Raw genomic sequence first — 56,515 nt, 5'->3', positions numbered from 1 at the left:
GGCATTCGCGTCCCGCCCGGCATGGACCTGCTCAAGGAACTCGGACCCCTGCTCTCGGCGGAGGCCGCCGCCGAAGCACCGCTCGCCGGGATGGATCCGGCCGATCTGGAACAGGCGGTATGGGTGCGGCTGCTGGAGCGGGACCGGCAGGGGCCCGCGCCCGCCGAACCCGCCCGCTGGCTGCGCCGGGCGGTGCGCGCCGAGGCCCGCCTCGCCCGGCGCCGGACCCAGCGCGAAGTCCCGTACGCCGGACCCGCGGGCTGCGCCGACGAGGCACCCGAACACGGGCCCGAGGGCGAGCTGCTCCACCGCGAACAGGACCGGGCCGTCCGGTCGGCGGTCGCCCGGCTGCCCGGACGCTGCCCGGAACTCATGACTGCTTTTCTATCGCCCAGGGACCTCACCTACCGTGAAATCGCAGGAGAGTTGGGTATCTCACAAGGAAGTTTGGGGCCGGTGCGTTCCCGTTGCCTGGGATGTCTGCGCAGAATGCTGGCTGCAGAGGTTGAGGCTCCTGGCCTGCGGGGAAAGGAGCGGTAGACCAACGGGCTACCAGGTGAGCGGGAGGCATGCGCACATGGGCATGAGCGTGACCATTTCGGCAGCGACGGCCGAGGACGCGGAGCAGATCTTCAAGCTGCAGTACCTGTGCTTCCAGAGCGAGGCCGAGCTGTACGGCAACTACCTGATCCAGCCCCTCACCCAGTCCCTGGACTCCCTCAAGGGCGAGCTGGCCAGCGACACCGTGCTGGTCGCCCGGCTCGGCGACGAGGTCGTCGGCGCGGTGCGCGGCAGCACCGACGACGACGGCACCGGCAAGATCGCCAAACTGTGCGTCCACCCGCGGCTCCAGGGCCACGGCCTCGGCGCCCGTCTGCTGCGCGGCGTGGAGGAGGCGCTGGCCGACGGCTCCAAGGCCGCCCGCTTCCGCCTCTTCACCGGCCGCAAGAGCGAGTCGAACCTGCGCATGTACCGCAAGGCGGGCTACGTCGCCGTCGGCGGCCGGACCGCATCGGACGGCGTGGAGCTGGTCATGCTGGAGAAGGAAACCACCGACTACGCCGTCAGCGCCTGAGCCACCGACCGAGCGGTCAGCGCTTGGCGCGCAGCCAGAGCATCCCGGTGACCGGCAGGATCACCGGGATGAACAGGTAGCCCATCCCGAACTGCGACCACACCGTCGCGTCGGGGAAGGAATCGGGCCGCACCAGGGTCCAGGTCCCGACGGTGAGCACGCCGGTCAGCTCGGCGGCGCAGCACAGCCGCGCCGCCTTGCGGGCCGTCTCCCCGCCGCGCACCAGTGAATAGGTGATGAAGGCGTAGACGAGCGCGGCCACCGCGCTCAGCGCGTACGGCAGCGGAGCCCGGTCGAATTCGGTGGAGATCTGGTAGGCCGAGCGCGAGACCGCGCCGACGGTGATCACCCCGTACAGCCAGACGAGCAGCACCCCCGGCCCCGAGACCAGCTTCGTGCGCCCCGCGGGCGCCGCGGCGTCTCCCGCGTCCTTGGCCGTGTCAGCGTCCGTGTCAGGCACCGGTGCCACCCCAGATGTCGTAGAGCCGTACTTCGAGCACCGCGAGGACGACCGCGCCCGCGGCCACCGTCACCGAACCCCACTTGCTGCGTTCGGTCAGCGAGAGGAACCCGGCGGCCGGAACCGCCGCGAAGGAACCGACGAGGTATGCCACGAAGAGCACCGTCCCGTCGTGCGCCTGCGCGCCCTGGCCGAGCTTGACCAGCCCGACCACCAGCTGGGCCAGGACCAGCAGGGTGACCACGGCCATGCCGGCGAAGTGCCAGTCCTTGGTCGGCTGGTCCCGCCAGGCGGCGTATCCGCACCAGGCGGCGAGGGCGAGTGCGGCCACGCCGATGGCGACCGTCAGGGCGTCGAGCATGCAGCGAGGGTATTACGGGTCCAAAGACCCGATGCGCCCACCCCGGTGCCGGGGCTTTCATGGAAGGGATGCCGCCGCCCTGCGGCGTCCGGATGGCGGTCGCAATCTGTCCGCTATCCGGACAGCGTTGATCGGTGAAGGGATGTGTCTGGTTTACTGGGTCCATGACCACGACGAGCAGCCGCACCCTTGCGACCGAGGCGACGATGACGCCCGGTGCTCGTTGTATGTGTCGAATGCGCGCCTTCTGAGGGCCCCCTTTCCTGAGCCTCGCGCCCCGAAGCGAGATCGGCCGAGTCCGTCCGGACCGTGCCGGCTGTAGAGCCTCCACGCTGTAGAGCCGCCCAGAGTCACCCCGGATCACTCCTGCCCCACGCCCGGCGTCGAACCGCCGATTCATCCCGGTTCGTCCCGTATCGCGTCCCCAGATGATTGCCCCGTGCCCGGTCTGCCATGCCGTGCACTCGACAGCGACGGAATTCCTGTGATCACCACATCGGGCCTCACGAAGGTCTACCAGTCCCGTGGCCGCGAGGTCACCGCCCTGGACGGCGTCGACCTCCATGTCCGCGAGGGCGAGGTCTACGGAGTCATCGGCCAGAGCGGCGCCGGAAAGTCCTCCCTGATCCGCTGCGTGAACCTGCTGGAACGCCCCACCACCGGCAGCGTCACCGTCGACGGCGTCGACCTCACGGCGCTGGCCGGCCGCGGCCGCCGCGCGGGCAGGGAACTCCGCGAGGCCCGCAGCCGCATCGGCATGGTCTTCCAGCACTTCAACCTGCTGTCCTCGCGCACCGTCCAGGGCAACATCGAGCTGCCCCTGGAGATCCTCGGGATCTCCGGCCGCGAGCGCTCCCGCAAGGCCCTGGAACTCCTCGACCTCGTCGGCCTCGCCGACAAGGCCAAGTCCTACCCCGGCCAGCTCTCCGGCGGCCAGAAGCAGCGCGTCGGCATCGCCCGCGCCCTGGCCGGCGACCCCAAGGTGCTGCTCTCCGACGAGGCCACCAGCGCCCTCGACCCCGAGACCACCCGCTCGATCCTCCAGCTGCTGCGCGACCTCAACCGGCAGCTCGGCCTGACCGTCCTGCTCATCACGCACGAGATGGACGTGGTCAAGGCCGTCTGCGACTCCGCCGCCCTGATGAAGCGCGGCCGGATCGTCGAGTCCGGGACCGTCTCCGAACTGCTGGCCACCCCCGGCTCCGAACTCGCCGACGAACTCTTCCCGGTCAGCGGCGCCGCCACCGGCATCGACCGCACCGTGGTCGACGTCACCTTCCACGGCGAGGCCGCCGCCCAGCCGGTCATCTCCCAGCTGGCGCGCACCTACAACGTCGACATCTCGATCCTCGGCGCCGCGATGGACACCGTCGCTGGCCGCCAGGTCGGCCGGATGCGCATCGAACTCCCCGGCCGCTACGAGGACAACGTCGTCCCGGTCGGCTTCCTGCGCGAGCGGGGCCTCCAGGTCGACAGGGTCGACGCTGAAGCCCCCGAAGGCGCTGAAGCCCCCGAAGCTTCCGCAGTCGCCGGCACCGTCCCGGCCCAGCTGGTCAAGGATGGTGCCAAGTGACCTGGTCCGAGATGCAGCCCCTGCTCACGCAGGGCACGTACGACACCCTCTACATGGTCCTGTGGTCCACCCTGGTGACCGTCCTCGGCGGCCTGCCCATCGGCATCCTGCTCGTCCTCACCGACACCGGCGGCCTGCTGCAGAACCGGGTGGTCAACAAGGTCCTCGGGGCGATCGTGAACGTCGGCCGCTCGATGCCGTTCATCATCCTGCTGATCTTCCTGATCCCGGTGACCACCGCCGTCGTCGGCACCTTCATCGGCCCCACCGCGATGATCGTCCCGCTCGCCATCGGCGCCATCCCCTTCTTCGCCCGGCTCGTCGAGACCTCCGTCCGCGGCGTGGACCACGGACTGGTCGAGGCCGTCGAGTCCATGGGCGGCGGCGTCCCCACCCTCGTCGGCAAGGTGCTCCTCCCGCAGGCGCTGCCCTCGCTGATCGCGGCCGTCACCACCACCGTGATCACCCTCGTCGGCTACTCCGCCATGGCGGGCGCGGTCGGCGGCGAAGGCCTCGGCTCCAAGGCGATCACCTACGGCTTCCAGCGCTTCGAGACCGGCTTCATGGTCGCCACGGTGGTCGTACTGATCCTGCTCGTCACGGTGATCCAGCTGCTCGGCGACGGCGTGGTCCGCCTCCTCGCCCGCCGCGGCCGGACAGCCTGACCGGGGCACGGCGCCCCCCCACAGACTTTCTCTCCTCCCACAGCCCGCACTCGTCGTGCTCGGGCGTTATCCGCACCACCAGGAAAGAGGCACTCTTCGTGCGCAGCTCCATCAAGTTCACCGCCCTCGCCGCCACCACCGCGGCCCTCGCCCTCGGCCTCACCGCCTGCGGCACCTCCTCGGACCCGTCCTCCACGAAGTCCGACGGCGGCAAGACCGACGAGAGCAAGCCCCTCGTCATCGCGGCCTCCCCGAGCCCGCACGCCGACATCCTGAACTTCGTCAAGGACAAGCTGGCGGCCAAGGACGGCCTCAAGATCGAGGTCAAGGAGTTCACCGACTACGTCCTGCCCAACACCGCCACCGAGCAGGGCCAGGTCGACGCGAACTTCTTCCAGCACAAGCCGTACCTGGACGACTTCAACAAGAAGAACGGCACCCACATCGTCCCGGTGGTCAACGTCCACCTGGAGCCGCTCGGCCTCTACTCCAAGAAGGTCAAGTCCCTCACGGAGATCAAGGCCGGCCAGACCGTCGCCGTCCCGAACGACCCCACCAACGAGGGCCGCGCGCTCCAGCTGCTCGCCGCGAACAAGCTCATCACCCTCAAGGAGGGTGTCGGCACCGCCGCCAAGCTGGCCGACATCACCGACAAGAAGGGCCTGGAGTTCAAGGAGCTGGAGGCCGCCACGGTCCCGCGCGCCCTGAACGACGTCGACGCCGCCGTCATCAACGGCAACTACGCCATCGAGGCGAAGCTCGTGCCCGCCAAGGACGCGCTGGTCCTGGAGAAGGCCGAGGGCAACCCCTACGCCAACCTCCTCGCGGTGAAGGACGGCAAGCAGAACGACCCCCGGATCCAGAAGCTCGCCAAGCTCCTGAACTCCGACGAGGTCAAGAAGTTCATCGAGGAGAAGTACCAGGGCTCGGTCATCCCGGCCTTCGGTGCCCCGGCCTCCTGACCCCGGTCACGTCCTGACCCTCGTCCAGGTCCGGCAACGCCGCCCCGGCCCCGCACGCCCTCCCCGGGCGGGCGGGGCCGCGCGCGCTGCGCCCGCACCGCCACGGCCTGCCCGCATCCGGGCAGCCCGGCCCTGCACACCACAGGACCGATACTGCATGCTGTGGCTCTACGGCCACGGTCTCAGGCATGGAGCTGCGCATGACAACCACCTTCCCGGACGTCTCCATCAGCACGGACCGGCTGGTGCTGCGCCCCTTCGAGGAAGAGGACGTCGCCGCGCTCATCGAGATGATGAACGACGAACTCATCACGGCCTGGACCGAGGTCCCGCACCCCTACACCCGCGCCGACGCCCACCGCTGGGCCACCGGCGGCGCCGACCGCGAGCGCACCGAGGGCCGCGGCATCATCTTCGCCGTCACCGAGTTCCTCACCCACCGGCTGGTCGGCACCGTCCACGTCCGCCACACCGACTGGCGCTGCCTCAGCGCCGAGGTGGGCTACGCCACCGCCCCCTGGGCCCGCGGCGAGGGCTACGCCTGCGAGTCCGTACTCGCCGTCGCCCAATGGCTCTTCCGCGACCACGGCTTCGAGCGCCTCGAACTGCGCACCGCCGCCGACAACGCCGCTTCCCAGCAGGTCGCCCAGAAGATCGGCTGCATCAGCGAGGGCGTCCTGCGCAACGCCTGGATAGTGCGCACCCAGACGGCCGACGGCAGATGGGCCGACACCCGCACCGATCTGCTCGTCTGGGGCCTGGTCCCCGAGGACCTCGACGACCTCGATGTGCTCGACGGCTACGGCGAGTTCCACGCCGTGCCCGAACAGCGAACCGCCCCCGCGCCGGCACAGCGCAGCGCCCCCGAGCCCGAGCCGCGAACCGCCCCCGCGCCCGAACGCCGCACCGCCGCCGGGGCGGACCGGAACTGATCCGGCACCGGGGCAGACCGGAACCCGCCCGCGCCGCCCGGCGACCCCCGGCCCCCCGCTCAGCAGGTAGTCTCACCGTGCCCGCCCACACCGCCGGGCCGCCCCCGCACCACCCACACCAGGGAGACCGACGACGATGGCCGACCGGGTCACGGTGATCGGCTGGGACGGCTCGCCCCTGACCGCGGCCGCCCGGTCAGCGCTCTCCGCCGCCACCCTCGTGGCCGGAGCCGCCCACCACCTCGCGCTCCCCGAGATCCCGCCCGCCGCCGAACGCATCCGCCTCGGCAGCCTCGGCCTCGCCGCCCGCCGCATCGCGGGCCACCGCGGCACCGCCGTGGTCCTCGCCGACGGCGACCCCGGCTTCTTCGGCGTCGTACGGGCCCTGCGCGCCCCCGAGCACGGCCTCGAAGTGGAAGTGGTCCCGGCCGTCTCCTCCGTGGCCGCCGCCTTCGCCCGCGCCGGCATGCCCTGGGACGACGCCCAGGTCGTCGTGGCCCAGCGCCGCACCCTGCGCCGCGCGGTCAACGTCTGCCGCGCCCACACCAAGGTCGCCGTCCTCACCTCGCCCGGCGCCGGCCCCGCCGAACTCGCCCTGCTGCTCGAAGGAGTCCACCGGACCTTCGTCATCTGCGAGGAACTGGGCACCGACAAGGAACGCGTCACCGTCCTCACCTCCGACCGGGCCGCCGACCACAGCTGGCGCGACCCCAACGTCGTGATCGTCGTCGGCGGCGGCGGACCCGTCTCCGCCGACCCCGGCTGGCTCATGGGCCAGCCCACCGCCGTCGCCGTGGCCGCCGCGGGCGCCCGCGGCTGGGCCCACCCCGGCCACCCGGGCGAGCACCACCGGGGAACCCCGGGCGGGGAAGGGGAATCGGCGCTGCTGCGCGCCGCCCAACTGGCCCGGCTCGGCCCCCGCACCGGCGACCTCGTCTGGGACATCGGCGCCGGAACCGGCGCGCTCGCCGTGGACGCGGCCGCCTTCGGCGCGGCCGTCATCGCCGTCGACGCCGACCCCCGCGCCTGCGACCGGATCGAAGTCGCCGCCCGCCGCCGCGGCGTGCTCCTCCAGGCCGTCGCGGGCCGCGCACCGCACGTACTGGAGAACCTCCCCGAACCCGACGTCATCCGCATCGGCGGCGGGGGAGTCCCGGTCGTCGAGGCCTGCGCCGACCGCCGTCCCGAACGGATCGTCACCCACGCCTCCACCCGCGACGAAGCGGAGGCGATCGGCCGCGCCCTGACCGAACGCGGGTACGCCGTCGACTGCGCGCTCCTGCAGTCCGTGGGCATGGACACCCGGACCTGGCGCGAACAGGAACGCTCCGTCGTCTTCCTCATCGCCGCCGAACGCCCCCCTAAGACCTAGGACAAGCCCCGGGGTAGGCTGGCCGATCGTCGTACTGCCCTGTCACTCCGGGCACAGCGGCACCACAGGACGCCCGACGTGGCGCAGTCCACAGCAGTCCGTGGCAGTTATGGCCGCCATGGTGGCGAACGGGCGCGACAATGCTTAGTGGTTGTCGGCGGCGGCGTGCCCGAGGGGCTCGTGCCGCACGGCGGCCACGCTCGTTGGTCATACGGGCGCCGGGCGATCGAAGCAGCAACACCGATGGGCGAGGGGTACGCATGACTGACACCGGCCAGGTTCCGGGCGAGGGCCTCCCGGACAGCGCGGGCATGGTGGATCAGCACGGCATCCCCGCGCCGGTCCCGCAGCCGCTCCAGACTCCGCAGGTCCCGCAGACTCCGCAGGTTCCGCCGCACGGCACCGGCGGGTACGCGTTCCAGGACCTGATGGACAACCCCGCCGAGGACGACGAGCTGCTGCTGATGCCCAGCGGCCAGGGCGCGTGGAGCGACCCGCAGGTGGTGCCCCCGGCCCCCGTCTTCCCCGTCGAGGGCGGCTACTCCGACGGGTTCTACGAGCCCGCGCCCGCGCCCGGCTTCGCGGAGCCCGGCCCCACCGACACCGGGTCCTACACGCACGGCGCGCACGAGGCGGGCGGCCGCGACTCCGGCGCCCTCGACCTCGGCGGCCTGCTGCCGCCCCCGGCCGCCCCGGTGACGGCGCCCGCCGCCGCCCCGGTGACCCCGGCCCGGCGCCCGCTGCACATGGGCCCGCCGGTCCCCGACGCCTCGGGTGGCGTCGTACGGTCCCTCGCCGACCGCGGCCCGGCGGCGCCCGTGGCCCCCGTCGCCCCGGCCCCGCTCGCCCCGGTCGTGACCGCCCCGGCGGCCCCGGCCCCGGCCGCGCCCGTGGCCCCCGCCGAAGCCGTGGTGGCAGAAGCGGTGGAAGCCGTGGAAGCGCCGGCAGAGGCCCCGCTTCCTGTTGCTGTTCCTGTTCCTGTTCCGGTTCCGGCCGAGGTCCCGGCCCCCGAGGCCGCCGCCGAGGTCCCGGCGCCGGTCGAGGCTCCTGTCGAGCCCCCGGCGGAGACCCCGGCGCAGGCTCCGGCCGAGGTCGTGGTCGAGGTCCCGGCACCGGCCGAAGCCCCCCTCGAAGTCCCCGCCGAAGCGCTCGTGGTGGCGCCCGTCGAGGTGCCGGTCGAGGTACCGGCGGACGCGCCCGTCGAGGTTCCCGTGGCCGTGGCCGTGGCCCCCGCAGCGGTGCCGGTGCCGGTCGTCCAGACCGCTCCGGCGACCCTCGGCGGCGTCGAATACCTGGACGTCCCGCGTCCGGAGACCGGTGCGCTGCCCGGCCCCCAGCTGGGCGAGATCCCGCTCCAGGCGGGCACCCCGTGGACGGCGGAGCCGGTCGTCCCGGCCGCCCCGCAGCCCGAACCGGTCGCCGTGGCCGAGCCCGTGGCCGTCGTGGAGCCCGCCCCGGTGGCCCCCGCGCCCGTCGCGGAACCCGTTGCCGAGCCGGTCGCGGAGCCCGTCCTGGCCGTGGTGCCCGAGCCGGTGGCCGTGCCGGAGCCCGAGCAGGCCCCCGCCCCGGCCCCCGTGGCCGCACCCGTCGAGGTCATCGAGGTCATCGAGGCCGCCGCTTCCGTCGAGGCGCTCCCCGAGCCGGTGGCCGTGCCCGCCGCCGAGGCCCCGGCCGAGCCGGAACCGGCGCCGCAGCCCGAGCAGGAGCCCGTGGCCGCGGAAGCGGCCGAACCGGCGCCGCAGCCCGAACACGAGCCCGTGGCCACGGAAGAGGCCGAACCCGCTGAGCGCGGCGCAGCCGCCCCGGCGTACGACGACGCCGAGCGCGAAGCCGTGCTGCGCGTCATGCGCGAGCGCCGCGACATCCGCAACGGCTTCCGCACCGACCCGATCCCGCACGAGGTGCTGCTCCGCGTCCTGGAGGCGGCCCACACCGCGCCCAGCGTCGGGCACTCCCAGCCCTGGGACTTCGTCGTCATCCGCTCCGCCGAGACCCGCCGGACGATGCACGAACTGGCCCAGCGGCAGCGCGAGGCGTACGCCAAGTCGCTGCCCAAGGGCCGGGCGAAGCAGTTCAAGGAACTGAAGATCGAGTCGATCCTCGACACCCCGGTGAACATCGTCGTCACCGCCGACCCCACCCGCGGCGGCCGCCACACCCTCGGCCGGCACACCCAGCCGCAGATGGCCCCGTACTCCTCCGCGCTCGCCGTCGAGAACCTCTGGCTCGCCGCCCGTGCCGAAGGCCTCGGCGTCGGCTGGGTCAGCTTCTTCGACGAGCGCGAGATGGTCCGTACGCTCGGCCTGCCCGAGCACCTGGAGGTCGTGGCCTACCTGTGCGTCGGGTACGTCGACGAGTTCCCCGAAGAGCCCGAACTGATGCAGGCCGGCTGGTCCAAGCGGCGCCCGCTGTCCTGGGTGGTCCACGAGGAGACGTACGGCCGCCGCGCGCTGCCCGGCGAGGAGCCGCACGACCTGCTCTCCGAGACGGTCGCGAGCATCCGCCCGCTCGACGCGAAGGCGCTCGGCGAGGCCTGGGAGCGGCAGAAGCGCATGACCAAGCCCGCCGGGGCCCTGGGCATGCTCGAAATCATCTCCGCCCAGCTCAGCGGTCTCTCCCGGGTCTGCCCGCCGCCGATCCCGGAGCCCGCCGCCGTCGCGATCTTCGCCGGTGACCACGGCGTGCACGCCCAGGGCGTCACGCCGTGGCCGCAGGAGGTGACCATGCAGATGGTCGCCAACTTCCTCGGCGGCGGCGCGGTCTGCAACGCCTTCGCCAACCAGGTCGGCGCCGAGGTCTGCGTCATCGACGTGGGCGTCGCGGGCGACCTGCCCGCGACCCCGGGACTGCTCCCGCGCAAGGTCCGTCCGGGCACCGCCGACCTGTCGGTCGAGCCCGCGATGACCCGCGAGGAGGCCGTGGCCGCCATCGAGGTGGGCATCGAGACCGCCCGCGACCTCATCGCGGCGGGCAACAAGGCGCTGCTCACCGGTGAGATGGGCATCGCGAACACCACCGTGTCCGCGGCCCTCATCTCGGTGTTCACCGGGGTCGACCCGGCCGAGGTCACCGGGCGCGGCACCGGCATCAACGACGAGACGCACGCCCGCAAGGTCGAGGTCGTCCGCCGGGCGCTGGAACTCCACCAGCCGGACCCGACGGACCCGGTCGGCGTCCTCGCGGCCATCGGCGGCCTGGAGCACGCGGCGATCGTCGGCCTGCTCCTCGGCGGGGCCTCCCTCCGCACCCCCGTGATCCTGGACGGCGTGAGCGCGGGCGCGGCGGCGCTGGTCGCCCGGGCGATCGCTCCGGAGTCCCTCTCGGCCTGCATCGCGGGCCACCGCAGTGCGGAGCCGGGGCATGTCGCGGCCCTGAACACCCTCGGCCTGCGCCCGCTCGTCGACCTCGACCTCCGCCTCGGCGAAGGCACCGGTGCGCTGCTGGCCCTCCCGCTGGTCCAGAGCGCGGCCCGCGCGATGCACGAGGTCGCCACCTTCGACTCGGCAGGCGTCACCGAAAAGTAGCCCCGGCCCACCGGTCCGCCCCTCCGGGGGCGGGGGCGCCTCAATCGCCGACGAGGCTGAAATGGCCCCCGCCCGCGGACACGCCCCGTCCGAACGCCGCCGCGGCTCGAGTCCCCTCCGGGGGCGCCTCAATCGCCGGCGGGGCTGAGGTTGCCCGCTGCGGGGCTGGAATCGCCCTGCGGTGGGGTGGTCCCTCCGGGGGCGCCTCAAACGCCGGCGGGGCTGAGATTGCCCGCTGCGGGGCTGAAATTGCCCCGCTGCGGCTGGGGTGCCCTCCGGGGGCGCCTCAATCGCCGGCGGGGCTGAGGTTGCCCGCTGCGGGGCTGGAATCGCCCTGCGGTGGGGTGGTCCCTCCGGGGGCGCCTCAAACGCCGGCGAGGCTGGAATTGCCCGCGGCGGGGCTGAGGTTGCCCGCTGGCGGGGCTGGAATTGCCCGCAGCGGGGCCGATATCGCCCCGCTGCGGGGGGTGGCGCATCAAGCTTCTCCGGCTACCGCCGGGGGCGGTCATTTCAGCCTCGCCGGCGATTGAGGCGCCCCCGGAGGGCGAACCGGGCCGCGCCCGGGCGACGGCGCTCGCCCGCCGCCGGGGCGACCGGCCCGCCCGGAGGGCGGAGGGCGGGGGAGGGGGCGGCAAATCCCGCCCCCGGACCGGCACCGGCCCGCCCCGGCCCGTAACGTTGACCCCGCGATTCGCGCCACCGCCGCCGCGAGATCCGCCCGCACCGGAACCCCCCGCACGAGGAGCCCCGCATGGCCGCACACCCCGCCTATCCCGTAGGCCTCCGTCTGGCGGGCCGCCGGGTCGTCGTCATCGGCGGCGGCCAGGTCGCACAGCGCCGGCTGCCCGCGCTGGTCGCGGCCGGTGCCGACGTGCTGCTGATCTCCCCGTCGGCCACCCCCTCCGTGGACGTCATGGCCGAGACCGGGGAGATCCGCTGGGAGCGCCGCCGCTACCAGGACGGCGACCTCGCGAACACCTGGTACGCCCTGATCGCCACCCGTGACAAGGCCGCCAACGACGCCGCCTCCGCCGAGGCCGAGCGCGAGCGGGTCTGGTGCGTGCGCGCCGACGACGCCGACGCGGCCACCGCCTGGACCCCGGCCACCGGCCGCAGCGAGGGCGTCACCGTCGCCGTGCTCACCGGCAACGACCCGCGCCGTTCCGCCGCCGTGCGCGACGCGATCGTCGAGGGGCTGCGCGACGGCACCCTCGCCGCTCCGGCCCACGGCCGCGCGAAGCGCAACCCGGGCGTGGCCCTGGTCGGCGGCGGCCCCGGCGACCCGGACCTGATCACGGTCCGCGGCCGCCGGCTGCTGGCCGAGGCCGATGTGGTGATCGCCGACCGGCTCGGCCCCCGGGGCCTGCTGGACGAGCTGGCCCCGCACGTCGAGGTCATCGACGCCGCGAAGATCCCGTACGGCCGGTTCATGGCCCAGGAGGCCATCAACAACGCGCTGATCGAGCACGCGAGGGCGGGCAAGTCGGTGGTCCGGCTCAAGGGCGGGGACCCGTACGTCTTCGGCCGCGGCATGGAGGAGCTCCAGGCGCTCGCCGAGGCGGGCATCCCCTGCACCGTGGTCCCCGGCATCTCCAGCTCCATCTCGGTGCCGGGCGCGGCGGGCATCCCGGTGACGCACCGCGGGGTGGCGCACGAGTTCACGGTCGTCAGCGGTCACGTCGGGCCGGACGACCCGCGGTCGCTGGTCGACTGGGCCTCGCTCGCCAAGCTGACCGGCACCCTGGTGATCCTCATGGGCGTCGACAAGATCGGGCTGATCGCCGAGGCCCTGGTCCGGCACGGCCGCTCCGCCGACACCCCGGTCGCGGTGGTCCAGGAGGGCACGACCGCCGCCCAGCGCCGGGTGGACGCCACCCTCGCCACGGTCGGCGAGACGGTCCGCGCCCAGGAGGTCCGGCCGCCCGCGGTGATCGTCATCGGTGACGTCGTGAACGTCGGCCCCCCGGCCGCCTGACCCGCTCGGGCCGCACGATCCCCGCACAGGCCCCGCACGCCCCCCGTACGGCCAAGCCGTTGGCACCACACCCAGGACAAGGCAGTATCACCCTGTGGCTGATCTCATCACCATCGAAGACCCCGACGACCCGCGCCTGCGCGACTACACGGGCCTGACCGACGTCGAGCTGCGCCGACGGCGCGAGCCCGCCGAGGGACTCTTCATCGCGGAAGGCGAGAAGGTCATCCGGCGGGCCAAGGACGCCGGGTACGAGATGCGCTCGATGCTGCTCTCCGCGAAGTGGGTCGACGTCATGCGCGACGTCATCGACGAGCTTCCGGCACCGGTGTACGCCGTCAGCCCCGAGCTGGCCGAACGGGTCACCGGCTACCACGTGCACCGGGGCGCGCTCGCCTCCATGCAGCGCAAGCCCCTGCCGACCGCCGAGGAGCTGCTGGGCGGCGAGCCCGGTGGCCGCCGGATCGCGATCTTCGAGGGCTTCGTCGACCACGCCAACCTCGGCGCCGCCTTCCGCAGCGCGGCGGCCCTCGGCATCAGCGCGATCCTGCTGTCCCCGGACTGCGCCGACCCGCTGTACCGGCGGGCCATCAAGGTCTCGATGGGGTCCGTCTTCTCCGTCCCCTACGGGCGGCTGACGGACTGGCCCGCCGACCTCGAACAGGTCCGCGAGGCCGGGTACCGGATCCTCGCCATGACGCCGAGCGAGAAGGCCACCCCGCTGGACCAGGTCCCGCCGGAGCGCTTCGAGCAGTCCGCGATCATGCTCGGTTCCGAGGGCCACGGCCTCTCCACCTACGCGCTGCGCGCCGCGGACGAGTGGGTGCGCATCCCGATGGCGGAGGGGATCGACTCGCTGAACGTGGCGGCGGCCTCGGCCGTGGCCTTCTACGCGACCCGTCCCCGGGGCTGATCCCGGGCCGACCCTGACCCCCCGGCTGAGGCCGGGGGGTCAGGGTCGTGGTTCAGAGCTTCTGGGCGACCGCGATCCCCAGCGCCACGATCAGCGTGACCAGCACGAACACGATCAGCCGCTGCCGCATCAGCCGCGGGTCCGGCCGGGAGGGCCTGCGGCCCGTGCCCGTCGTGCGCGGTCCCGTGCGCCCGCCGTCGGTACGCCGTCCGGCCGTGCGCTCGCCCGTGCGTCCCGCCGTGGGCCGGGAGGACGGGCCGCCGGGCTCGCGCGGGCCCGAGGGGCGTGCATGCGGACCACTGTGCGAGCCGTGCGCGCCGTGCGCTCCGTCCTGTGCGCCGTGCGAGCCGCTCGCGGACGGCGCACCGGGGGAGCCGTGGGGCCGCAGCGCCGGGGTGCCCGCCGTACGCCGCTCGGTGCGCTGGTCGACGTAATCGTCCGCGAGCCGTCCCGTCGGCCGCTCGGGCCGGGCGCGCTGGGCGGGGGGCCGCCCGTCCGTGATCCCCTGCGCCTCGCGCGCCGCGATCTCCTTGAGCCGCATCGACAGCTGGAGCGTGCTCGGCCGGTCCTCCGGGTCCTTGGCCAGGCAGGCCTGTACGAGCGGGGCGAGGGCGTCCGGTACGCCGAGCAGGTGCGCCTCCTCGTGCACCACGCGGTAGAGCATCACCTCGGAACTGCCGTGCCCGAAGGGCGAGTCGGCGGTCGCGGCGTAGGCGAGGGTGGCGCCCAGCGCGAAGACGTCGGTGGCGGGCGTGACGGCGGCGCCGCGCACCTGCTCAGGGGCGAGGAAGCCGGGGGAGCCGACGGCCGTGCCGACGTGCGTGAGCGTGCTGGCGCCGGTCGCCCAGGCGATCCCGAAGTCGATGATCCGGGGGCCCTTCGGCGACAGCAGGATGTTCGACGGCTTGAGGTCGCGGTGGACCACCCCCGCCTCGTGGACCGCGACGAGCCCTTCGGAGAGCGCGGCGCCGATCGCGGCGATCTGGGCGGCGGTGAGCGGACCCTCCTCGGCCACCTTGTCGTGCAGCGAGGGCCCGGGGACGTACTGCGTGGCGAACCACGGCCGCTCGGCCTCCAGGTCCGCGGCCACCAGCCGGGCCGTGCACCCGCCGCGGATCCGCCGGGCGGCGGACACCTCGCGGGCGAAGCGCGAGCGGAACTCCTGGTCTTCGGCGAGGTCGGGGCGGATCACCTTGAGCGCCACGCGCTGACCGCGCCGGTCCGAGCCGAGGTAGACCACGCCCATGCCGCCGGCACCGAGCCGCCGGTGCAGCCTGAACGAACCGACGACACGCGGGTCCTCCCGCCGGAGCCGCATCATCGCCATGTCCACCCCGCTGACCGGTCGTCCTGTTGACCTGCCACAGCTTACGGACCATCCGGCGTGTCCGCTCAGAGGCCGCGCCCTCGCCGGGAGATTCGATTGTCTGTGCGGGGAAGGCCACTTGAGGGAGAATCAGGGGTACGAGCGTCAGGGGTCCGGGGTAACGGCCGTTCCCCCAAACGGCCCTTGAGCCAAGGGGATTGGCAGCACCCCCGCCCGGACCGGGCCCGGAACGCCGAGCGGCACGGGCCCGGCGTACGCGCGGCGCGCGACCGGGCACCGGAAGCGGCGGACGTGAGAGAAGTCACCCCGGGTGACGACCCCGGCCGCCCTCCCCGCCCACCCCCTCAGGGATGACCCCCAGACCGGGGGAGCGGTCTCCACCCAGGGGTGTACACGGGGCTCCCCGCAGTCATCCTCCTGGAGGCCCGTCATGGGTACGAGGGCATGAGGCCAGGAGCCGCCCGCCCCCCTAGTGTTGAAGACAAGCGGCGGGTGGCGCACTCGTCCCCCGAGGTCACAAGCCTGCCGCTGCCAACCACAGGGAGAGGGCCATGGCGGGCTTCGCACGGCAGGGACGCAAGGCATTCGCGTTCAACGGCCACGAGTCCGGTACGCGGCACCCGCTGGTCGCCGCGGCGATGGTCCTCCCCCTGGCCGCCGTCCTGTTCTTCCTCTTCGGAGGATGGGACCAGGTGGCGGCACAAGCGTCGTCCGTGGGCGCGATGCTGGGGCGCTGAGCGGCGCCCCCAGGCCCGGGAGAGCGGCCCGGGCCGGGACATCGGCCTTCAGCCCCGTGGGGACGGGGGTGCGGCGGACGGCAGGAGAAGGGTGCTGCCCGTACGACGGAGACGTCGTACGGGCAGCACCCTTTTCGCGTTCCGTTCCGTTCGCGTTCCGTTCCGTTCCGTTGGGGAACGCGAAAGCCCCGGCCGTCGAAACGGCCGGGGCTTTCGGGCGGTGCGCGATACTGGGATTGAACCAGTGACCTCTTCCGTGTCAGGGAAGCGCTCTCCCGCTGAGCTAATCGCGCGGGGACTGCGGCAGAACCACAGCTTGTAACTGTACAGCGTGCGCGATACTGGGATTGAACCAGTGACCTCTTCCGTGTCAGGGAAGCGCTCTCCCGCTGAGCTAATCGCGCGGGTGATCCTTGCGGATCAAGTGGACGATACTGGGATTGAACCAGTGACCTCTTCCGTGTCAGGGAAGCGCTCTCCCGCTGAGCTAATCGTCCTTGGAGGTGGAGACGGGATTTGAACCCGTGTAGACGGCTTTGCAGGCCGTTGCCTCGCCTCTCGGCCACTCCACCATGGAGCTGAGCAAGGGTTCTCGGGAAGATCCCCCACTTCGAGCGGACGACGAGACTCGAACTCGCGACATCCACCTTGGCAAGGTGGTGCTCTACCAACTGAGCTACGTCCGCAGGTCACCGTGTTCGCGGCTGGGGTTTCCCCCGGCGCTCCCTGGCGACGTGTTGAACTCTAGCGGATTCCCGAGCCAGCTCAAAAACGCGTTTCCGCAGCGTGCTGCCGCCCGATCACCACAGGTCACCCCACCGGCGCCGACCCGTCACCGGTCATAGACTCGCAGCCGTGCACGACCTGGCTCCCATGGCCCGCTTCGGCGGCCTCCTCGCAACCGACCTCCGCGATGTCACCAGCGATCCCTCGGCCCTGGACTCCACCGGCTTCTGGGCGGTGTCCGCGGATTTCGAGGGGCGGCTGACCTGCGCGCGCTTCGGGGACATACGCCCCGACCCCGTTCCCGCGCCCGTTCCCGGCGCCTGGCGCGGGCCCGCCGCGGGGGACTGGTCCTCTTCGCTCGACCGGGCCGCGTACGTCGCGGGCGTACGGCGCATCCGCGAGCACATCGCCGCCGGTGAGGTCTACCAGGCCAATCTCTGCCGGGTGATGTCCGCGCCGCTGCCGGTCGCGGCCGGCAGCGGCGCGGCCGATGTGGACGCGCTCACCGCGCTGCTCGCCCGGGGCAACCCGGCCCCCTATGCCGGAACGATTCGCCTCCCCGCGCACGGCGTCGAGATCGCCACTGCCTCCCCCGAGCTGTACCTGCGCCGCACCGGCCGCCGGATCGAGTCCGGCCCCATCAAGGGCACCGGCCGCACCGCCGCCGACCTGCTGGAGAAGGACCACGCCGAGAACGTGATGATCGTGGACCTGGTGCGCAACGACCTCGGCCGGGTCTGCGCCACCGGCTCCGTCACCGTCCCCGAGCTGTGCGCCGTCGAGGAGCACCCGGGCCTGGTCCACCTCGTCTCCACCGTCAGCGGGGACCTCGCCGACGGCGCGGGCTGGCCCGAACTGCTCGCCGCGACCTTCCCGCCCGGCTCCGTCACCGGCGCCCCCAAGTCCTCCGCCCTGCGGATCATCGAGGCCCTGGAGACCGCCCGGCGCGGCCCCTACTGCGGCGGCATCGGCTGGGTCGACGCCGACCGCGGCACCGCCGAGCTGGCCGTCGGCATCCGCACCTTCTGGATCGACCGCGAGGCCGCGGGCGGCCCCCGCCTGTGCTTCGGCACCGGCGCGGGCATCACCTGGGGCTCCGACCCCCACCGCGAGTGGGCGGAGACCGAACTCAAGGCGGCCCGGCTGCTCGCGGTAGCGTCGGGCACGTACCAGCACAGTGACAGTGCAAGTGGAGGGACCGTTCAGTGACGATGCCGACTGCGACGCCGATCTGGCTCGATGGAGCGCTGCGCGACGCCGACAGCGCCAAGGTGTCCGTGTTCGACCACGGGCTGACCGTCGGCGACGGCGTCTTCGAGACGCTCAAGGCCGAGGGCGGCCGTACGTTCGCCCTCACCCGCCACCTCGACCGGCTGACCCGCTCCGCCCGGGGCCTCGGACTGCCCGACCCCGATCTCGACGAGGTCCGGCGCGCCTGCGCCGCCGTACTGGAGGCGGGCTCCGCGGCCACCCCGTTCGGGCGGCTGCGGATCACCTACACCGGAGGGCTCTCGCCCCTCGGCTCCGACCGCGGCGAGGCCGGACCCACCCTGATCGTCGCGCTGGCCCCGGCCACCCGGCGCCCCGACGCCACCGCCGTGATCACCGTCCCCTGGGTGCGCAACGAGCGCAGCGCCGTCGCGGGCCTGAAGACCACCTCCTACGCGGAGAACGTCGTCGCGCTGGCCGCCGCCCACCGGGCCGGAGCCTCCGAGGCCCTCTTCGCCAACACCGTCGGCCGGCTCTGCGAGGGCACCGGATCCAATGTCTTCGTCGTCCTCGACGGGGAACTGCACACCCCGCCGCTCGCCTCCGGCTGCCTGGCGGGCATCACCCGCGACCTCGTCGTCGCATGGACGGGCGCCAAGGAGACCGACCTGCCCTTCGAGGCCCTGGAGCGGGCCGAGGAGATCTTCGTGACCTCCTCGCTGCGCGACGTCCAGGCCGTCCACCGGATCGACGGGCGGACGCTGGGCGCGGTGCCCGGTCCCGTCACCGCGAAGGCCCTGCGGATCTTCGACGAGCGGTCCGGGGCCGACCTCGATCCGTGATCGGTCCGGCGGTCCGCTGCCGCGGCGGCGAAAACCGGGCTGACTGGGGCCCGTACGGCGGGTAGAAAGACCCTGATGACCACCACCCTGCGGCCGTCCGCGCCGCTCCAGCACAGTCCGTCGGGGGCGCGTTCGCGTCCGTACGAGATCCGGGTCAACAGCAGACGGGTCGGCGCCCTGCTGCTGACCGCGGCGGAACCGCTGGGATCCCTCGTCGTCGGGAAGATCCAGGACCTGTCCGTCGACGAACCCGACCGCCGCCGCGGCCGCGCCACGGTGGCGGGGCTCGCCGCGGAGGAAGTGCTGCGTTCCTGGGGCTGTCGGCGGGTGACGGTCTCCGTCCCGGCGGATTCCGACGGCGGCCTGCGGCTGGCCGCGGTCCTCGGGTACGCGCGGACCGGCCGCAACATGGTCAAGGACCTCGCCCGCGAACCGGTCCCGCTGCCCGCGGGGATCACCGGCCGTCCGATCACGGCCGAGGAGTACGGACCCTGGCTGGCCGCCGCCACCGACCGGTACGCCGGCAACTGGGAGGACCGGGGCCTGTCACCGGAGGCCGCCCACGCCAAATCGGTCGCCGACCACGCGGGCCAGCTGCCCCAGGGGCCGGACACCCCCGGCGTGGACATCCTCGTCCTCGAAGCGGCCGGGATACGCGCCGGGCACATCTGGATCGGACGGTCCGCCGGGCAGGCCTACGTCTTCGACGTCGAGGTCGCCGAGGACATGCGCGGCCGGGGCCACGGCCGCTCCCTCATGCTGCTCGCCGAGGGCGCCGCCCGCGCGGCCGGGCTGGACACCCTCGGCCTGCACGTCTTCGCGGGCAACACCCCGGCGGAGCGCCTGTACGAGTCCCTCGGCTACCGCACCACCCTGGTCAACTTCGCCAAGGAGCTGGTGTGACCGACGGCCGGAGATGACCTGATGACCCAGGGGGTGTCCGGTGCTCAGGCGGGGTGCGCGAGGAGCCGGTCGGCGATCTCCTCGATCCGCTCGCGCAGCCCCTCCTGGCTCTTGCCGCCGTCCAGCCGCTCGCCGCCGATCACGTACGTCGGCGTACCGGTCACGCCGATCGCCTTGCCCTCGGCCTGGTCGGCGTCGACGATCAGGATGTGCCGCCCGTCGATCAGCGCCACGTCGAACTCCTCGACGTCCAGCGACAGTTCGCGCGCGACATCGAGCAGCAGCGCCTCGCCGCGGGTGGCCAGCTCCGCGGTGCGGGCCAGCACGGCCTCCACGTACGGCCAGCCCTGGCCCTGGGCCACGGCCTCCTCGGCGGCCTGCGCGGCGGCGAAGGCGTGCTTGTGCTTCTCCAGCGGGAAGTGGCGCAGCACGATGTCCAGCCGGTCGCCGTACCGGGCCCGCAGGGCGCGCACGTCGTCGAGGGCGCTGGTGCAGTCCGGACACTGCAGTTCGCACCAGACCTCAAGGGTCACGGGGGAGGGGGAGTCCGGGGAGGGGGAGCCTGCGGGCTGGGAATCGGTCATGCGGACAGTCTCCCAGCCCCGGCGCCCGGCCCCGACCGCGACCTGGGGAGGAGGGACGACCCGGAGATCTCCCGGAGATCGGCCCCGTTCCGCTCCGGCGCATGGCCCCCGCGGCCGTCCCCGGTGCACGATGGAGGGGACGGATCGCCCAGGGCTGGAGGAACCCATGCTTGCCGAGACCATATGCTCCGCGGTGTCCGCGGCGGGCCTGGGCATCGCCGCGCTCACGGCCTACCGCAGACGCTTCCTGGCGGCGGCGCGCATCACCGCGTACGCGCTGGTCCCGGTGGCCCTGGCGATGACGGGCCTGGTGAAGTGGGCGGCCGGGACCGCCTTCAGCCTGACGGCCTGGATCGGCTTCGGGGTGCTGGGCTTCGCGTGGCTGCTCTTCACGGCCACCCGGGCCGTCGAGCGCCGACGCCTGGGTGCGGCGGGCGAGGAGCCCGCGACGGTGGAGAAGGCGGGACGCAAGGGCCGGTCCGGCCGGTCCGAACAGCAGGCCGCGGTCGCGCCGACCGCCTCGGCGCCCTCGCTCGGCGCCGGTACGGGCCAGCGGGCCGCGCCGCAGCGGGCCGCCGCCGCGCCCACGGAGGACTTCTCCGACATCGAAGCGATCTTGAAGAAGCACGGGATCTGACCGGCCGGAAACACGGGATCTGACGAACTGCCGCGTCGTCATTGGCGTGTTGAGGGGCGAACCGCGGCGCACTGCGTCATCATCGCCCCGACATGCCCGACACTTCGCCGGGTGAGCCGCCGGTTCCGGTCCCGGCCCTCGTCCCCGCCGCCGCTCCCGCGCCCGTTCCGGTTCCCGCCCCCGCCCGGTCCGGCATGCCGTCAGAGGCGCCCGTACCGGCCGCACGGTCCGCACCGCCCCCATCGCCGGGATCCGCACCGCCGGGATCCCCGTCGCCGCCGTCGCCGCCCGAAGAGGCGCGCGGCTGTCTCTTCGCGCTCTCCCAGCCGCCGCTGATGATCTTCCTAACGGTGATCGGCGTCCTGCTGCTGCTCGCCGCCGTGCACGACCTCTTCCTGCTCTGACACCTGCCCTGGCACCGGATCCGCCGCCGCGTCCTTGCGGCGGGCCCGGTACGCCGCCACGTGCAGCCGGTTCCCGCAGGTCCGGCTGTCGCAGTAGCGCCGCGACCGGTTGCGCGAGAGGTCGACGAAGGCGCGCCGGCAGTCCGGGGCCTCGCAGCGGCGCAGCCGCTCCTGCTCGCCGGAGACCACGATGAAGGCGAGCGCCATCCCGCCGTCCGCCGCCAGGTGGTCGCCGACCGAGGCGCCCGGGGCGAAGTAGTGCACGTGCCAGTCGTAGCCGTCGTGGTCGGTCAGCTGGGGCGTGGTGCCCGCCGTCGCGACCAGCTCGTTGATCAGTACGGAGGCCGCACGGGAGTTCGGTGCCGCGAAGATCTGCGCGAACTTGGCGCGGACGGCGCGCACGCCGGAGAGGTCGCGGGCACTCAGCTCGCCGACGTCGCTGATGGCGAACTCGTGCACGAAGGCGCGCAGCGAGCCGACGTCCGCCAGCCCGTCGGGCTGGCCGGCCTCGGCCGCGGTGTTCACGACGGCGACGACGACGTCCAGTGCGCGCCGGGTGTCGTGGGGGATCTGCAACGGGTGCTCCCTGGTGGCCGGTCTTGCGGCGGCGCTGAACTGGGCCGCCGCGCTGGTCGCCGACTTTAGCCGAGAGGTCCCCACGCGCACCGGCGCCGTCCCCGCGGGTGGCTTCCGCGGGAACAGCGCCGGTACATGCGTATGTGGTTGTTCCGCCCGCACCGTCGCCCCGAGTCGGACGGTGTCGAGCGGTGGTAGGCCTGGCTCAGCTTTCGGCCAGGATGTGGGAGAGCTCCTTGTCGAGGTCGAAGTGCCGGTGTTCGGTCCCGGGTGGGACCGCGGCGTCCGTCCGCTTGAGGAACGACTCGAGTGCTCGTGCGGGTGCTTCGAGCAGTGCTTCTCCCTCCGGTGAGCTCAGGGCGATGCATACGACGCCCTGACCGTGGCTGCGGGACGGCCAGACGCGGACGTCGCCGGTACCGGTGGGCCGGTGAAGGCCCTCCGCGAGGAGGTCGCGGGCGAATACCCATTCGACCGTCTCCTCGGCGCCGGTGTGGAAGGTGGCGTGCACGGCGTAGGGGTCGGCCGTGTCATACCGCAGGCCCGCGGGTACAGGCAGTGAGGACTCGCTCGACACAACGAGGCGCAGGTGCAGCTCGCAGCTGACCGTGGTGTTCATAAGCGCCAGGGCCTTTCGCTCAGTGTGCGCTCGGGGATTCGCACGTCGGCGAAATCGACATGCCACCTACGGTGCCGTTGTAAACCCCTCTGACCGTTTTGCGGACCTCTGGGTCCCTCGGACGGCGGATCCAAACGACGATTCGTGTGTGCTTCAGACGGGCATCGGGCTCCGGTAGATTCGACCCCATGAATACGGGGAGTAACCGCGAGACCGATGAGTCCGCGACCAGCGCATCGCCGGAATCCGCCGAATCCACTCCATCGGACGCGGCTCCGGACGAAGAGCGTCACGTGTCGAAGGCGCCCGCCTTCATCCGGGCCCGCCGCGGCCTGCACCTCAGCTGGCAGGTCGGCGTCTTCATCGTCGGTCTGGCCGTCATCGCCGCGGGCATCGCGATGCTCGTCCTGCCCGGCCCGGGCTGGGTCGCGATCTTCGCGGGCCTGGTCATCTGGGCCACCGAGTTCGCCTGGGCCCAGGTCGTGCTGCGCTGGACCAAGCGCAAGGTGTCCGAGGCGGCCCAGAAGGCCCTCGACCCGAAGGTCCGCCGCCGCAACATCATCCTGACCAGCGTCGGCCTCGTCATCGCGGGCGTGCTGATCGGCTTCTACCTGTGGAAGTACGGGCTGACCCTGCCCTGGAACGCCAAGAAGTAGCGGCCGCCCGACGCTGGTCGGGAGCACCGCTGACATGCGGTAATGTTTGCGGTGCGTCCGGGCGATTAGCTCAGTGGGAGAGCACTTCGTTCACACCGAAGGGGTCACTGGTTCGAACCCAGTATCGCCCACCCGGACCAGAGGCCCGGAGACTTTCACAGTCTCCGGGCCTCTGGCGTTTCCGGACCGTTCAGCGCAGCTTCCCGAGGGCCGCCCGCAGCCGCCGCGCGTCCCGCAGCCGCTTCTCGTACGTCGCCCCCACCGCCAGCAGCAGCGCCCCCGCCAGGGCCGGCGGCAGCCAGCGCGGCAGCGCGCCGACCACCTGCAGGACGTACGGCGCCAGCTCGTGCAGCGCCACCAGCCCCAGCGTGACCCCGCCCAGCACCAGCGGGGCCTGCAGCCGCCACCGCGCCCCGGCCAGCGTCACCGCGAGGCAGCCCAGCCCCAGCAGCAGCGGGCGGGTCCAGTGCGGATCGGCCCAGACCGCGATCAGGCTCGGCAGCAGGGTCGCCGCCAGCCCCGGGCCGTACGTCGCCCAGGACGCCGCGGCCGGATCCCGGCGCCGCCGCAGCCACGCCACCACCAGCGCGGGCACCGTCACCGGCAGCGTGTACGCCTCCGGCACGCTCACCCCCGACGCCGCCAGCCGGACCCAGGCGGCCGCCAGGAACAGCGCCCCCGCCGCCCAGCCCACCGGACGCCGGTCCGCCCGTACGGCCGTGGCCGCGCACACCACGCCCGCCAGGCCCAGCACCAGCGCGAGCATCGGCGCGTGCCCCGCCCCCAGGGCCAGGACCAGCGCCAGAGCGCCGACGGCCGCCCCCGACACCTCCACCGGGACCCGCAGCGCCCCCGCCCGGGGCCCGGGGGCCGCGGCCACGGCCGGGACCGCCAGGAGCAGCAGCGGCCACTGCCGCACCGGCAGCTCCAGCACCGCGCCCAGGGCGAGCAGCAGCCCCGCCGCGTACCCGGTGGCCACCACGACGGCCACCGTCCGCAGCACCAGCGGACCGCGCCCGTACGCCGCCCCCGCGCCGCACAGGGCGCCCAGCGCCGCCCACACCGCGAAGGTCGCCGTACGCGCGTCCAGCGCGGCCACGGACACGCTCGCGGCGCCCGCCACCCCGCACGCCCCCGCCGCGATCCGGACCCCTGCGGCGGAAGGCGCCCGTACCAACCCGAGGGCGACCACCAGCGCGGCCGCCGTCACCGCGAGCTGGGCCGCGAGCACCGCCGCCACCGGCAGCGCGAAGGCCACCGGGGCCGCGAACAGGGCGCTCCACAGCAGCGGCACCGCGACCACCCGCGCCTCGCGCTTCGCGGACACCCCGTCCAGCCAGAGCGCCACCCCGGCCGCGACCAGTGCCACCGTCACGGTCTGCGGCCCGCTCCAGTCGATCTCCGCCCGCGGGCTCGACGCGGTCCACACCGCGTCCAGCACCGGAGCGGGCGCCGGCAGCACCCGCAGCGCCAGCAGGAACGCGATCAGCCCGCCGAGCCCGGCCACCGCCACCCCGGCCCCCGCCAGCCCGTGCCGCACCCGCACCGGCAGCCCGCTCACCCGCAGGGCCGCCAGCAGCGGCAGCGACAGCAGCACGAAGAGCACCTGGGCCCACGCCGAGCCCCGGGGGACCACCAGCGTCTGCGCGGCCGGCGTCCACACCAGGCCGCCCGCCCCGGCGAGCAGCGCCGCGAGCTGCTCCTGGCGGATCCGGCACGCCACCGCCACGCAGGCGGCCCCCACCGTGACCAGCAGCGCCGCGGCGGACAGCCGGCCGGTCCCGGTGTCCGCGTCGGCGGCCAGCGCCAGGCCGACGCCGACGGCGCCCATGGCCGTCAGGCCGCCGAACACCCCGGCCAGGATCCGCACCGCGGGCCAGACGCGCGGCCGCAGCGCGGCCGGGGGACCGTCCCACAGCCCGAACCCCGCGTTCAGCACCGCCAGCGCCAGCAGGGTCCAGCCGCCCGCCGTACGGCCGACGTGCAGGGAGAAGGCGAGGCAGGGCAGGATCCACTGGGCCGCGAACAGGGCGCCCGGAAGCGGCAGCCACAGCTTCCGCAGGGTCATCCCGTACCCCGCCCACAGCGCGGCCAGTGCGGCGGACGCGCCCGCCGCGTACCAGGCGCGCGGGACGTCCCCGAAGGCCACCTCGTGCAGCGCGTAGACGTCCAGCACGGTCAGCAGCAGCCCCACCGCCGCCACCGACTCCGCGGTCGAGGCCAGCCCCCGGCGCAGCAGGGCCGCGGGCACCGCCAGCGCCGTCCCGGTCAGCACGGCCAGCACCACCGCCCGCCCGCCGATCCCCAGGGACCCCCAGCTGACCAGCGTGAAGGCGAGCGCGGCCACCGCGAGCAGCACCGCGCCCAGCACCAGCAGCACGTTCTGCGCACCGGGCGCCGAGGCTTCCCGCGCGACCGGAGCGGGCGGCGGGGGCGTCCAGGACGGCCCGGGCCCCCAGACCCCCGCGGCCGGCGCCACCGGCGCGCTCAGCAGCCGCACCAGCCACTCCCGGCGGCCGAGCAACTGCAGCCGCCGCGCGTCGAGGTGGGCCAGCTCCCGGTCGATGAGCGCCAGCTCCGTGGCGGGCGTCAGCGGATTCTCCATACCGCGCAGTGTGGCGCCGCTCACGCCCCGGGAACATGGGTGCGCGTACTCAGAGGTGTGCTCACGCCCGTGCTCATTCCCCGAGTGAGTACCCGCGCGGGCCCCGGCAGTTCACACTGGACGCATGGACTGGAGCCACTACCGCTTCCGCAGCGTGTGGGACCTCGCGGCCCCGCCCGCGCGGGTGTACGCCGTGCTCGAACAGGCCGAGGAGTACCCGCGCTGGTGGCCGCAGGTCCGGGCCGTCGAGTCGCTCGGGCCGCGCACCGGCGCCGGGTACTTCCGCTCGTTCCTGCCCTACGAGATCAAGGTCACCGCCACCGAGCTGCTGCGCGACCCGGCCGGGGGAGTCCTGGAGGTGGCCCTGCACGGCGACCTCGAAGGGTGGGCGCGCTGGACCGTACGCCCGCGCGGGCGCGGCACGCGGGCCGTGTACGAGCAGGAGGTCGAGGTGCGCCGGGCCCTGATGCGGCGGCTCGCGGTGCCCGGGCGGCCGTTCTTCCGCCTCAACCACGCGCTGATGATGCGGGCCGGTCGGCGCGGTCTGGCCGCCCATCTGGCGGGCCGGCCGGAGGCGGTTTGAACGCACGGCCCCCGGGCCTGTATTGTTCGATCCGTTCCCGGGCGATTAGCTCAGCGGGAGAGCACTTCGTTCACACCGAAGGGGTCACTGGTTCGATCCCAGTATCGCCCACCGGGACAGGCCGGTCCGTCGAAAGACGGACCGGCCTTCCGCATGTCGGGGCCCGCGCGCGGGCCCGGGTCACGCGGCGGCGGAAATCTCCGGGCGCAGCGGCCAGTGCGGATCCACCGGCTCCGGGGTGCCGTTGCGCGCGAACCAGGCCTGCAGCCCGCGCGCCTGTGCCGCGTGCCACACCGCCTGCAAGGTGTGCAGCTCGGCCGGGGACAGCCGCTCCAGCCGCCCCGCGAACCGGCGGCCCACCGCGCGGACCAGCTCCAGGGAGGCCATCGCGTCCGCCGCCGCGTCGTGCGCCGTCTCCAGCTCTATCCCGTAGTGCGCGCACAGGTCCGTCAGCGTCCGGCGGCCCTTGCGGTAGCGGTCCAGATGCTTGTCCAGCACCCGCGGATCCAGCACGGTCAGCGGCCGGTCGTCCAGGTAGCGGCTCAGCGGCGACGCCCGGTGGCGGCGCAACTCCCGGTCCAGCAGGGTCAGGTCGAACGGCGCGTTCATCACCACCACCGGCCGGCCCGCGGCCTGCTGCTCCGACAGCGCCTGCGCTATCTCGTCCACGACCGGCGCCGGCCAGCGTCCGTTGCGCTGGAGGTGGTCATCGGTCAGTCCGTGCACTTCCGTGGCGCCGGGGGGTACCGGAATCCCCGGGTTGACCAGCCACCGGGTGGAACGGGCCCGGCCGCCCGCACACTCCTGCACGACGAGCGCGGCGGACACGATCCGGTCCCGCTCGACGTCCACCCCGGTGGTCTCGGTGTCAAATGCGGCCAGCGGGCCCTCGTACCAGCGCGTCATGGCGAACTCCTCGTCCCCGATCGGCAGATGGGCGCCGACGCCTGTGGCGCGCGACCCCTGCCCGCATCGGTGATACCCGTGCTGTTTGCCGTGTACGCCGTTTGCGGGGTGCCGGGTGCGGAGACAACTTCCTTGGGGGACCGCACGGGTGAGCGATCGTCACCGCCATGTCACCGCTGTCGCGGCGCGGTACCCCCGCCCTCATGAGCACAACGCCTCACGCAGAGCCCGAAAGGCATGGGGAGCCATGGCGCTCGCGCATCCCGAACCGGGTGGGGCGCTGCGCGGGCGGACCGAACCGGGAACCGTGACCGGACCGCTGCGCGGCACACTCGCCACCACCGCCTGCATGGAGACCCTCCAGGTGGGCTACCTGCACGCCGTCGCGGCCGCGGCCGGCTGCTCCCTCTCCCAGCCCTTTCCGGACAACGGCATCGACTGGCACGTCAGCCACGGCTCGCCCGACCACGTCATCGACGACGAGGTCACCGTCAAGGTGCAGTTGAAGGCCACCTACCAGACCCCGCCGAACCCGCCGGGACCCACCTTTTCCTTCACCCTCGACAACGAGCACCTGGTCAAGCTCGCCCGGACACCGGCCGCGGTGCCCAAGATCCTCGTGGTGATGCTCGTACCGCGGGACCGCGCGCAGTGGCTGAGCGCCGGGCACGACCGGCTCGACCTGCGGCACTGCTGCTACTGGACCAACCTGGCCGGCCACCCCGTGACCGGGCGGCGCCGGACCACCGTACGGATACCGACCGCGCGGATCTTCGACGACCGGGCGCTGTGCGAGATCATGACCCGGGTCGGGTCGGGAGGGACGCCTTGATGAACTGGCCGAACCTGGAACCGGCGCCGTCGCCGGACGTCGTCGACCTCGACCGGGCGCAGACGCCCGACCCCGCGCAGGTGGACCCCGCCGTGCTCGGCGCGCTGCTGCGCAGGCACGGCTGGCTGCGCCGCGGCGGGCCCGCCGGGCGGTACGGCCGCTGGACCCCGCCCGGGTCGGCCGCGGCCAGCCTGCTCGTCCCCGAGGACCGGGCCTTCCCCGACTGCGCCGACCTGGTCGAGGAGGCCCTCACCGCCCTCTCGCGCTGCGGGCTGTCCTCGGCGCGCGAGGTGCTCTACGGGCTGAGCGTGCCCAGCGACGAGGTCCGCTGGACCCGCGAGATCCCCGAGGCCGAGGGGCTGTACGGGCCCGGGGGCGAGGCCTCGTGGTCGGCGCAGGAGCAGCTGCGCACCGCGGCCCGCCAGCTGCTGCTGGCCGGTGCCCTGGCCGACCGGGCCCGCGCCGGGTACCACGGCGCCCGGCACCGGCGGCAGGCCGAACGGGCCCTGGACGGGGTGCTGGTGGGACCCGCGCCCGGCGGCCGCAGGCTCACCGCGTACGTACCCGTCGACGGGGGCCGGGGGCCGGTGACCCGCCTCCACCACGCGCTGCACGCGGCCCGCGAGGCCGTGGACTACCGGCGGGCCACCGGGGGCATGGAAGCGTTCGACGCCGCCGTCGAGGCCGGGGTCAGCCGGGAACTGGCGGACGCGCTGATCGCCCTGGTGCGGGGCTCGGGGGGCGCCCGCATCGCGCTGGCCTGGGCGCCCGCCGCCGGGGTCCCGGCGGGCTGCGCGGCCCGCCCGGAGCCGGTGGAGTTCTCCCCGGGCGACCTGCCGGTGCTGCGCGAGGCGGCGGCCCGCTACACCCGGGACGAGCCCGCCGTACCGGTGCGGATCGCCGGGGCGGTGGTGCGGATGCGGCGCTCGGAGCCGGGCGGCGGGGGCACGGTCCGGCTGCGCGTCCTGTCGGGCGCGGAGGTCCCGTACGTCCGGGCCGTGCTCGACGAGGAGGCGTACCGGGTGGCGGGCCACGCCCACCTCGCCGGGCTGCCGGTCCGGCTCAGCGGCCGGCTCCAGCGGCGCGGCGGCTTCCGGCGGCTGACCGACGCGGCGGACATCACCCCGGTCCCGCTCGACGAGGTCGAGCGGGACCGGCTGATGAAGTCCCTGTACGCGGACTTCCCGGCCTCGGACGACCTGCCCCCCTTCGGCGATGCGGAAGGGGACCGGGACCTCAACGACGGGTGAAGGAGGCCATCACCAGTCCGGGGACGGGGGAGAAGTCCGCGCCCCGGACGAAGCCCAGGCGCTCGTAGAGGGTGACGGCGGGCGCGTTCGCGGCTCCCGTGGTGACCTCGACCGCGCGGCCGGGGTCCACCTCCCGGAGCAGGTGGCGCAGCAGCAGCGAGCCGATCCCGCGGCGGAACCAGGCCGGATCGACGCAGAGCCGGTCGATGGAGACCGCCCCGCGCCCGTCCTCCGCTTGCGGTGCGTCCTGCGCCTTCCAGGCGAGGAAACCGGCGACCTCACCGGCCGCCGACACCGCGCCGAGCCAGTTCAGTGGCTGGACCCGCAGCTCCGCCAGGCTCTCGCGCAGCGCCGGTATGCCGTCGAAGCCGATCAGTTCCACTTCCACGGTGTAGGCGGCCCGGCCGATCCGGTGCACGGCGGCGGCGGTGGCGTCGTCGCCGAGGTCCAGCGGGCGGACGGTCAGAGAGGTGTCGCTCATCCGTCATACGGTACGTCCGCCCCGCGGCCGGGGGCCGCGCGGTAACCGTTTAGCGGCTGAGCGGTCCGGCTCGGTACGATTCAGGCGCGCAGTGTTCGCTCGCGCACCCCCTGAGTCAGGAGAGACCGGTGTCAGACGTCCGTGTGATCATCCAACGCGATTCCGAGCGGGACGAGCGCGTGGTGGCCACGGGCACTACGGCGGCCGACCTCTTCCCCGGTGAACGCACCGTCGTCGCGGCGCGCGTCGCGGGCGAGCTGAAGGACCTCGCCTACGAGGTCAAGGACGGCGAGACCGTCGAGCCGGTGGAGATCTCCTCCGAGGACGGGCTCAACATCCTGCGCCACTCGACCGCGCACGTCATGGCGCAGGCCGTGCAGGAGCTGTTCCCCGAGGCCAAGCTGGGCATCGGCCCGCCGGTCCGGGACGGCTTCTACTACGACTTCGACGTCGCGAAGCCCTTCACCCCCGACGACCTCAAGGCCGTCGAGAAGAAGATGCAGGAGATCCAGAAGCGCGGTCAGCGCTTCTCCCGCCGCGTCGTCACCGACGAGGCGGCCCGCGAGGAGCTGGCGCACGAGCCGTACAAGCTGGAGCTGATCGGGCTCAAGGGCTCGGCGGCGACCTCGGACGACGGCGCGGACGTCGAGGTGGGCGGCGGCGAGCTGACCATCTACGACAACATCGACGCCAAGACCGGCGACCTGTGCTGGTCGGACCTGTGCCGCGGCCCGCACCTGCCGACCACCCGCAACATCCCGGCGTTCAAGCTGATGCGCAACGCGGCCGCCTACTGGCGCGGCAGCGAGAAGAACCCGATGCTCCAGCGCATCTACGGCACCGCGTGGCCGTCGAAGGACGAGCTGAAGGCCCACCTCGACTTCCTCGCCGAGGCCGAGAAGCGCGACCACCGCAAGCTCGGCGTCGAGCTGGACCTCTTCTCCGTCCAGGACGAGATCGGCTCCGGCCTCGCCGTCTTCCACCCGCGCGGCGGCACCATCCGCCGGGTCATGGAGGACTACTCGCGCAAGCGGCACGAGGAAGAGGGCTACGAGTTCGTCTACACCCCGCACGCCACCAAGGGCGCCCTCTTCGAGAAGAGCGGCCACCTGGACTGGTACGCGGACGGCATGTACCCCCCCATGCAGCTCGACGGTGGTACCGACTACTACCTCAAGCCCATGAACTGCCCGATGCACAACCTGATCTTCGACGCGCGCGGCCGGTCCTACCGCGAACTGCCGCTGCGCCTCTTCGAGTTCGGCACCGTGTACCGGTACGAGAAGTCGGGCGTCGTGCACGGCCTGACCCGCTCGCGCGGCTTCACCCAGGACGACGCGCACATCTACTGCACCAAGGAGCAGATGGCGGAGGAGCTCGACCGCACCCTGACCTTCGTGCTGAACCTGCTCCGCGACTACGGTCTGACCGACTTCTACCTGGAGCTGTCGACCAAGGACCCGGAGAAGTTCGTCGGCTCGGACGAGGTCTGGGAAGAGGCCACCGAGACCCTGCGCCAGGTCGCCGAGAAGCAGGGCCTGCCGCTGGTCCCGGACCCGGGCGGCGCCGCGTTCTACGGCCCGAAGATCTCGGTCCAGTGCCGTGACGCCATCGGCCGCACCTGGCAGATGTCGACCGTGCAGCTCGACTTCAACCTGCCGGAGCGCTTCAACCTGGAGTACACCGGCCCCGACGGCACCAAGCAGCGTCCGGTCATGATCCACCGCGCGCTGTTCGGTTCCATCGAGCGGTTCTTCGCGGTGCTGCTGGAGCACTACGCGGGTGTCATGCCGCCGTGGCTCGCCCCGGTGCAGGCGGTCGGCATCCCGATCGGCGACGCGCACATCGAGTACCTCCAGGAGTTCGCCGCCGAGGCGAAGAAGAAGGGCCTGCGGGTCGAGGTGGACGCCTCGTCCGACCGGATGCAGAAGAAGATCCGCAACCAGCAGAAGCTCAAGGTCCCGTTCATGATCATCGTCGGTGACGAGGACATGGCGGCCGGCACGGTCTCCTTCCGCTACCGCGACGGCTCGCAGGAGAACGGCGTACCCAAGGCCGATGCCCTGGCGAAGCTGGTCCAGGTCGTCCAGGACCGCGTCCAGGTCTGATCCGTACGCACCGCAGCGCGGGGTCCGCCCCCCCGGGAAGTGATCACTTCCCGGGGGCCTTCCTCGTCCGCCACGGCAAGGTCATATGCTGCATCCCATGACGAGTGAGCCGGAGCAGCAGATCGGTGTGGGCACGCAGGACGCGTTCCAGCGGCTGTGGACGCCCCACCGGATGGCGTACATCCAGGGGGAGAACAAGCCGACCGGCCCGGAGGCCGGGGACGGCTGTCCCTTCTGCGGGATTCCGGAGATGTCCGACGCGGACGGGCTGATCGTGGCCCGGGGCAAGCACGTCTACGCCGTGCTCAACCTCTACCCGTACAACGGCGGACACCTCATGGTCGTCCCCTACCGGCACGTCGCCGACTACACCGAGCTGGACTCCCTGGAGACGGCGGAGCTCGCCGACCTCACCAAGCGGGCCATGGTCGCGCTCCGCAAGGCCTCCGGCGCGCACGGCTTCAACATCGGGATGAACCAGGGCGCCGCCGCCGGAGCCGGGATCGCCGCGCACCTGCACCAGCACATCGTGCCCCGCTGGGGCGGGGACACGAACTTCATGCCGGTGGTCGGACACACCAAGGTGCTGCCCCAACTCCTCGCCGACACCCGGCAGATGCTCGCCGACTCCTGGCCCGTCGGCTAGCTAGCCCTCCGATCGTCCGGCGCTCGTCAGGACGACGAGCTGCCGGGTCGCGCGGGTCATCGCGACATAGCGGTCGACGGCTCCTTCGATGCCCCCTCCGAAGGAGTCCGGGTCGATGAGGACGACCAGGTCGAATTCGAGGCCCTTCGACAGTTCCGGGGTGAGCGACCGGACGCGGGCGGTCTCCTGCCGCGCGGCGAGGCCGGCTCCGCCCGCGCCGATGACGCACGCGGTGCCCTCGGCGTGCTCGGCGAGCCAGCCGTCGAGGACGGCGTCCAGGTCCGTGACCGGTCCGTGGACGACGGGGATGCCGCTGCTGCGGATGGACGTCGGCACGTTGGCGTCGGGGAGCGCGGCCCGGATGGCCGGTTCGGCCTGCGCCATGACCTCTTCCGGTGTCCGGTAGTTGACGCTCAGGGACGCCACGGTGATCCGGTCGAGCCCGGCCCGCTCCAGCCGCTCTCCCCAGGACTCCGTGAACCCGTGCCGGGCCTGGGCGCGGTCCCCGACGATGGTGAAGCTGCGGGACGGGCAGCGCAGCAGCAGCATCTGCCATTCCGCGTCGGTCAGTTCCTGGGCCTCGTCCACGACGACGTGCGCGAACGGTCCGGCGAGCGGATCGGACGCGGCGCCGTCCAGCGCACTGTCGTCGATCAGGGTGTCCTGGAGGTCGCGTCCGTGCAGCATGCCGAGCGCGCCCTCGCTCTCGTCGATCACGGTGTTCTGCAGCAGGCTGTCGATGGCGTCGGCCCGGCGCGCGCGTTCGGCGGCGACGGCCGCTTCGTTGCGGCGCTTGCGGCGGGAGGCCTCCGGGTCACCGAGCCGCTGCCGCGCCGCGTCGAGGAAGGGCAGGTCGGACACGGTCCAGGCCTGGCCGTCCGGGCGCCGCAGCCTGCGTACGTCCTCGGGGGCGAGCCACGGCGCGCACTTGCGCAGGTACGCGGGCACCGACCACAGGTCCGCGACCAGCTCGGCCGCGTCGAGCATCGGCCAGGCACGGTGGAGGGTGCGGATCAGGTCCTGGTCCTGGAGGAGCGAGCGCCGGACCAGGTGGGGGGCGGCCTCGCTGTCGTCCTTGTCCATCAGGAGGGTCAGCAGCTCCTCCAGGATCTGCTCACGGGCCTCGTTGTGCGGGGTGCCGGGCTCGACCGCCTCGAAGGCGGCCGCCCAGTCGTCGGCGCTCAGCCAGAGGTCGGACCAGTGGGTCGACACCGTCATGCCCTCGGTGGGCGGCTCCTCATAGAGGCGGACGGCCGGTTCGATCGCCTTCACCAGCTCCGCGGATGCCTTCAGCCGGGCCACCTCCGGGTCGGTCTCGGCCACCGCCGCGGCTCCCTCGGCGACGAGGTCGCGCAGGGTGCAGGTCCGTACGCCCTCCTCGCCGAGGCTGGGCAGGACGTCGGCGACGTAGGACAGGTAGGGCTGGTGCGGACCGACGAACAGGACCCCGCCCCGACGGTGCCCGAGGCGGGGGTCGGAGTAGAGCAGGTAGGCGGAGCGGTGCAGGGCGACGACGGTCTTGCCCGTGCCCGGGCCGCCGTCGACGACGAGGGCGCCGCGGGATCCGGCCCGGATGATCTCGTCCTGGTCGGCCTGGATGGTGGCGAGCACGTCGCGCATGCGGGCCGAGCGGTTGCTGCCGAGGCTGGCGATGAAGGCGGACTGGTCGTCGAGGGCGGCGCGCCCTTCGAGGCCGTCGGCGGTGAACACCTCGTCCCAGTAGTCGCTGATCCGGCCGCGGGTCCAGCGGTAGCGGCGGCGGCTCGCCAGCCCCATCGGGTTGCCGTGGGTGGCCGCGAAGAACGGCTCGGCCGCGGGGGAGCGCCAGTCGAGGAGCAGCCGGCGCCCGGTGGCATCGGTGAGGCCGAGACGTCCGACGTAGACGGGCCCGGAACCGTCCGCGGGGACGATGTGACCCAGGCACAGGTCCAGGCCGAAGCGGCGCAGGGTGCGCAGGCGGGCGGTCAGGCGGTGGATCTCCGCGTCCCGGTCCATGGCTCCGCGGCCGATGCCGCCGGGTGCCTTGCGCGTGACCGCGAGCTGGTCGGACAGCTCGGCGATCGTCTGTTCCAGGCTGGCCGAGAGGTCGGCGAAGTGCCTCTCGTCGCCGTCGGTCAGCGCCGGGTCGGCCTTGGGGTCGAGGGCGGCGGGCAGGTCGAACGCGGAGGTGGACAGGGGCGAAAGCAGACGCACGTGGTGAATCTCCCAATTCGGCAGGATCTGGCCTCGGTCCGCGATTCTGCCCCAGGGCGGGGGCCTTGCCGCAAGACCCCCCGTGCGCTATAAGTTGGGAGTGGCAAGGAGAGCTTTTCCCTCCTTGCCTTTCCTGTTTTCCGGGGCCCTTCCTGTTTTCCGGGCCTACGGGCCCACGGGCCTACGGGAGTTACGCGTCGTAGGCGTCGGCCTTGCGCGGCGAGGCGTCCTGGACCATGCCGCTGACGATCATCGAGCGGTTGGCGAAGCGCTCCGTGTCGACGCCGTTCTCGTCCAGCACGCGCATGGCGGCCGCGTGCACGGCCCGCAGCACCGGGGTGGCCGTGCGCATCGCGTCGTCGGCCATGAAGCGGTGCCGCCACATCGAACCGGCCCACACGTGGCGGACGCCGAACGGCTCGGGGAGCACCAGCTTGCCGCCCAGGAAGTCGAGCAGCGGCGGGTACCAGGTGAAGGGGGCGCGGACGGCGAGGCGCACCACCTCGGAGGCGTCCACGAGGGCGTGGGTGCGTTCCACGGTCTCCCAGAACCGTACGGTCTTGGCGACCTCGGTGGTCTTCGGCGCGGACTTGGTGGTGAACAGGCCGTGCACCGGGCCCAGCGAGTGGGCGGTGACGTCCACGCGCAGGGTCTTGTAGAGCACGGTCACGGTGACCATCATCGTGATCACCAACTGGCCGTCCCACAGCGGCCACTGGACCCCGAGGTAGTGCCGGTTGCCCGCGCCGAACTGCTGCTCGTTGCAGATCCGGGTGATCTCGTGCTGCTTGATGAGGAAGGTGTCCACGTCCGCGCCGGAGGGGCGGGCCACCTCCTTGGCGCCCTCGCCGACCGGGGTGACGATCCAGTGGGTGATGGAGGGCGGCGGGAAGCCGCCGGTGTGCAGGGGGCCGCGTTCCAGCATGCGCAGCTGGTCCTGGATCGCGCGGATCACGTCCCAGCTGCGGAAGGGGTGGATCTCGGTGCCCGCGGTCTTCGGGGCGAGGTCCTCGGCCAGCTGCCAGCTGCCCCACCGGGTGCCCATGCCGAGGATGCCCTTGGGGCCGGCGTAGAAGACGGAGTTGCTGCGGCCCTCGGCGGTGAGTTTCGCCAGCTGGTGGCGCAGGTCCTCGCGGGCGGTCTCGTCCGGGTTGCCGGGGACCGCCTCGGGGATCTTGGCGCCGACGGAGGCGCCGCCGAGCAGGCCGTCCCAGCGGGCGCGCATGTCCTTGGCGGCGGCCTCGGCGATGCGGGAGGCCAGCAGCCAGCCCGCGGCGGGCGCGATCACCATCGCGCGCAGGTAGAGGCCCCAGAAGCCGGTGAGGGGCAGCCGGAACATCAGTACGGCCACCACCAGCGCGATGCCGACGAGCAGGGCGGTGCCCATCCAGGAGGCGCGCTTGCCCGCGTCCTTGGCGAGGGTCTTGCGCAGCTGGAACAGGCCCAGCCACAACAGGAGTCCGGGAAGGAAGACCAGTCCGCAGACCAGCATGATCAGCCGGAGCTTGCGGTCGCGCTCCTTGCGCAGGCGCGTGGCGGCGAGGCAGTGCTCGACGACGGTCTGCGGGTCGGCGCCGAAGGACTGGATCAGGGGTTTGCGGCCCGCGCCGAGCATGCGGGCCTCGACGGCCCGGCAGAAGGCCTCGCCGAAATTGGGCTCGAAGAGGGAGAGCTTTCCCTTCTTCACGGTGGATTCGTAGTGCTCGTTGTTGGCTTTGAGTATCTCGTCCGGCTTGCCGTCGCGGTACGCGGCGGAGGCCAGCGCGTTGGTCGCCGCGGTCTGGCCGCCGCCGCCCTGGAGGGGGATCTGCGCCCCCGGCCTGAAGTCGAAACCGTCGTCCGCCACCGCTGCCCCCATCGCTGTGCCCTTTGTGCCGTGCCCGGCGTCCCGCCACCTGTGGTGCGCCACCTGTGTTCTGCCCCGCCCCGCCGAGCCTGAAAGAGCCTAGCGAGGGTCGCCCCCCGATGGTCATGGGACAGGGAAATACCGCCCACCGCAAGCCGGTTGGGTGGGCGGCATCCCGGTCGCTATGTCAACTGGCTTCCCTTCTCTGCCTGTTCGCGCATCTTGTCCGCCAGCTGCGGCGGCATGGGCTCGTGGCGGGCGTAGCTGCGGCTGAAGCCGCCGGTTCCGTGGGAGACCGAGCGCAGTTCGACGGCGTAGCGGCCGATCTCGATCTCGGGGATCTCGGCGCGGACCACGGAGCGTCCGGGGCCCGCCGGTTCGGTGCCGACGACCCGGCCGCGACGGCCGGCGAGGTCGTTCATGACGGGGCCGACGTAGGCGTCGGGGACCAGGACGACGAGTTCGGCGACGGGTTCGAGGAGCTGGATGGCGGCCTCGGCGGCGGCCTCGCGCAGGGCGAGGGCGCCCGCGGTCTGGAAGGCCGCGTCGGAGGAGTCCACGGAGTGCGCCTTGCCGTCGCGCAGCGTGATCCGTACGTCGACCAGCGGGTACCCGGCGGCCACGCCGCGGGCGGCCTGGGCCCGTACGCCCTTCTCGACGGACGGGATGAACTGGCGCGGGACGGCGCCGCCGACCACCTTGTCCACGAACTCGATGCCGCTGCCCGCCGGGAGCGGCTCGACGTCGATCTCGCAGATGGCGAACTGGCCGTGGCCGCCGGACTGTTTGACGTGGCGGCCGCGGCCGGTGGCGCTCGCGCCGAAGGTCTCGCGCAGGCTCACCCGGTGCGGGACGGCGTCGACCCGGACGCCGTAGCGGCTGCGCAGGCGTTCGAGGGCGACTTCCTGGTGGGCCTCGCCCAGGCACCACAGGACCAGCTGGTGGGTGTGCGGATTCTGCTCCAGGCGCATGGTCGGGTCCTCGGCGACGAGCCGGGCGAGGCCCTGCGAGAGCTTGTCCTCATCGGCCTTGCTGTGGGCCTCGATCGCGAGGGGGAGCAGCGGGTCGGGCATCGCCCAGGGCTCCATGAGCAGGGGGTCGGCCTTCGCGGAGAGGGTGTCGCCGGTCTCGGCGTGCGTGAGTTTGGCCACGCAGGCGAGGTCGCCCGCGATGCACCGGGTGAGGGTGCGCTGCTGCTTGCCGAAGGGGGCGGTGAGGGTGCCGACGCGTTCGTCGGCCTCGTGCAGGTCGCGGGGCGCGGCCCCGTCGGCGCCGGGGAAGTGGCCGCAGACGTGCAGGGTCTCCTCGGGGCGCAGGGTGCCGGAGAAGACGCGGACGAGGGAGACCCGGCCGACGTAGGGGTCGGAGGAGGTCTTGACGACCTCGGCGAGGAGCGGGCCGTCGGGATCGCAGGTGAGCGCGGGGCGGGGGGCGCCGCCCGGGTCGGTGACGGCGAGGGCGGGGCGCTCCAGGGGGGTGGGGAAGCCGCCGGTGATCAGTTCGAGGAGTTCGACCGTGCCGAGGCCCTGGCGGGCGCCGTCGGCGGCGGGCGCGGCCATCAGCACGGGGTGGAAGGTGCCCCGGGCGACGGCGCGCTCCAGGTCGTCGACGAGGGTCTTGACGTCGATCTCCTCGCCGCCGAGGTAGCGGTCCATGAGGGTCTCGTCCTCGCTCTCGGCGATGATCCCCTCGATCAGCCGGGCCCGGGCGCCGGTGATCAGGGCCAGCTCGGCGGGGTCGGGGTCGCGCTCGACGCGCTCGCCGGAGGTGTAGTCGTACACGCGCCGGGAGAGCAGCCCGAGCAGGCCGGCGACGGGGGCGTGGCCGTCGGGCCCGGCGGGTCCGTGCAGCGGCAGGTACAGGGGGAGGACGGCGTCGGGGTCGTCGGCGCCGAAGGTCTCCCCGCAGACGGCGGCCATCCGGCCGTAGTCGGCGCGGGCGGCCTCCAGGTGGGTCACGACGATGGCGCGGGGCATCCCGACGGCCGCGCACTCGTCCCAGACCATCCGGGTCGCGCCGGAGAGCCCGACGCCGTCCTCGCCGTCCGTGGCGCCCCCGGCGGCCGAGACGACGAAGAGGGCCGCGTCCGCGGCGCGCAGACCGGCCCTGAGTTCTCCGACGAAGTCGGCGTATCCGGGGGTGTCCAGGATGTTGATCTTGATGTCGCCCCAGGCGACGGGGACGAGCGAGAGCTGGACCGAGCGCTGGCGCCGGTGCTCGATCTCGTCGTAGTCGGAGACGGTCGCGCCGTCCTCGACCCGGCCGGCCCGGCCGACCGCTCCGGCGGTCAGGGCGAGGGCTTCGACCAGGGTGGTCTTTCCGGCTCCACTGTGGCCGACCAGCACCACATTGCGTATCGAAGCGGGGCGGTCGGCCGTCAGTGCCCTGCCGGCGGCCCCGGATTGCTGCGTCTTGTCACCCATGATTCTCGTTCCTCCCGGTGCAACGGTGAGGTGGGATCCTTCGAGCTTTGCACTGGCGTCACACTGCGTCCATACGTCGTACCCGGCCACCCCCGGCGAAGGGCCCGTGTGGCGCGATCCGGGTATTGCCGGGGCCCCACGGTGGGTGCGCGGCGGTACGGGCCCCGGGCGCTGGCTACGATGGGCCAGCCGGTGGCCGTGGTGGCCGTGCGGCCCAGCGACCCCCTGGGAAGGCCATGCTGAACAAGTACGCGCGTGCATTCTTTACGCGTGTCCTCACACCGTTCGCCGCGTTTCTGCTCCGTCGGGGGGTGAGCCCGGACGCGGTCACCCTGATCGGCACGGCCGGAGTGATGGCCGGAGCGCTGGTCTTCTTCCCACGGGGAGAGTTCTTCTGGGGCACGATCACGATCACCCTCTTCGTGTTCTCCGACCTGGTCGACGGGAACATGGCGCGGCAGGCCGGAGTCTCCAGCCGGTGGGGCGCGTTCCTGGACTCGACGCTGGACCGGGTGGCGGACGCCGCGATCTTCGGCGGCCTGGCGCTCTGGTACGCCGGATCGGGCCACGACAACATGTTGTGCGCCGTGGCCATCTTCTGCCTGGCGAGCGGCCAGGTGGTCTCGTACACCAAGGCCCGCGGCGAGGCGATCGGACTGCCGGTGGCCGTCAACGGGCTCATCGAGCGCGCCGAACGCCTGGTGATCACGCTGGTCGCGGCCGGTCTGTCGGGCCTGGAGACCTTCGGCGTGCCCTCGTGGATCGGGGTGCTGCTGCCGGTCGCGCTCTGGGTGGTGGCGGTCGGTTCGCTGGTCACGCTGATCCAGCGCGTGGTGACCGTGCGCCGCGAGGCCGCCGAGGCCGACGCGGCCGCGGCAGCCGCCGAAGGCGGCGCCGCCTGATGGGCGCCCTGACGGACCGGCTCACGGACGGCGTCTTCGGGCTCGGCTGGGCCGGCGTGAAGAAGCTGCCGGAGCCGGTGGCGGTCGCCCTCGGACGCACCATCGCGGACCGTGCCTGGAAGCGGCGCGGCAAGAGCGTGCTGCGGCTGGAGGCGAACCTGGCCCGGGTGGTGCCGGACGCGGGGCCGCAGCGGCTGCGGGAGCTGTCCCGGGCGGGCATGCGCTCGTACATGCGCTACTGGATGGAATCCTTCCGGCTGCCCGCGATGGACAAGGAACGCTTCGGCCGGGAGGTCGGCCTGGCCGACGAGCAGATCCTGCTCGACGGCATGGCGGCCGGCAACGGTGTGATCATCGCCCTGCCGCACCTGGCCAACTGGGACCTCGCCGGGGCCTGGGTCACCAGCCACCACGGCATCCCGTTCACCACGGTCGCCGAGCGCCTCAAGCCCGAGAGCCTCTACGACCGGTTCGTCGCCTACCGCGAGAGCCTCGGCATGGAGGTGCTGCCGCACAGCGGCGGCGCCGCCTTCGGCACCCTCGCCCGCCGGCTGCGCTCGGGCGGACTGATCTGCCTGGTCGCCGACCGCGACCTGTCCTCCTCCGGCGTCGAGGTGGACTTCTTCGGCTCCACGGCCCGGATGCCCGCCGGTCCCGCGCTGCTCGCGCAGCAGACCGGCGCGCTGCTGGTGCCGGTGACGCTCTGGTACGAGGAGGCGCCCGTGATGCGGGGCCGCTTCCACCCGCCCGTCCAGGTGCCCGGGACCGGCACCAGGGACGAGAAGACGACGGCGATGACCCAGGCCGTGGCCGACGCCTTCGCCGCCGGGATCGCCGAGCACCCCGAGGACTGGCACATGCTGCAGCGCCTGTGGCTGGACGACCTCGAACCCCGGGAACCCCACCGGGCGGCGGACCGCGGGGAGGGGGCCGGATGAAGATCGGCATCGTGTGCCCGTACTCCTGGGACGTCCCCGGCGGCGTCCAGTTCCACATCCGCGACCTGGCCGAACACCTGATCGACCGCGGCCACCAGGTGTCCGTGCTCGCCCCTGCGGACGAGGACACCCCGCTGCCGCCCTACGTGGTCTCGGCGGGACGCGCGGTGCCGGTGCCCTACAACGGTTCCGTGGCCCGGCTGAACTTCGGCTTCATCTCGGCCGCCCGGGTGCGCCGCTGGCTGCACGAGGGCACCTTCGACGTCATCCACATCCACGAACCGACCTCGCCCTCGCTCGGCCTGCTCTCCTGCTGGGCGGCCCAGGGCCCGATCGTGGCCACCTTCCACACCTCGAACCCGCGCTCGCGAGCCATGATCGCCGCGTACCCCATCCTGCAGCCCGCGCTGGAGAAGATCAGCGCGCGGATCGCGGTGAGCGAGTACGCCCGGCGCACGCTGGTGGAACACCTCGGCGGAGACGCCGTCGTCATCCCCAACGGCGTCGACGTCGGCTTCTTCGCCCGCGCCGAGCCGAAGCCCGAGTGGCAGGGCGCCACCCTCGGCTTCATCGGCCGCATCGACGAACCGCGCAAGGGCATGCCGGTGCTGATGGCCGCCTTCCCGAAGATCGTGGAGGCCTGCCCGGACGTACGGCTGCTGGTCGCCGGCCGCGGCGACGAGGAAGAGGCGGTGGCCTCGCTGCCGCCGGCCCTGCGCGCGCGGGTGGAGTTCCTCGGCATGGTCTCCGACGAGGACAAGGCGCGGCTGCTGCGGAGCGTCGACGTGTACGTCGCCCCCAACACCGGCGGCGAGAGCTTCGGCATCATCCTGGTCGAGGCGCTCTCGGCCGGGGCCCCGGTGCTCGCCTCCGACCTCGACGCCTTCGCCCAGGTCCTGGACAAGGGCGCGGCGGGCGAACTGTTCGCCAACGAGGACGCCGACGCGCTCGCGGCGGGCGCGATCGCCCTGCTCCGGGACCCCGCGCGGCGGGCCGCCCTGAGCGCCCGCGGCTCCGCCCACGTACGCCGCTTCGACTGGTCGACGGTCGGGGCGGACATCCTGGCCGTGTACGAGACGGTGACGGACGGCGCGGCCTCCGTGGCCACGGACGAACGCGTCGGCCTGCGCGCCCGCTTCGGCCTGACCCGCGGCGCCACCCCGTCGTCGTTCTCCTGATCCCCGCTCTCCGCCCCCGCCCGGATTCGGGCGGGGGGACGGCGCAGGCCGGGTAAAGTCGCCGCCCGTGATCGAAACCCTCGTATGGATCGCCCTGGCGCTCGGCGTCATCGGGGTCTACCTCAGCTGGACCGCCGGCCGTCTCGACCGGCTCCACTCGCGGATGGACGCCGCCCGGGCCGCCCTCGACGCACAGCTCGTCCGGCGGGCCTCGGTGGTCCTGGAGGTGGCCACCTCCGGCGTACTGGACCCCGCGTCCTCCCTCGTGCTGTACGAGGCCGCGCACGGCGCCCGCCAGGCGGAGGAGGAGCACCGCGAGGTGGCCGAAAGCGAGCTGTCCCAGGCGCTGCGGGCGGTCTTCGAGGACGCCGATCAGGTTGAGGAACTCAAGCGGGCCCCCGGCGGCGAGGTCGCCGCGGAGGAGCTGGCGGCCGCCGTACGCAGGGTTCCGATGGCCCGGCGCTTCCACAACGACGCCGTCCGCGCGGCGCGCGCCCTGCGCCGCCACCGCAAGGTCCGCTGGTTCCGGCTGGCCGGTCATGCCCCCTTCCCGCTCGCCTTCGAGATGGACGACGAGCCCCCGGTCTTCCTCGCGGACCGCCCCTAGAGGCCCCCTGGGCCACCCCTGAACCGCGGTGGCCGATCCCGTGCGGCCACTGGGCCGAGCGGGCGGGACAGGCCACCGGCTGTGCATTGGCCCTTGCAGTGGACTGGTCGGAAGGGTTTGCTCAGTGCAGTAGCCCGTCTTTCTCCGAGTGAGGTCACCGCCGTGAGCACGCTTTCCCACACCCCGCAGAACCCCGAGACCGGCACCGCGCGCGTCAAGCGGGGCATGGCCGAGCAGCTCAAGGGCGGCGTGATCATGGACGTGGTCAACGCCGAGCAGGCGAAGATCGCCGAGGACGCGGGCGCCGTGGCCGTCATGGCCCTGGAGCGGGTTCCGGCCGACATCCGCAAGGACGGCGGGGTCGCCCGCATGTCCGACCCGAACATGATCGAAGAGATCATCGAGGCCGTCTCCATCCCGGTCATGGCGAAGTCCCGCATCGGCCACTTCGTCGAGGCCCAGGTGCTCCAGTCCCTCGGCGTCGACTACATCGACGAGTCCGAGGTCCTGACCCCGGCCGACGAGGTCAACCACAGCGACAAGTTCGCCTTCACCACCCCCTTCGTCTGCGGCGCCACCAACCTGGGCGAGGCCCTGCGCCGCATCGCCGAGGGTGCGGCCATGATCCGCTCGAAGGGCGAGGCCGGCACCGGCAACGTCGTCGAGGCCGTCCGCCACCTGCGCCAGATCAAGAACGAGATCGCCCGCCTGCGCGGCTTCGACAACAACGAGCTGTACGCCGCCGCCAAGGACCTGCGCGCCCCGTACGAGCTGGTCAAGGAGGTCGCCGAGCTCGGCAAGCTCCCCGTGGTGCTGTTCTCCGCCGGTGGCGTCGCCACCCCCGCGGACGCCGCGCTGATGCGCCAGCTCGGTGCCGAGGGCGTCTTCGTCGGCTCCGGCATCTTCAAGTCGGGCGACCCGGCCAAGCGCGCCGCCGCCATCGTGAAGGCCACCACCTTCTACGACGACCCGAAGATCATCGCGGACGCGTCCCGCAACCTGGGCGAGGCCATGGTCGGCATCAACTGCGACACCCTCCCCGAGTCCGAGCGCTACGCCAACCGCGGCTGGTAAGGCACTCCACCCATGAACAATCCCCCGGTCATCGGCGTCCTGGCACTCCAGGGCGACGTACGGGAGCACCTGATCGCCCTGGCCTCGGCGGACGCCGTGGCCAGGCCGGTCCGGCGCCCCGAGGAGCTCGCCGAGGTCGACGCCCTGGTGATCCCCGGCGGCGAGTCGACGACCATGTCGAAGCTCGCTGTTCTGTTCGGCATGCTGGAGCCGCTGCGCGAGCGCGTGCGGGCCGGGATGCCGGTCTACGGCACCTGTGCCGGCATGATCATGCTCGCGGACAAGCTGCTCGGCGGCCGTGACGACCAGGAGACGCTGGGCGGGATCGACATGATCGTCCGCCGCAACGCCTTCGGCCGTCAGAACGAGTCCTTCGAGGCCTCCATCGACTTCGCCGGCATAGCGGGCGGCCCGGTCGAGGGCGTCTTCATCCGCGCACCCTGGGTCGAATCGGTCGGCGCCGCCGCCGAGGTCCTCGCGACGTACGACGGCCACACCGTCGCCGTACGCCAGGGCAATGTGCTGGCCACGTCCTTCCATCCGGAGCTGACCGGCGACCACCGGGTGCACGCGTACTTCGTGGACATGGTGCGCGCGGGGTCCTGATCCGCTCCCGGGAGGAGTCCCGGTAGGATCTGTGGCGAACACCGTTGGTTACGCGAAGGAGACAGGCAGATGTCCGGCCACTCTAAATGGGCTACGACGAAGCACAAGAAGGCCGTGATCGATGCCAAGCGCGGCAAGCTCTTCGCGAAGCTGATCAAGAACATCGAGGTCGCGGCGCGTACCGGCGGCGCCGACCTCGACGGCAACCCGACGCTCTTCGACGCCGTTCAGAAGGCCAAGAAGAGCTCCGTCCCGAACAAGAACATCGACTCCGCGCTCAAGCGCGGTGCCGGTCTCGAAGCGGGCGGCGCCGATTATGAAACGATCATGTACGAAGGCTACGGCCCGAACGGTGTCGCGGTGCTCATCGAGTGCCTCACCGACAACCGCAACCGTGCCGCCTCGGACGTGCGCGTCGCCATGACCCGCAACGGCGGCTCCATGGCCGACCCGGGTTCGGTCTCGTACCTGTTCAACCGCAAGGGCGTCGTCCTGCTGCCCAAGGGCGAGCTGAGCGAGGACGACGTCCTCGACGCGGTCCTCGACGCGGGTGCCGAAGAGGTCAACGACCTCGGCGAGCAGTTCGAGATCATCAGCGAGGCCACCGACCTGGTCGCGGTCCGTACCGCCCTCCAGACGGCCGGCATCGACTACGACTCGGCCGACTCGAACTTCCTGCCGACCATGCAGGTCGAGCTGGACGAAGAGGGCGCGCGCAAGATCTTCAAGCTGATCGACGCGCTGGAGGACAGCGACGACGTGCAGAACGTCTTCGCCAACTTCGACGTCAGCGACGAGGTCATGGAGGCGGTCGACGCCTGAGAGGCGTAGACCGCTCACAGTGTGGAGCAGCGGGCCGACGGGGGACACACCCCGTCGGCCCGCTGCGTTGTCAGAGGCAGCGATTAGTCTGACGACCGCAACCATCAATTGAGCAGCCACGACGGCGAGGTACCACCTCCGCGAGAGCGGCGGCGGTTTAGCCGCAAAGGGGGAGGGGGCCAGGTGCGTGTGCTTGGGGTGGACCCCGGCTTGACCCGGTGCGGTGTCGGCGTCGTCGAAGGGGTGGCGGGGCGGCCCCTGACGATGCTCGGCGTCGGCGTCGTACGGACCCCGGCGGACGCCGACATCGGCCACCGGCTGGTCGCCATCGAGGCCGGACTGGAGGCCTGGCTCGACGAACACCGGCCCGAGGTGGTCGCCGTCGAACGCGTCTTCAGCCAGCACAACGTCAGCACCGTCATGGGCACCGCCCAGGCCAGCGCGGTGGCCATGCTCTGCGCCGCCCGCCGCGGACTGCCCGTCGTCCTGCACACCCCCAGTGAGGTCAAGGCCGCCGTCACCGGCAGCGGCCGCGCCGACAAGGCGCAGGTCGGGGCCATGGTGACCCGGCTGCTACGGCTCGACGCGCCCCCCAAGCCCGCCGACGCGGCCGACGCGCTCGCCCTCGCCATCTGCCACATCTGGCGCGCCCCCGCCCAGAACCGGCTCCAGCAGGCCGTGGCCCTGCACGCCGCGGCCCATGCCGCCAACGCTCCGAACGCCCTGAAAGGCCGTACCCGATGATCGCCTTCGTCAGCGGCGCCGTCGCCGCGCTCGCCCCCACCACGGCCGTCATCGAGGTCGGCGGCGTGGGCATGGCCGTGCACTGCACGCCCGGCACCATCGCCGGACTGCGCCTGGGCAAGGAAGCGAAGCTCGCGACCTCCCTGGTCGTCCGGGAGGACTCGCTGACCCTGTACGGCTTCGCGGACGACGACGAGCGGCAGGTCTTCGAGCTGCTCCAGACCGCGAGCGGGGTCGGTCCGCGCCTCGCCCAGGCCATGCTCGGCGTGCACAGCCCGGACGCGCTGCGCCTCGCCGTCTCCACCGGGGACGAGAAATCCCTGATGGCGGTGCCCGGCATCGGCAAGAAGGGCGCCCAGAAGCTGCTGCTGGAGCTCAAGGACAAGCTGGGCCAGCCGCTGGGCACCGGCGCCCTGGTCGGGGCGCAGCGGGCCGCGGCGGCCGCCGGACCCGCGCCGTGGACGGAGCAGCTCCAGGCCGCCCTGATCGGTCTGGGCTATGCCTCCCGCGAGGCGGAAGAGGCGGTGTCCGCGGTGACCCCGCAGGCCGAGGAAGCCCTCGCCGCCGGTGGCCCGGCCCCCGTCCCGCAGCTGCTGCGCGCCGCCCTGCAGACCCTGAACCGCGCCCGCTGACACCCCGGGCGAGGCCCCCGACCACGTACGCGCCGCGCGCACCGCACAGACCGAGAAGGCAGACAGACACCGTGAACGGGTACGACGAGAGCGACTTCCGCGAGGACGACGACTTCCGCACGGACGACGAGCCGGACCGGATCGTCGCGGCCGCCGCCGACGGCGAGGACAGCGCGGTCGAGGCGGCCCTGCGCCCCAAGGACCTCGGGGAGTTCGTCGGCCAGGAGAAGGTGCGCCAGCAGCTCGACCTGGTCCTCAAGGCGGCCCGTCAGCGCGGGGCCACCGCCGATCACGTGCTGCTCTCCGGCGCGCCCGGCCTCGGCAAGACCACCCTGTCGATGATCATCGCGGCCGAGATGGGCGCCCCGATCCGGATCACCTCCGGCCCCGCCATCCAGCACGCGGGCGACCTCGCCGCGATCCTCTCCTCCCTCCAGGAGGGCGAGGTCCTCTTCCTCGACGAGATCCACCGGATGTCGCGGCCCGCCGAGGAAATGCTCTACATGGCCATGGAGGACTTCCGCGTCGACGTCATCGTCGGCAAGGGGCCGGGCGCGACCGCCATCCCGCTGGAACTGCCGCCCTTCACCCTCGTCGGCGCGACCACCCGGGCCGGGCTGCTGCCGCCGCCGCTGCGCGACCGCTTCGGTTTCACCGGGCACATGGAGTTCTACGCGCCCGAGGAGCTGGAACGGGTCATCCACCGCTCCGCGCGCCTGCTCGACGTGGAGATCGACACCGCGGGCGCCGCCGAGATCGCCGGCCGCTCCCGGGGCACGCCGCGCATCGCGAACCGGCTGCTGCGCCGGGTCCGCGACTACGCCCAGGTCCGCGCGGACGGGGTGATCAACCGCGAGGTGTCCGCGACCGCCCTGAAGGTGTACGAGGTGGACGAGCGCGGACTGGACCGGCTGGACCGGGCCGTGCTGGAGGCGCTGCTCAAGCTGTTCGGCGGCGGTCCGGTGGGACTGTCGACCCTCGCGGTCGCGGTGGGGGAGGAGCGGGAGACCGTCGAGGAGGTCGCCGAGCCCTTCCTGGTGCGGGAGGGCCTGCTCGCGCGGACGCCCCGGGGACGCGTGGCGACGCCCGCCGCATGGGCTCACCTGGGGCTCGTACCGCCGGCCCGGCCCGGGACCGGATCGGCCGGACAGGGTGGCTTGTTCGGGGCCTGACGGCGCGGAGGTTCGCCGGGTCAGGAACTGCGGTGCCATGCTGGGCGTTGTTCCATCGGTGTGGACTCGCCTAGACTCCGCCGATGCTGGCCGTAACGGCCGGCTGCCCACCCCCCGTAGAAAAAGGCCGCTTCCCGTGCGGTCGTGCGAAGGATCTTCGTCCCGTGAACAGTAGCCTCTTGACCTTCCTCCCGTTCGTCGTGCTCATCGGGGCGATGTTCCTGATGACGCGTTCCGCCAAGAAGAAGCAGCAGGCGGCGGCGTCCATGCGCGACCAGCTGGGCCCCGGCTCCGGCGTGCGCACCATCGGTGGCATGTACGCCACGGTGAAGGAGATCGGTGACGACACCGTCACCCTGGAAGTGGCCCCGGGCGTCCACGCGGTCTACGCGAAGAACGCCATCGGCGCCGTCCTGGAGGACGACGAGTACAACCGCATCGTCCACGGCACCGCCGATGATCTGAACATCGACACGCCGGTCGTCCCGGACGACGCGTCCTCGCTGCTCAAGGACGAGCCCGCCGACGCCGACCAGGCGGAAGCCCCCAAGCTCGACCTGGGCAAGAAGGACGAGAAGGCGGCCGAGGACACCGACGGCAAGACCGACGGCGAGGCCGGCGCCAAGTAGCGCTCGGCGGGGGACCGCACGACGCCTGACCGGCGGCCGCGGCGGTCCCCTTCAGTGACCCGATTCTGCGGGGGGCAGGGGTCCCCACACACATTTCGTGGCCGTCTGCGCGCTGACCCGGCGCGGGGCGGTTGGACAGGGAGATACGACAAGGTGGCAGCACCGAAGAAGGGCCGGCGGCCCACGGGGGCTCAGGGGAGGCCGGGGCGTGCCCTGGCCATCATCCTGATCGCGATGGTGGCGCTCACCGCGGGGATGTTCCTGACCGGTCAGACGACTCCCCGGCTTGGCATCGACCTCGCGGGCGGTACGAGCATCACGCTCAAGGCCAAGAGCGAACCCGGCAAGCCGGGCGCGATCAACGAGACCAACATGAACACGGCGGTCGGCATCATCGAGCGCCGCGTCAACGGTCTCGGTGTGTCGGAGGCCGAGGTCCAGACCCAGGGCCGCGACCACATCATCGTGAACATCCCCAAGGGGACGAACGAGAAGCAGGCGCGCGACCAGGTCGGCACGACGGCGCAGCTGTACTTCCGCCCCGTGCTCGCCTTCGCGGACGGCAAGCCGATCGCCCCCCAGCCCACTCCGTCCACGGGCGCCTCCGGCAGCCCGTCGCCCTCGCCGAGCACCTCCGGTGCCCCGAAGGCCAGTGGCGACAAGAGCGCCTCGCCCACCCCGTCGTCCAGCGCCACTTCCCAGGGCCGCGCCGTACCCGAGGCCCTGATGGCCACCGGCAGCCCCACTCCCACGCCTTCGGCGAGCGAGTCGAAGAAGGCAGACGACAAGGCGCCGACCCCGTCGGCTCCCGCCCCCTCGGGCGCGGACGCGGCGGTCGCCGACCTGCAGGCGAAGTTCATCGCGCTCGACTGCACCGACGAGAAGCAGCGCGCGAACGTCGGCCTGGGCGTCAAGCCCACTGACGCCACGCTCGCCTGCGGCAAGCGCGGCGGCACCTGGGGCAAGTGGCTGCTGGGTCCGGCCGGTGTCGACGGCAAGGACGTCAAGGACGCGAAGGGTGTCGTCGACACCCAGCGCGGCCAGTGGATCGTCACCATGCAGTTCACCGACAAGGGCGCCAGCAAGTTCGCCAAGATCACCGGTGAGCTGGCGACCAAGCAGTCCCCGCAGAACCAGTTCGCGATCGTCCTCGACAACGAGGTCGTCTCGGACCCGTACGTCAGCCAGGCACTGACCGGCGGCAGCGCCGAGATCTCCGGCGGCTTCACCCAGCAGACCGCGCAGGACCTGGGCAACATGCTCTCGTACGGCGCCCTGCCGTTGTCCTTCCAGGAGGACAACGTCACCACCGTGACCGCCGCGCTCGGCGGCGAGCAGCTGAAGGCCGGCCTCATCGCCGGAGCCATCGGCCTCGCCCTCGTCGTGATCTACCTGCTGGCCTACTACCGGGGTCTGGCGTTCATCGCGATCATCAGCCTCATGGTGTCCGGCGTCCTCACCTACACGATCATGGCGCTGCTCGGGAAGGCCATCGGCTTCGCGCTGAACCTGCCCGCCGTCTGCGGTGCGATCGTCGCCATCGGCATCACCGCGGACTCGTTCATCGTCTACTTCGAACGCATCCGCGACGAGATCCGCGAGGGCCGCACCCTGCGTCCGGCCGTCGAGCGCGCCTGGCCGCGCGCCCGGCGCACCATCCTGGTCTCCGACTTCGTGTCGTTCCTGGCCGCCGCGGTGCTGTTCATCGTCACCGTCGGCAAGGTGCAGGGCTTCGCCTTCACCCTGGGTCTGACCACCCTGCTCGACGTGGTCGTGGTGTTCCTCTTCACCAAGCCGGTCATGACCCTGCTGGCGCGCACGAAGTTCTTCTCCAGCGGCCACCCGTGGTCCGGCCTGGACCCGAAGCGGCTCGGCGCCAAGCCGCCGCTGCGCCGGACCCGTCGTACCGGCACCGGCACCGGCACCGGTTCCGCTTCCGGTTCCGGCGCGAACGCCGCCGCAGTCTCCGCCCCCATCGACGCAAAGGAGGCGTGAGAGATGTCGAAGCTGGGAGATCTCGGCGCCAGGCTGTACCGCGGTGAGGTCGGATACGACTTCGTCGGCAAGCGTTTCCTCTGGTACGGCGTTTCCATCCTGATCACCATCACGGCGATCGTTGCCCTGGCCGTACAGGGCCTCAACATGGGCATCGAGTTCCGCGGCGGTGCCGTCTTCACCACCCCGAAGACGTCCGCCTCGGTCGCCAAGGCCACCGATTCCGCCGCGAAGGCCTCCGGCCACGAGGCGCTCGTGCAGAAGCTGGGCACCGGCGGCCTGCGGATCCAGATCTCCGACCTGGACCCCGACGCCTCCACCGCGGTGAAGAAGCAGCTCGCCACCGACCTCAAGGTCAACGCGGCGGACATCAACTCGGACCAGGTCGGCGCGAGCTGGGGCGAGGAGATCGCCAACAAGGCCTGGACCGGCCTCGGCGTCTTCATGATCCTCGTGGTGATCTACCTCGCGATCGCCTTTGAGTGGCGGATGGCCGTCGCCGCGCTCGTCGCCCTGATCCACGACCTCACCATCACCGTCGGCGTGTACGCGCTCGTCGGCTTCGAGGTCACCCCGGGCACCGTGATCGGTCTGCTGACCATCCTCGGTTACTCCCTCTACGACACCGTCGTCGTCTTCGACGGTCTCAAGGAGGGCTCGAAGGACATCACCAAGCAGACCCGCTGGACCTTCAGCGAGATCGCCAACCGCAGCATCAACGGCACCCTGGTCCGCTCGATCAACACCACCGTCGTGGCGCTGCTCCCGGTCGGCGCGCTGCTGTTCATCGGCGGCGGCTTCCTGGGCGCGGGCATGCTCAACGACATCTCGCTGTCGCTGTTCGTCGGCCTCGCGGCCGGTGCGTACTCCTCGATCTTCATCGCGACCCCGCTGGTCGTCGACCTCAAGGAGCGCGAGCCGGCGATGAAGGCCCTCAAGAAGCGGGTGCTCGCCAAGCGGGCGGCCGCCGAGGCCAAGGGGGAGTCGCCTGACGACTTCACCGAGGAGCCGGGCGACGGCACCGAGGTCGTGGCCCAGGGCCGCGGCGGGCGAGCGTCGGGGCGGCGCCGATGAGCGTCCAGCCCGTGGTCCTGCCCGACGGCGTGTACGAGCTGCTGCTCAGCCGGATCAAGGACGTACCGGACTACCCGAAGCCGGGCGTGATGTTCAAGGACATCACCCCGCTGCTGGCGGACCCCAAGGCGTTCTCCGCGCTGACGGAGGCGCTGGCCGGGCTGTGCGAGGCCCGTGGCGCGACGAAGATCGTCGGGCTGGAGGCGCGCGGGTTCATCCTGGCGGCTCCGGCCGCCGTCCGGTCCGGCATCGGCTTCGTGCCGGTCCGCAAGGCCGGCAAGCTGCCCGGGGCGACCCTGGCGCAGTCGTACGAGCTGGAGTACGGCACCGCGGAGATCGAGGTCCACGCGGAGGATCTGGCGCCGGGGGACCGGGTCATGGTCATCGACGACGTGCTGGCCACCGGTGGTACGGCCGAAGCCTCGCTGGAACTGATCCGGCGGGCCGGGGCCGAGGTGGCCGGGGTCGCGGTCCTGATGGAGCTGTCGTTCCTCCCGGGCCGCGCCCGCCTGGAACCGTCCCTCGCCGGGGCGCCGCTGGACGCCCTGATCGTGGTCTGAGCCCTTCCCCACGCCGGAGCGGCGGGTCCCCTTCACCGGGGGCCCGCCGCTCCGGCGTTCCCGGGGCGACTCCGCCGGTACGGCTGCCGGTGCGTGTGCGGCCCGGCGGGCCTGCTGGTTGCCTCCGGCGGCGCCTCAAACGCCGGCGGGGCTGATTTTGCCCGGGGTCGGCACCCCGGCCCGCGGGCCCGTGCCGGTGCGTGTGCGGCCGGGCCTGCCGGTTGCCTCCGGCGGCGCCTCAAACGCCGGCGGGGCTGATTTTGCCCGGCGAGGCTGGTCTTGACCGGCGTGGGGGCAGGGGGCCAATCCAGCCTCGCCGGCGTTTGAGGCGCCGCCGGAGGCACAGGCCCGCCGGGCCGCACCCGCACTCCCGCACTCCCGCACCCCCACCCGTACTCGTACTCGCGCCGGGGCGGGCGGGTTCGGGCGGGGTCCGGAGGGTGGGCGGGGCGGACGAGGGGGCGCAAGCCTCGCTACCATGGGTTATCCGGACCTGACCGGGCCCCGGATCCGCATGAGGAGCGCTCTTGCCAGACGAGGTCCAGCCACTCTCCGCCGCGCAGCCCGACCCGCAGGGCCAGCCCGAGCAGCCCGCGGCGGCCGCCGCACCCACGCCGCCCCCGGCCCCCGCACCGGCACCCGCACCGGCCCCGGCGGCCCCGGCCCGCCCCGCGCCCGCGAAGCCCGGCGGCGGATCCTCCAACCGGGTGCGCGCCCGGCTCGCCCGGCTGGGCGTGCAGCGTTCCAACCCGTACAACCCGGTCCTGGAACCCCTGCTGCGCATAGTCCGCAGCAACGACCCGAAGATCGAGACGGCCACCCTCCGCCAGATCGAGCAGGCCTACCAGGTCGCCGAGCGCTGGCACCGCGGCCAGAAGCGCAAGAGCGGCGACCCGTACATCACCCACCCGCTCGCGGTGACGACCATCCTCGCCGAGCTGGGCATGGACCCCGCCACCCTGATGGCCGGTCTCCTCCACGACACCGTGGAGGACACGGAGTACGGCCTGGAGCAGCTCAGACGCGACTTCGGCGACGCCGTCGCGCTCCTCGTGGACGGCGTCACCAAGCTCGACCGGGTCAAGTTCGGCGAGGCGGCGCAGGCCGAGACCGTCCGCAAGATGGTCGTGGCCATGGCCAAGGACCCCCGCGTCCTGGTCATCAAGCTCGCCGACCGCCTGCACAACATGCGCACCATGCGCTACCTCAAGCGGGAAAAGCAGGAGAAGAAGGCCCGCGAGACGCTGGAGATCTACGCTCCGCTGGCCCACCGCCTGGGCATGAACACCATCAAGTGGGAACTGGAGGACCTCGCCTTCGCGATCCTCTACCCCAAGATGTACGACGAGATCGTCCGCCTCGTCGCCGAGCGCGCGCCCAAGCGGGACGAGTACCTCACCATCGTCACCGACGAGGTGCAGAGCGACCTGCGCGCCGCCCGTATCAAGGCCACCGTCACCGGCCGCCCCAAGCACTACTACAGCGTCTACCAGAAGATGATCGTGCGCGGGCGCGACTTCGCGGAGATCTACGACCTGGTCGGCATCCGGGTCCTCGTGGACACCGTCCGGGACTGTTACGCCGCCCTCGGCACCGTGCACGCGCGATGGAACCCGGTCCCCGGCCGGTTCAAGGACTACATCGCGATGCCCAAGTTCAACATGTACCAGTCGCTGCACACGACGGTCATCGGCCCCAGCGGCAAGCCCGTCGAGCTGCAGATCCGTACGTTCGACATGCACCGCCGCGCCGAGTACGGAATCGCCGCGCACTGGAAGTACAAGCAGCAGACCGTCGCCGGCACCTCGAAGGTCCGCACCGACGTCCCGCAGGCCGCCAAGGGCAGCGCCGGCCACGACACGGTCAACGACATGGCCTGGCTGCGCCAGCTGCTCGACTGGCAGAAGGAGACCGAGGACCCGGGCGAGTTCCTCGACTCGCTGCGCTTCGACCTCTCGCGCAACGAGGTCTTCGTCTTCACGCCCAAGGGCGATGTCATCGCCCTGCCCGCGGGCGCCACTTCGGTGGACTTCGCGTACGCCGTCCACACCGAGGTCGGTCACCGCACCATAGGAGCACGGGTCAACGGACGGCTCGTGCCGCTCGAATCGACCCTCGACAACGGCGACCTGGTCGAGGTCTTCACCTCCAAGGCCGAAGGCGCGGGCCCGTCCCGCGACTGGCTGGGCTTCGTCAAGTCCCCGCGCGCCCGCAACAAGATCCGCGCCTGGTTCTCCAAGGAGCGCCGGGACGAGGCCATCGAGCAGGGCAAGGACGCCATCGCGCGGGCCATGCGCAAGCAGAACCTGCCGATCCAGCGCATCCTCACCGGTGACTCGCTCGTCACCCTCGCCCACGAGATGCGCTACCCCGACATCTCCTCCCTGTACGCGGCGATCGGCGAGGGCCACGTGGCCGCGCAGGGCGTCGTACAGAAGCTGGTCCAGGCCCTCGGCGGCGAGGACGCGGCCAACGAGGACATCGAGGAGAGCGTCCCGCCCTCGCGCAGCCGCGGCACGCGCCGCAAGAACGCCGACCCGGGCGTGGTCGTCAAGGGCGTCGACGACGTCTGGGTGAAGCTGGCGCGCTGCTGCACGCCGGTGCCCGGCGACCCGATCATCGGATTCGTCACGCGCGGCAGCGGCGTATCGGTTCACCGGGCCGACTGCGTCAACGTCGACTCGCTCTCGCAGCAGCCCGAGCGGATCCTCGCGGTCGAATGGGCGCCCACCCAGTCCTCCGTCTTCCTGGTCGCCATCCAGGTCGAGGCGCTGGACCGGTCCCGGCTGCTCTCGGACGTCACCCGGGTCCTCTCGGACCAGCACGTGAACATCCTGTCGGCCGCCGTCCAGACCTCCCGCGACCGCGTCGCCACCTCGCGCTTCACCTTCGAGATGGGCGACCCGAAGCACCTGGGCCACGTCCTGAAGGCCGTACGTGGCGTGGAGGGCGTCTACGACGTCTACCGCGTGACCTCGGCCCGCCGCCCGTAGCCGCGGGCACGGACACGCGAAGGGCCCCGGTACGCACGACGCGTACCGGGGCCCTCTTCATGCCGAGGGTGCATCCTCAGCCGCCGAACTCCTCCAGGCCCTTGAGCGCCTGGTCCAGCAGGGCCTGACGGCCCTCCAGCTCACGCGCCAGCTTGTCGGCCTTCGCGTTGTTGCCCGCGGCGCGCGCCGCGTCGATCTGGCCGCGCAGCTTGTCCACGGCCGCCTGCAGCTGACCGGTCAGACCCGCGGCGCGCGCACGCGCCTCCGGGTTCGTCCGGCGCCACTCGGTCTCCTCGGACTCCTGCAGGGCCCGCTCGACCGTGTGCATCCGGCCCTCGACCTTCGGCCGGGCGTCACGCGGTACGTGGCCGATGGCCTCCCAGCGCTCGTTCAGGGAACGGAACGCGGCCCGCGCCGCCTTCAGGTCCGTGATCGGAAGGAGCTTCTCGGCCTCGTCGGCCAGCTCCTCCTTGAGCTTGAGGTTCTCGTCCTGCTCGGCGTCGCGCTCCGCGAACACCTCGCCGCGCGCCGCGAAGAAAACGTCCTGCGCCCCGCGGAAACGGTTCCACAGGTCGTCCTCGGACTCGCGCTGCGCCCGCCCGACGGCCTTCCAGTCGGACATCAGCTCGCGGTAGCGGGCGGCCGTCGGACCCCAGTCGGTCGACTTCGACAGCGACTCCGCCTCGGCGACCAGCTTCTCCTTGGCCTTGCGCGCGTCCTCGCGCTGCGCGTCCAGGGACGCGAAGTGCGCCTTGCGCCGCTTGGAGAAGGCGGAGCGGGCGTGCGAGAAGCGGTGCCACAGCTCGTCGTCCGACTTGCGGTCCAGGCGCGGCAGCGCCTTCCAGGTGTCCACGAGCGCCCGCAGCCGCTCGCCGGCGCTGCGCCACTGGTCGCTCTGCGCCAGCTCCTCGGCCTCGGCGACCAGCTTGTCCTTGGCGACGCGGGCCTCGTCGGTCTGCTTCGCCTTCTGGGCCTTGCGCTCCTCGCGACGCGAGTCCACGGTCGCGACCAGCTTGTCGAGGCGCACCCGCAGCGCGGCGAGGTCGCCCACCGCGTGGTGCTCGTCGACCTGCGTACGCAGGTGGCCGATCGCCGTCGTCGCGTCCTTGGAGGACAGATCGGTGGTCCGTACCCGCCGTTCGAGCAGGCCGATCTCGACCACCAGGCCCTCGTACTTGCGCTCGAAGTAGGCCAGGGCCTCCTCAGGGGTGCCCGCCTGCCAGGAGCCGACGACCTGTTCGCCATCGGCAGTACGCACGTACACGGTGCCCGTCTCGTCGACGCGGCCCCACGGGTCGCTGCTCACAGCGCCTCCTCCACATGATGCCTGCGGGGGTGTTCGCCCCCTGGCATCGTCCACAGTTTCCAAGGGCGGGCAGCGCCCGCCCCGCACAACGCCAACATAGGCGACCGCCGCCCCGGCTGTCCGCATCCAGCACGACGGAATCTCGCCGGTCGCGGACGTCCGTTCCCGCTAGTTCTGGGTGACCGCGGCCTTCTCGATCGTCACCGGCTTCTTCGGCGCGGGAGCCTTGTCGCCGTCGGCGACACCCTCCTTGGCCACGTCTTCGACGATCTTCAGACCGGCGGCGTCCATCTTCCCGAAGGGGGTGTAAGTGGGCGCCAGCGGGCTGTCCTTGTAGACCAGGAAGAACTGGCTGCCGCCGGAGCCGGGCTGGCCGGT

Annotated in this window: 51 protein-coding genes and 7 tRNA genes (1 of these 58 running past the window's edge); 39 read left to right on the top strand and 19 right to left on the bottom strand. The window is 72.6% G+C overall.

All coding sequences use genetic code 11. The annotated features are described in order from the left end of the window. Positions 1–21 precede the first annotated feature (21 nt). On the top strand, positions 22–540 hold the full coding sequence (locus OHS33_RS07060; protein WP_330329514.1) for an RNA polymerase sigma factor: 519 nt from the start codon (positions 22–24) through the stop codon (positions 538–540). A 37-nt stretch (positions 541–577) separates the two neighbouring features. Beyond that, positions 578–1,075, top strand: coding sequence for a GNAT family N-acetyltransferase (locus OHS33_RS07055; RefSeq protein WP_330329513.1), 498 nt, complete (start codon positions 578–580; stop codon positions 1,073–1,075). A 16-nt stretch (positions 1,076–1,091) separates the two neighbouring features. Here OHS33_RS07055 and OHS33_RS07050 read toward each other — a convergent pair whose 3' ends face one another. Together OHS33_RS07050 and OHS33_RS07045 are read right to left on the bottom strand one after the other, a co-directional pair. Then, on the bottom strand, positions 1,092–1,535 hold the full coding sequence (locus OHS33_RS07050; protein ID WP_330329512.1) for a hypothetical protein: 444 nt from the start codon (positions 1,533–1,535) through the stop codon (positions 1,092–1,094). Beyond that, entirely contained in the window at positions 1,528–1,896 is a 369-nt protein-coding gene (locus OHS33_RS07045; protein ID WP_330329511.1) for a hypothetical protein, read from the bottom strand. The genes OHS33_RS07050 and OHS33_RS07045 overlap by 8 nt, the downstream gene beginning before the upstream one ends. A gap of 484 nt (positions 1,897–2,380) precedes the next feature. On the opposite strand from OHS33_RS07045, the gene OHS33_RS07040 reads away from it, so the two are divergent. The 8 genes from OHS33_RS07040 (at position 2,381) to OHS33_RS07005 (ending at position 13,812) form a co-directional block, all read left to right on the top strand. Then, the gene (locus OHS33_RS07040; protein ID WP_330329510.1) at positions 2,381–3,469 is read left to right on the top strand and encodes a methionine ABC transporter ATP-binding protein; all 1,089 of its coding nucleotides are present in this window, start codon (positions 2,381–2,383) and stop codon (positions 3,467–3,469) included. Continuing rightward, positions 3,466–4,134, top strand: coding sequence for a methionine ABC transporter permease (locus OHS33_RS07035; protein ID WP_330329509.1), 669 nt, complete (start codon positions 3,466–3,468; stop codon positions 4,132–4,134). The genes OHS33_RS07040 and OHS33_RS07035 overlap by 4 nt, the downstream gene beginning before the upstream one ends. A 98-nt stretch (positions 4,135–4,232) precedes the next feature. Further along, complete coding sequence (locus OHS33_RS07030) at positions 4,233–5,096, top strand: MetQ/NlpA family ABC transporter substrate-binding protein (RefSeq protein ID WP_330329508.1); 864 nt, start codon at positions 4,233–4,235, stop codon at positions 5,094–5,096. Between the two features lie 200 nt (positions 5,097–5,296). Next, positions 5,297–6,028 carry a GNAT family N-acetyltransferase gene (locus OHS33_RS07025; RefSeq protein ID WP_330329507.1) on the top strand — a complete coding sequence of 244 codons (732 nt, stop codon included), beginning with the start codon at positions 5,297–5,299 and terminating at the stop codon, positions 6,026–6,028. Between the two features lie 136 nt (positions 6,029–6,164). Then, positions 6,165–7,400 (top strand): precorrin-6y C5,15-methyltransferase (decarboxylating) subunit CbiE, encoded by a 1,236-nt coding sequence (gene cbiE / locus OHS33_RS07020; protein WP_330329506.1) that lies wholly within the window; start codon positions 6,165–6,167, stop codon positions 7,398–7,400. Between the two features lie 260 nt (positions 7,401–7,660). Next, positions 7,661–10,924 (top strand): nicotinate-nucleotide--dimethylbenzimidazole phosphoribosyltransferase, encoded by a 3,264-nt coding sequence (gene cobT / locus OHS33_RS07015; RefSeq protein WP_330329505.1) that lies wholly within the window; start codon positions 7,661–7,663, stop codon positions 10,922–10,924. Between the two features lie 751 nt (positions 10,925–11,675). Then, on the top strand, positions 11,676–12,899 hold the full coding sequence (gene cobA / locus OHS33_RS07010) for a uroporphyrinogen-III C-methyltransferase (RefSeq protein WP_330329504.1): 1,224 nt from the start codon (positions 11,676–11,678) through the stop codon (positions 12,897–12,899). 94 nt (positions 12,900–12,993) lie between these two features. Continuing rightward, entirely contained in the window at positions 12,994–13,812 is an 819-nt protein-coding gene (locus tag OHS33_RS07005; protein WP_330329503.1) for a TrmH family RNA methyltransferase, read from the top strand. Between the two features lie 52 nt (positions 13,813–13,864). Here the strand turns inward: OHS33_RS07005 and OHS33_RS07000 are convergent, their stop codons facing one another. After that, the gene (locus OHS33_RS07000; RefSeq protein WP_443065254.1) at positions 13,865–15,145 is read right to left on the bottom strand and encodes a protein kinase domain-containing protein; all 1,281 of its coding nucleotides are present in this window, start codon (positions 15,143–15,145) and stop codon (positions 13,865–13,867) included. 545 nt (positions 15,146–15,690) lie between these two features. On the opposite strand from OHS33_RS07000, the gene OHS33_RS06995 reads away from it, so the two are divergent. Then, positions 15,691–15,876, top strand: a complete 186-nt coding sequence (locus tag OHS33_RS06995) for a hypothetical protein (protein WP_330329501.1) — start codon at positions 15,691–15,693, stop codon at positions 15,874–15,876. Positions 15,877–16,097: 221 nt separating this feature from the next. Here the strand turns inward: OHS33_RS06995 and OHS33_RS06990 are convergent. From OHS33_RS06990 to OHS33_RS06970, 5 genes are all read right to left on the bottom strand, one after another. Further along, a tRNA-Val gene (locus OHS33_RS06990) sits at positions 16,098–16,169 on the bottom strand. A gap of 39 nt (positions 16,170–16,208) precedes the next feature. Further along, positions 16,209–16,280: transfer RNA gene (locus OHS33_RS06985), tRNA-Val, on the bottom strand. 21 nt (positions 16,281–16,301) lie between these two features. Beyond that, positions 16,302–16,373 (bottom strand) — tRNA-Val (locus OHS33_RS06980). 1 nt (position 16,374) lies between these two features. Beyond that, a tRNA-Cys gene (locus OHS33_RS06975) sits at positions 16,375–16,448 on the bottom strand. Between the two features lie 41 nt (positions 16,449–16,489). Then, positions 16,490–16,562: transfer RNA gene (locus OHS33_RS06970), tRNA-Gly, on the bottom strand. Between the two features lie 169 nt (positions 16,563–16,731). Here OHS33_RS06970 and OHS33_RS06965 point away from each other — a divergent pair. The 3 genes from OHS33_RS06965 to OHS33_RS06955 all read left to right on the top strand — a co-directional run bounded on the left by OHS33_RS06965 (position 16,732) and on the right by OHS33_RS06955 (position 19,556). Continuing rightward, the gene (locus tag OHS33_RS06965) at positions 16,732–17,811 is read left to right on the top strand and encodes a chorismate-binding protein (RefSeq protein ID WP_330329500.1); all 1,080 of its coding nucleotides are present in this window, start codon (positions 16,732–16,734) and stop codon (positions 17,809–17,811) included. Positions 17,812–17,813: 2 nt separating this feature from the next. Further along, positions 17,814–18,653 carry an aminotransferase class IV gene (locus OHS33_RS06960; protein ID WP_330334935.1) on the top strand — a complete coding sequence of 280 codons (840 nt, stop codon included), beginning with the start codon at positions 17,814–17,816 and terminating at the stop codon, positions 18,651–18,653. Between the two features lie 75 nt (positions 18,654–18,728). Continuing rightward, a complete protein-coding gene (locus OHS33_RS06955; RefSeq protein ID WP_330329499.1) occupies positions 18,729–19,556 on the top strand; it encodes a GNAT family N-acetyltransferase in 828 nt (275 codons plus the stop codon). A gap of 44 nt (positions 19,557–19,600) precedes the next feature. Here OHS33_RS06955 and OHS33_RS06950 read toward each other — a convergent pair whose 3' ends face one another. Beyond that, positions 19,601–20,140, bottom strand: a complete 540-nt coding sequence (locus OHS33_RS06950; protein ID WP_330329498.1) for a DsbA family protein — start codon at positions 20,138–20,140, stop codon at positions 19,601–19,603. A gap of 166 nt (positions 20,141–20,306) precedes the next feature. On the opposite strand from OHS33_RS06950, the gene OHS33_RS06945 reads away from it, so the two are divergent. Together OHS33_RS06945 and OHS33_RS06940 are read left to right on the top strand one after the other, a co-directional pair. Continuing rightward, the gene (locus OHS33_RS06945) at positions 20,307–20,777 is read left to right on the top strand and encodes a hypothetical protein (RefSeq protein ID WP_330329497.1); all 471 of its coding nucleotides are present in this window, start codon (positions 20,307–20,309) and stop codon (positions 20,775–20,777) included. A gap of 92 nt (positions 20,778–20,869) precedes the next feature. Next, positions 20,870–21,181 carry a hypothetical protein gene (locus tag OHS33_RS06940; protein ID WP_330335346.1) on the top strand — a complete coding sequence of 104 codons (312 nt, stop codon included), beginning with the start codon at positions 20,870–20,872 and terminating at the stop codon, positions 21,179–21,181. Here the strand turns inward: OHS33_RS06940 and OHS33_RS06935 are convergent. Together OHS33_RS06935 and OHS33_RS06930 are read right to left on the bottom strand one after the other, a co-directional pair. Beyond that, entirely contained in the window at positions 21,122–21,757 is a 636-nt protein-coding gene (locus OHS33_RS06935) for a CGNR zinc finger domain-containing protein (protein ID WP_330329496.1), read from the bottom strand. The genes OHS33_RS06940 and OHS33_RS06935 overlap by 60 nt on opposite strands. A gap of 205 nt (positions 21,758–21,962) precedes the next feature. After that, a complete protein-coding gene (locus tag OHS33_RS06930) occupies positions 21,963–22,376 on the bottom strand; it encodes an SsgA family sporulation/cell division regulator (protein ID WP_030011909.1) in 414 nt (137 codons plus the stop codon). A gap of 188 nt (positions 22,377–22,564) precedes the next feature. Here OHS33_RS06930 and OHS33_RS06925 point away from each other — a divergent pair, with 188 nt between their 5' ends. After that, entirely contained in the window at positions 22,565–23,032 is a 468-nt protein-coding gene (locus tag OHS33_RS06925; RefSeq protein WP_330329495.1) for a TIGR02611 family protein, read from the top strand. A 59-nt stretch (positions 23,033–23,091) separates the two neighbouring features. Further along, a tRNA-Val gene (locus OHS33_RS06920) sits at positions 23,092–23,163 on the top strand. Between the two features lie 59 nt (positions 23,164–23,222). Here OHS33_RS06920 and OHS33_RS06915 read toward each other — a convergent pair. Next, entirely contained in the window at positions 23,223–25,637 is a 2,415-nt protein-coding gene (locus OHS33_RS06915; protein WP_330329494.1) for an SCO7613 C-terminal domain-containing membrane protein, read from the bottom strand. Positions 25,638–25,761: 124 nt separating this feature from the next. On the opposite strand from OHS33_RS06915, the gene OHS33_RS06910 reads away from it, so the two are divergent. Then, a complete protein-coding gene (locus OHS33_RS06910) occupies positions 25,762–26,220 on the top strand; it encodes an SRPBCC family protein (protein WP_330329493.1) in 459 nt (152 codons plus the stop codon). 39 nt (positions 26,221–26,259) lie between these two features. Further along, positions 26,260–26,331: transfer RNA gene (locus tag OHS33_RS06905), tRNA-Val, on the top strand. A gap of 69 nt (positions 26,332–26,400) precedes the next feature. Here the strand turns inward: OHS33_RS06905 and OHS33_RS06900 are convergent. Continuing rightward, positions 26,401–27,126 (bottom strand): 3'-5' exonuclease, encoded by a 726-nt coding sequence (locus OHS33_RS06900; RefSeq protein WP_330329492.1) that lies wholly within the window; start codon positions 27,124–27,126, stop codon positions 26,401–26,403. Between the two features lie 247 nt (positions 27,127–27,373). Between OHS33_RS06900 and OHS33_RS06895 the strand changes: the two genes are divergently transcribed. Together OHS33_RS06895 and OHS33_RS06890 are read left to right on the top strand one after the other, a co-directional pair. Then, the gene (locus tag OHS33_RS06895; protein ID WP_330329491.1) at positions 27,374–27,958 is read left to right on the top strand and encodes a DUF4365 domain-containing protein; all 585 of its coding nucleotides are present in this window, start codon (positions 27,374–27,376) and stop codon (positions 27,956–27,958) included. Further along, positions 27,958–29,208 (top strand): hypothetical protein, encoded by a 1,251-nt coding sequence (locus OHS33_RS06890; RefSeq protein WP_330329490.1) that lies wholly within the window; start codon positions 27,958–27,960, stop codon positions 29,206–29,208. The genes OHS33_RS06895 and OHS33_RS06890 overlap by 1 nt, the downstream gene beginning before the upstream one ends. On the opposite strand, the gene OHS33_RS06885 is transcribed toward OHS33_RS06890, so the two are convergent. Beyond that, entirely contained in the window at positions 29,195–29,689 is a 495-nt protein-coding gene (locus OHS33_RS06885; protein WP_330329489.1) for a GNAT family N-acetyltransferase, read from the bottom strand. The two genes, OHS33_RS06890 and OHS33_RS06885, sit on opposite strands and share 14 nt — an antisense overlap. A 128-nt stretch (positions 29,690–29,817) precedes the next feature. On the opposite strand from OHS33_RS06885, the gene thrS reads away from it, so the two are divergent. Both thrS and OHS33_RS06875 read left to right on the top strand, forming a co-directional pair. Then, entirely contained in the window at positions 29,818–31,797 is a 1,980-nt protein-coding gene (gene thrS, locus OHS33_RS06880) for a threonine--tRNA ligase (RefSeq protein WP_330329488.1), read from the top strand. 85 nt (positions 31,798–31,882) lie between these two features. Next, positions 31,883–32,443 carry an HIT family protein gene (locus OHS33_RS06875; protein WP_330329487.1) on the top strand — a complete coding sequence of 187 codons (561 nt, stop codon included), beginning with the start codon at positions 31,883–31,885 and terminating at the stop codon, positions 32,441–32,443. Here the strand turns inward: OHS33_RS06875 and helR are convergent, their stop codons facing one another. From helR to OHS33_RS06860, 3 genes are all read right to left on the bottom strand, one after another. Then, positions 32,444–34,636 (bottom strand): RNA polymerase recycling motor ATPase HelR, encoded by a 2,193-nt coding sequence (helR, locus tag OHS33_RS06870; RefSeq protein ID WP_443065253.1) that lies wholly within the window; start codon positions 34,634–34,636, stop codon positions 32,444–32,446. It abuts the gene before it with no gap. 190 nt (positions 34,637–34,826) lie between these two features. Beyond that, positions 34,827–36,494 (bottom strand): hypothetical protein, encoded by a 1,668-nt coding sequence (locus tag OHS33_RS06865; protein ID WP_330329486.1) that lies wholly within the window; start codon positions 36,492–36,494, stop codon positions 34,827–34,829. Between the two features lie 170 nt (positions 36,495–36,664). After that, the gene (locus OHS33_RS06860; RefSeq protein WP_330329485.1) at positions 36,665–38,905 is read right to left on the bottom strand and encodes an elongation factor G-like protein EF-G2; all 2,241 of its coding nucleotides are present in this window, start codon (positions 38,903–38,905) and stop codon (positions 36,665–36,667) included. 236 nt (positions 38,906–39,141) lie between these two features. Between OHS33_RS06860 and pgsA the strand changes: the two genes are divergently transcribed. The 15 genes from pgsA (at position 39,142) to OHS33_RS06785 (ending at position 54,831) form a co-directional block, all read left to right on the top strand. Next, the gene (gene pgsA / locus OHS33_RS06855; RefSeq protein WP_330329484.1) at positions 39,142–39,807 is read left to right on the top strand and encodes a phosphatidylinositol phosphate synthase; all 666 of its coding nucleotides are present in this window, start codon (positions 39,142–39,144) and stop codon (positions 39,805–39,807) included. After that, positions 39,807–40,745, top strand: a complete 939-nt coding sequence (locus OHS33_RS06850) for a phosphatidylinositol mannoside acyltransferase (protein WP_330329483.1) — start codon at positions 39,807–39,809, stop codon at positions 40,743–40,745. Before pgsA ends, OHS33_RS06850 begins: the two co-directional genes overlap by 1 nt. Further along, entirely contained in the window at positions 40,742–41,923 is a 1,182-nt protein-coding gene (locus tag OHS33_RS06845; RefSeq protein WP_330329482.1) for a glycosyltransferase family 4 protein, read from the top strand. Before OHS33_RS06850 ends, OHS33_RS06845 begins: the two co-directional genes overlap by 4 nt. A 67-nt stretch (positions 41,924–41,990) precedes the next feature. After that, a complete protein-coding gene (locus OHS33_RS06840) occupies positions 41,991–42,530 on the top strand; it encodes a hypothetical protein (protein ID WP_330329481.1) in 540 nt (179 codons plus the stop codon). A 162-nt stretch (positions 42,531–42,692) separates the two neighbouring features. Next, positions 42,693–43,604 (top strand): pyridoxal 5'-phosphate synthase lyase subunit PdxS, encoded by a 912-nt coding sequence (pdxS, locus tag OHS33_RS06835; RefSeq protein ID WP_330329480.1) that lies wholly within the window; start codon positions 42,693–42,695, stop codon positions 43,602–43,604. A 12-nt stretch (positions 43,605–43,616) separates the two neighbouring features. Beyond that, positions 43,617–44,210: a pyridoxal 5'-phosphate synthase glutaminase subunit PdxT gene (gene pdxT / locus OHS33_RS06830; RefSeq protein ID WP_330329479.1), complete on the top strand. Its 594-nt coding sequence runs from the start codon at positions 43,617–43,619 to the stop codon at positions 44,208–44,210. 69 nt (positions 44,211–44,279) lie between these two features. Beyond that, positions 44,280–45,032: a YebC/PmpR family DNA-binding transcriptional regulator gene (locus OHS33_RS06825; protein ID WP_330329478.1), complete on the top strand. Its 753-nt coding sequence runs from the start codon at positions 44,280–44,282 to the stop codon at positions 45,030–45,032. A gap of 183 nt (positions 45,033–45,215) precedes the next feature. After that, positions 45,216–45,776, top strand: coding sequence for a crossover junction endodeoxyribonuclease RuvC (ruvC, locus tag OHS33_RS06820; protein WP_330329477.1), 561 nt, complete (start codon positions 45,216–45,218; stop codon positions 45,774–45,776). Then, on the top strand, positions 45,773–46,408 hold the full coding sequence (ruvA, locus tag OHS33_RS06815; RefSeq protein WP_330329476.1) for a Holliday junction branch migration protein RuvA: 636 nt from the start codon (positions 45,773–45,775) through the stop codon (positions 46,406–46,408). The genes ruvC and ruvA overlap by 4 nt, the downstream gene beginning before the upstream one ends. Positions 46,409–46,548: 140 nt before the next feature. Continuing rightward, positions 46,549–47,580, top strand: coding sequence for a Holliday junction branch migration DNA helicase RuvB (gene ruvB, locus OHS33_RS06810; RefSeq protein WP_330334933.1), 1,032 nt, complete (start codon positions 46,549–46,551; stop codon positions 47,578–47,580). Between the two features lie 164 nt (positions 47,581–47,744). Next, positions 47,745–48,209, top strand: coding sequence for a preprotein translocase subunit YajC (gene yajC, locus OHS33_RS06805; protein WP_330329475.1), 465 nt, complete (start codon positions 47,745–47,747; stop codon positions 48,207–48,209). Positions 48,210–48,362: 153 nt separating this feature from the next. Continuing rightward, positions 48,363–50,204 (top strand): protein translocase subunit SecD, encoded by a 1,842-nt coding sequence (gene secD / locus OHS33_RS06800; protein ID WP_330329474.1) that lies wholly within the window; start codon positions 48,363–48,365, stop codon positions 50,202–50,204. Between the two features lie 3 nt (positions 50,205–50,207). Further along, the gene (secF, locus tag OHS33_RS06795; RefSeq protein ID WP_330329473.1) at positions 50,208–51,278 is read left to right on the top strand and encodes a protein translocase subunit SecF; all 1,071 of its coding nucleotides are present in this window, start codon (positions 50,208–50,210) and stop codon (positions 51,276–51,278) included. Then, positions 51,275–51,838: an adenine phosphoribosyltransferase gene (locus tag OHS33_RS06790; RefSeq protein WP_330329472.1), complete on the top strand. Its 564-nt coding sequence runs from the start codon at positions 51,275–51,277 to the stop codon at positions 51,836–51,838. The genes secF and OHS33_RS06790 overlap by 4 nt, the downstream gene beginning before the upstream one ends. A 527-nt stretch (positions 51,839–52,365) precedes the next feature. Further along, entirely contained in the window at positions 52,366–54,831 is a 2,466-nt protein-coding gene (locus OHS33_RS06785) for a RelA/SpoT family protein (RefSeq protein WP_330329471.1), read from the top strand. A 76-nt stretch (positions 54,832–54,907) separates the two neighbouring features. Here the strand turns inward: OHS33_RS06785 and OHS33_RS06780 are convergent, their stop codons facing one another. Further along, the gene (locus OHS33_RS06780) at positions 54,908–56,137 is read right to left on the bottom strand and encodes a DUF349 domain-containing protein (protein WP_330329470.1); all 1,230 of its coding nucleotides are present in this window, start codon (positions 56,135–56,137) and stop codon (positions 54,908–54,910) included. Positions 56,138–56,305: 168 nt separating this feature from the next. Beyond that, positions 56,306–56,515: the 3' end of a peptidylprolyl isomerase gene (locus OHS33_RS06775; protein ID WP_330329469.1), read on the bottom strand. Its footprint extends 576 nt past the window's final position; the window shows 210 of its 786 coding nt (coding positions 577–786); the start codon falls outside the window, past its right edge; the stop codon is at positions 56,306–56,308.

It is taken from the genome of Streptomyces sp. NBC_00536, from assembly GCF_036346295.1.
Taxonomy (GTDB): domain Bacteria; phylum Actinomycetota; class Actinomycetes; order Streptomycetales; family Streptomycetaceae; genus Streptomyces.
Note: the sequence above shows the minus strand (reverse complement) of the source record. Positions and strands in the feature narration are given on the sequence as shown.

Coding starts and splice junctions, on each gene's coding strand:
- OHS33_RS07060 (WP_330329514.1), top strand. CDS start 22: ATGGACCTGCTCAAGGAACTCGGACCCCTGCTCTCGGCGGAGGCCGCC.
- OHS33_RS07055 (WP_330329513.1), top strand. CDS start 578: ATGGGCATGAGCGTGACCATTTCGGCAGCGACGGCCGAGGACGCGGAG.
- OHS33_RS07045 (WP_330329511.1), bottom strand. CDS start 1,896: ATGCTCGACGCCCTGACGGTCGCCATCGGCGTGGCCGCACTCGCCCTC.
- OHS33_RS07025 (WP_330329507.1), top strand. CDS start 5,297: ATGACAACCACCTTCCCGGACGTCTCCATCAGCACGGACCGGCTGGTG.
- cbiE (WP_330329506.1), top strand. CDS start 6,165: ATGGCCGACCGGGTCACGGTGATCGGCTGGGACGGCTCGCCCCTGACC.
- cobT (WP_330329505.1), top strand. CDS start 7,661: ATGACTGACACCGGCCAGGTTCCGGGCGAGGGCCTCCCGGACAGCGCG.
- cobA (WP_330329504.1), top strand. CDS start 11,676: ATGGCCGCACACCCCGCCTATCCCGTAGGCCTCCGTCTGGCGGGCCGC.
- OHS33_RS06995 (WP_330329501.1), top strand. CDS start 15,691: ATGGCGGGCTTCGCACGGCAGGGACGCAAGGCATTCGCGTTCAACGGC.
- OHS33_RS06960 (WP_330334935.1), top strand. CDS start 17,814: ATGCCGACTGCGACGCCGATCTGGCTCGATGGAGCGCTGCGCGACGCC.
- OHS33_RS06955 (WP_330329499.1), top strand. CDS start 18,729: ATGACCACCACCCTGCGGCCGTCCGCGCCGCTCCAGCACAGTCCGTCG.
- OHS33_RS06950 (WP_330329498.1), bottom strand. CDS start 20,140: ATGACCGATTCCCAGCCCGCAGGCTCCCCCTCCCCGGACTCCCCCTCC.
- OHS33_RS06945 (WP_330329497.1), top strand. CDS start 20,307: ATGCTTGCCGAGACCATATGCTCCGCGGTGTCCGCGGCGGGCCTGGGC.
- OHS33_RS06940 (WP_330335346.1), top strand. CDS start 20,870: ATGCCCGACACTTCGCCGGGTGAGCCGCCGGTTCCGGTCCCGGCCCTC.
- OHS33_RS06930 (WP_030011909.1), bottom strand. CDS start 22,376: ATGAACACCACGGTCAGCTGCGAGCTGCACCTGCGCCTCGTTGTGTCG.
- OHS33_RS06925 (WP_330329495.1), top strand. CDS start 22,565: ATGAATACGGGGAGTAACCGCGAGACCGATGAGTCCGCGACCAGCGCA.
- OHS33_RS06915 (WP_330329494.1), bottom strand. CDS start 25,637: ATGGAGAATCCGCTGACGCCCGCCACGGAGCTGGCGCTCATCGACCGG.
- OHS33_RS06910 (WP_330329493.1), top strand. CDS start 25,762: ATGGACTGGAGCCACTACCGCTTCCGCAGCGTGTGGGACCTCGCGGCC.
- OHS33_RS06900 (WP_330329492.1), bottom strand. CDS start 27,126: ATGACGCGCTGGTACGAGGGCCCGCTGGCCGCATTTGACACCGAGACC.
- OHS33_RS06895 (WP_330329491.1), top strand. CDS start 27,374: ATGGCGCTCGCGCATCCCGAACCGGGTGGGGCGCTGCGCGGGCGGACC.
- OHS33_RS06890 (WP_330329490.1), top strand. CDS start 27,958: ATGAACTGGCCGAACCTGGAACCGGCGCCGTCGCCGGACGTCGTCGAC.
- OHS33_RS06885 (WP_330329489.1), bottom strand. CDS start 29,689: ATGAGCGACACCTCTCTGACCGTCCGCCCGCTGGACCTCGGCGACGAC.
- OHS33_RS06875 (WP_330329487.1), top strand. CDS start 31,883: ATGCTGCATCCCATGACGAGTGAGCCGGAGCAGCAGATCGGTGTGGGC.
- OHS33_RS06865 (WP_330329486.1), bottom strand. CDS start 36,494: ATGGGGGCAGCGGTGGCGGACGACGGTTTCGACTTCAGGCCGGGGGCG.
- OHS33_RS06860 (WP_330329485.1), bottom strand. CDS start 38,905: ATGGGTGACAAGACGCAGCAATCCGGGGCCGCCGGCAGGGCACTGACG.
- pgsA (WP_330329484.1), top strand. CDS start 39,142: ATGCTGAACAAGTACGCGCGTGCATTCTTTACGCGTGTCCTCACACCG.
- OHS33_RS06850 (WP_330329483.1), top strand. CDS start 39,807: ATGGGCGCCCTGACGGACCGGCTCACGGACGGCGTCTTCGGGCTCGGC.
- OHS33_RS06845 (WP_330329482.1), top strand. CDS start 40,742: ATGAAGATCGGCATCGTGTGCCCGTACTCCTGGGACGTCCCCGGCGGC.
- pdxT (WP_330329479.1), top strand. CDS start 43,617: ATGAACAATCCCCCGGTCATCGGCGTCCTGGCACTCCAGGGCGACGTA.
- OHS33_RS06825 (WP_330329478.1), top strand. CDS start 44,280: ATGTCCGGCCACTCTAAATGGGCTACGACGAAGCACAAGAAGGCCGTG.
- ruvA (WP_330329476.1), top strand. CDS start 45,773: ATGATCGCCTTCGTCAGCGGCGCCGTCGCCGCGCTCGCCCCCACCACG.
- secF (WP_330329473.1), top strand. CDS start 50,208: ATGTCGAAGCTGGGAGATCTCGGCGCCAGGCTGTACCGCGGTGAGGTC.
- OHS33_RS06790 (WP_330329472.1), top strand. CDS start 51,275: ATGAGCGTCCAGCCCGTGGTCCTGCCCGACGGCGTGTACGAGCTGCTG.